The following is a 54,580-nucleotide window of genomic DNA, read 5'->3' as shown; positions in this document are numbered from 1 at the left end:
AGAGCGACGCGCTGCTGCGAGCCATGCCGCACTCGCCGGACTTCTACTTCACGCCGGTCAGCCAGGTTCGCATGGACCACTGGTCCACCGGCCGGATCGCCCTGGTCGGCGACGCCGCCTACAGCCCGTCCCCGCTGTCCGGGCAGGGCACCAGCCTCGCGCTGGTGGGCGCGTACGTACTGGCCGGTGAAATGAGCGCGGCGGCGGGCGACCATCGTGCGGCTTATGCCGGATATCGGGAAGCGATGCGCGAGTACGTGGACGTGAACGTGGCGCTCGGCGCGAGCAACGCCGCGCAGATGGTCGCGGGCAGCCCGCGGCAGATCAAGATGCAGACCACGATGATGCGGCTGGTCAACCGCCTGCCGTGGAAGGATCTGGCGATGCGGCCGATCATGAAGCCGCTCAACGAGGCCGCCAACGCGCTCACGCTCGCGGCGTACTGAGACTCGAATAGCCCGTCACCCATGAGTTCAAGGACGAGGCCGTCCGCATGGTGCTGATGCGGGCGGGACGGACAAAGAGCCTGTCAAGACTTCGATCGCATCGCCGAGCTCGGTCCGGGACCGGGGTACACCACGGGCGTGAACAGGCACACACCGATGCACGACAGAGTCGCCGCACGAAGGCAGCCGACCGCGGTGAACAACCCTGACACGAAGCCCACTGCGCGATGACCAGCACCTCCTACGAACTCAGCCGGGTCGGGGTCCTCCTGGTCGATCCCTACAACGACTTCTTGTCCGAGGGCGGGAAGATCTGGCCTCGGTTGAAGGAGGTCGCCCAGCGCGTGGGGCTTCTGGACAATCTACGCGCGGTGGTCGCCGCGGCACGGGAGGCCGGGATCCAGGTGTTCGTCGTTCCGCATCGGCAGTGGCAATCCGGAGACTACGACGACTGGAACCACCCCAATCCCACCCAACGCGGGATCCAGGAACGCCATACCTTCGCGAAAGGCAGCGGCGAATGGCACCCCGATCTCGCCCCCCAGGACGGCGACATCGTCGCCAAGGAGCATTGGGCGCAGAGCGGCTTCGCCAACACCGATCTCGACCTGCTGCTCCGGCAGCACGGCATCACCCATGTCATCATCATCGGCCTGCTCGCCAACACCTGCATCGAGTCGACCGGCAGGTACGCCATGGAGCTCGGATACCACGTAACCCTGGTACGGGACGCGACCGCGGCCTTCACCGCGGAGATGCTGCATGCGGCTCACGAGCTGAACGGGCCGACCTACGCACACGCCATCACGACGACGGCGGACCTCCTCACGACGATTCGGTCCGCTCAGTAAGCGATAAGCGGCAGGCCACGCCTATGGATCCGCCGCCGAGGTTCCGGGCCTGCCGCGCGACCGATCGACCCCGGCCCCGCCTTCGCGTCGGGGCAGCCGGCGTCGTCATCCGGCAGTGTGCCGGGGTGGCGGGAACGAACCGGGCGAACCGCGCCCGACTGACTCCGCCACCAACGTAAGGAACCTTGGAGCTCTACCACGGGAGGACCTCGCCGTGGCGGGCACTCGCCGTCCTGGTCGGTACCGGAGCGACTCGCCGAGCTGACCTGAGTCCCCGGTACGAGGTTGGCGCCCTGCGCTTCAAGGAACCGGCGCCGACGATCGATCAGGACTTCGCGAACGACTGGCCGGCCATGACGGAGTCGTACCAGTGGCGCCATCGCGCCGACCGCACCCGAAGCTCTTCCGGCAGGAGGGTCGACCAGGCGGCCTGTCGCCACTCGGGCGGGAACAAGGGGTTGTGACCGATGACGGCCACCCGATGGCTCGGCCAGGCGCCATCCGCGTCGGTGTCGATGATCAGCAGGGCGCGCAGCCGCTGGTCCACGTCGTTGCGTGCGTATGTGCCCTGCGTATGGAGGGCTGCGTGCGTGCGGACGAGGTGTTCGAGTTCGGCGAGGTCGGCGTGGTCGCGTACCGCCGCGGGCACCCAGTCCGTTCCCATGACCGGCCATCGTAAGGGGTGCGTTGAGCCCGAGAATCCGCGGCTGCCAGGATCGTCTCCTCTTGTCTACGAGCCGGGGGTGGAGGGCCTCCGTGATCGGAGGCCCAGGCTATGGGCCGAGCTTCCCGGGATTCGTCCGGTCTCGGTGCTGCTGAGCGATGGCGCTCCTTCCCGGTCAAGCCCGGCGTCCAACGGGCGAGTGGACCGCAATCCGGCCCGACGCCGTTCTGGGGGTGGACGGGCTGGCCCCCGGCGCCGATGCTGGGAGGCAGTACCGTCGTGCTCATCGGCCGACTGGAGAGTCGCATGCAGACCCGTACCTGGACTCGCCGTACCGCCGCCTCGGCAGCCGCCCTGGTTGCCCTGCTGTCGCTGTGCACCACTCCGGCCAGTGCGAACGCCGGGTCGTCCGCGAAAACGAACGTGGTCCGCCCGCCGCAGTGCGCCATGGTGCTGGCCGACGGGGAATCGGGCGCCAAGCGCCCGGTGTGAGGCCCGCCATGCCCGCATCCACCGAGGATGACGGCCATGACGTCACTACCCAGCACCGCCGTTTGCTCGTGGTCGGCAAGTTACCTGAGACGGCCGGTGGACGGGCCAGGCGATTACCACGGGATCGGCCCACGTGCGAAGGTATCCATATGTCGTACACGGTCCGGCCCCTGGACGCCGCCACCTGGGCCGCCTTCGCGGAGCTCGTCGAGCGCAACAACGGGATCTTCGGCGGGTGCTGGTGCGTCGGTTTTCATCCGGAGGGCAACCAGAGGGGGGCCGGCCGTCGCGCCGTCAAGGAGGACCGGGTCCGTACGGGTCGCGCTCATGCCACGCTCGTCCTCGACGAGCACGGCGCCGCCCAGGGATGGTGCCAGTACGGCAGCCCCGATGAGCTCCCCGGCATCAAGCACCGGCGCGCGTACGACAAGGAAGCGCCACCCCGCCCGGACTGGCGGATCACCTGCTTCTACGTAGACGGCCGGCATCGCGGCCAGGGCGTCGCACGGATGGCCCTGGAAGGCGCGCTCGACCAGATCGCCCTGGCCGGGGGCGGCCTCGTCGAGGCCATCTCCGAGGTGACCACCGGCCGCGAGGCGCCGGGCCGTTTCCTGTTCAGCGCGACGGTCGAGCTCTTCGAACAGTACGGATTCGCCCGCGGCCGGCAGGTCGGGAAGCACGCGTGGATCGTGAGCAGGGTGGTCGATCCGGCGTGAAGCGAGCGGCCGCCGGGACTGCGGCACCGGCCGGCAGCGGCCTGCTCGATCCGCTCTCAATAAGGATCGCAGCCGACCCGAGCCCGCGGGCGCCCAGGCCACCTGACCGGGAAATCTCAGGTCGGAACGTCCATGCGTTGCGTGCCGACGACCGCCAGCAGGCGCAGCGCCTGTTCGGACGGCGAACCGGGGACCGCGGTGTAGATCACGACCCGCTGGTCCCGGTCGGTGATGTCGAGAACATCGCAGTTGACGGTGACCGGGCCGACCAGCGGATGCTGGAAGGTCTTCGTCATCATGGGTGCGCCGGTCACGTCGTGGGAGTCCCACAGACGGGCGAACTCCTCGCTTCCCTCGTGAAGCTCACGCACCAGCTCGGCCACCTCGGGGTCGTCAGGGTAGCGGGCGGCGGTGGCGCGCAGGTGGCTGGCCGAAGAGCGGGCGAACTCATCCGCATCCGACACCCCGTACAACCGCCGTCCCTGAGGGTGCGGTCCGAGGAAGACGCGGCGCACCAGATTGCGGTCGCGCCGCGACAGGGCGGAGAAGTCCTCCATGAGCGCGGCCGCCAGGTCGTTCCAGGCGATGATCTCGTACATCGCGGACGTCACGATCGCGGCGGCCTGCGGCAGCCGCCGCAGCAGGTCGAGGATGCTCTGGCGCACCTCGCGCGAGGGCCCCGGCGCGGGGGCGGGCGGTGCGCCGGCGAGGCGGTGGAGGTGGTCGCGCTCGGCGTCGGACAGGCGGAGGGCCCGGGCCAGCCCGGCCAGCACCTCCTGCGACGGGCGCGGACCGCGGGCCTGCTCCAGCCGGGTGTAGTACTCGGTCGAGATGAAGGCCAGCTGCGCCGCCTCCTCGCGGCGCAACCCGGGCGTACGGCGGCGCGGCCCGGCAGGCAGCCCCACGTCAGCGGGGATGATCCGCTCGCGCCTGCTGCGCAGGAAGGCCGCCAGTTCTTGTCTGTCCATACTCCCAGCTTGCACGAATGTGCGCAGTCCTGGCATGTACCGGTTGTACCTGGATAAGCCCGGCGCACTGGCGCAGGCTGACTGTCATGTACAACGCCAACGACACGTCCATGGGGCTGCTGGCAGGCAAGGTCGCCTTCATCACGGGCGCCGGGCGCGGCATCGGCGCCGCCGCGGCCCGGCTGTTCGCCCGGGAGGGCGCCCGGGTGCTGCTCGCGGCCCGTACGGAGGAACAGCTGAAAGCGGTGACCGAGGAGGTACGGGCGGCGGGCGGCACCGCCGGTTACGTGGTGTGCGACCTCGCCGACGCGGCCGGCGTGCGCGCCGCCGTCGATCGCGTCGTGGACCTGTACGGCCGGCTCGACGTCGCCTTCAACAACGGCGCGACCATCACGCCGCCCGGCCCGATCGACCAGGTGAACGAGGCCGACTTCGACCTCCTCTACGCCGTGAACCTCAGGGGCCCGTGGCTGGCCATGACCGCCGAGATCGCCGCCATCCGCGCCACCGCAGGCACGGGAGCCATCGTCAACAACTCCAGCATCGGCAGCCTGATGGGCAACCCCGAACTGCCCGCCTACGGGGCGATGAAGCGGGCCGTCAACAGCCTCACGGAGTCGGCCGCCATCACCTACGGCCCCGAAGGAATCCGCGTCAACGCGATCGCCCCCGGCAACACGCTGACCGAGATGATCCGTACGTGGGAGGAGCACTCCCCCGGTCTCGTCGAGCGGCTCAAGGCCCGGACCCCGCTGCGCCGCGCGGCCGATCCCGACGAGATCGCCCAGGCCGCCGCCTGGCTGCTCAGCGACCGCGCCTCCTTCGTGACCGGCACCGTCCTCAGAGTGGACGGCGGCGCACGCGCCTGACCTGCGACGCCCCGTCTTTAAGGTGGGATCTCGGCGCACTGCTCGCGTTTTCGGGGCAACAGGCCTCTCCGACCTGGCGGCCGAGCTCAGCGGGCGCGACACCAGCGAGTTCGGCGACAGCGAGGTCGTCGTGGATGACAGTGAGGTGTCAGGCGTGGACCGGGTGATGCCGGAGACGGTCGCCGTACTGGGCGGTGCGGCTCAACCACGGCATGTATCGCCGGCTGTGCGTCTGAACGCCTCGAACAGCTCTTCGTCGTCAGGATCAAGGCCTGGCCACCTGACCACGGCTTACGGCTCAGGCCAGGGCCGAGATCTCGATCCGCGTGTGGTCGGTGGGGGCCACCAGGCAGGCGAGCACGGCGTTCCCCCGCTCCAGGCGCTCCCCCATGGACGAGGTGAGCCGGGCCGCGCGCTCGATCTCGTAAGGCTCGCCGGCCTGAGGGGTCACGCGGAGCCGCAACATCCAGATGTAGCGTCCGTTGAGCTTGTTGGATGTCTCCTCGGCCCCCAGGACCGTCGCGTTGCACGGCAGCGCCGCCGCGCGCTCCTCGGGCGTGAAGGTCCGCAGCGAGGCGGATTCCAGGCTGGCGAACGAGAGGAAGCCCATCGTGAGCACGCCCGCGGCCAGGAAGAGGCACGCCGCGCTGACGTACGCCCCGGCCCGGGTGTGCGGCTTCCGCCTCAACACGAGGAACAGCACCACGCCCACGATCAGTGCGATGACGGCGAATGCCCCGAAGACGATCGATGCCATCTTTCTTCCTCATGCTGATGGCCGGCGCCTGGTGGACCGGCCTTGTCCGTTGCGATGCCGGTAGTTGATCAGGTGTCGCTTGCATGGCGGCTGCAGGCCGCCTGATCGCGTGGTGGTGACGGACAGGTCCGGGGGCCGGCCACGGCCCGCGGACGATCAGGCGCTGGCCGCGGCCCGCCAGCGTCGCAGGATGTCCTCGTCGTCGCGGTCACCGTGCCAGGAGGCTTCCTCGTCGATCGCGTGCGGCAACCAGTCGTGGTAGTCCGGGGCGTCGGGCGTGATGTCCCTGGTGCCGTCGATGCGGGTGCCGTCGGGGAGCACGGTGGAGGTCGGGACGCGAAGGACGCCGCCGGCCAGCATGATCGCGGTCATGTGCTTCATCCCCTCCGTCCCATCTGCCACGGTTCTCTGCCCAGCATAGCGGCCCGGTGCGCCATCGGCAGGGGTGCCGCTCAGCGGATCCCGTACCGTCCCGCGAACCAGGCATAAGCCTGCCGGGCCGCGTCTTCATCGCCGAACAGCTCGATGAGCCGCCGGGCCCGCCGGACCAGCACGCAGGCGAAGGCTTCGGCGTACAGCTCGGTGACCGCCGCCCGGTAAGGCGGGGCGAGGCGTCCGGCGCTCGCGGCGTGCAGGGCCGTCCAGAACGGGGTCCGGGACGGCATGCCATCCATGTCGTCGGCCGCGTGCCCCAGCTCATGGCCCGCCACGCTCGCCGACGGCGACGGCACGCTGCCCACTCCGATCATGCGCCGCCTCGGGTCGTAAACGCCGGCGCTGCGCTCCCACCCGCCCTGCTGAACGGGCAGCGGGATGCCCCGCAAATGCTCGAAGCCCGGTAAGTCCGGCACGGCCCCGGGTCCCACGACGATCCCGCCGCCCAGATGAGCGGCCAGCCGGGTGCCCAAGGCGCGCGGCACCGCGGACAACGTCATGATCGCCAGCAGGGTTTCGGCAGGAGGGAACGTGCCCGGACCCCATGCCCTGTGGACGCGATCTTCGAGCGCGCCGACATGAAGCCAGCCCGGCCGTCCTCTGCTCTGGCTGGCCACCCACGTCCTCTGGTCGTCGCTCCGGCAACTGCCGACGTGCTTGGCGCATGAGATGGCAGGCGCGACAACACAGTCGTTGATCGCGAACTTTAGCGTCCGGCGGGGCGCGCCGCACACCCATCCGGCACGGCCATCACCACGGAGGTGGGTTGTCGAATCCGGGCAGGCCGTTCGACATAAGGGTGTAAGCCGGTAACAAGCACCTGAAAGGACAGCCGGACCATGGCTCAGTACGCGATCCTCATCCACACGAAGGCCGAGGTCGTTCCCGGAGCGCGGGAGGCCCACGAGCGCCACTTCGAGGACCTGGTGAACTCCGGCGCGCTGGTCGCGGCATTCGCGCTACAGCCGGCCGACACAGCCACCTCGATCCGCGGCGACGTGGTGACGGACGGCCCGTTCGTCGACGCCAAGGAGGTCATCGCCGGGTTCGCCATCATCGAGGCGCCCGACCTGGATGCCGCTCTGAAGATCGCTCGGGCCAACCCCGCCACCCAGCAGGGCGGCGGTGTCGAGGTGCGGCCCGTCGAAGGCGGCTTCATCGCGGATCGGCCCGCCACGGCATGACGCCCCCGGCGGACGTCGAATCGGCGGTCGCGGACGCGTACCGTCGCGGATGGGCCCTGGTGCTCGCCGCGACGGCGGGCGTCGCGCGCGACCTGGACCTGGCCGAGGAGTGCGTGCAGGAGGCGTACGCCGCGGCCCTGGCGAGCTGGTCCCGCGACGGGATCCCGGACACGCCGCAGGCGTGGCTCACCACCGCGGCCAAACGCCGCGCGATGGACGCGGTGCGGCGCGAGCAGACGTTCCGCTCGAAACTCCCGCTGCTGGTGGAGCCCGAGGAGGCGGAGGACGAGCCGGCCGTCGTCGAGCCGGAGGACGTGGTGCCGGACGAGCGGTTGCGGCTGATCTTCATGTGCTGCCACCCGGCGTTGGCGCAGGAGGCGCAGCTGGCACTCACGCTGCGGCTGGTGTGCGGGGTGACGACCGCCGATGTCGCCCGGGCGCTTCTGGTGTCGGAGCCGACGATGGCCGCCCGGATGACCCGGGCGAAGAAGAAGATCTCGGCCGCGCGGATCCCCTTCCGGCTGCCGGAACGCGCTGAGCTGCCGGATCGGCTGCGCGCGGTGCTCGGCGTGATCCATCTGCTGTTCACCGCCGGGCACACCGCGCCGTCCGGCGCATCGCTGGTGCGTACGGACCTGGTGGACCAGTCGGTGCGGCTGGCCAGGACGCTGCGGGAGCTGATGCCCGACGAGCGGGAGGTGCGGGGGCTGCTCGCGCTGCTGCTGGTCACCGATGCCCGGCGCGCCACCCGGGTCGATGCGGGGGGTCGCTTGCTGCGTCTGGAGGACCAGGATCGATCGCTCTGGGACCGTTCGGCGATGTCCGAGGCGCACGGCCTGATCGTGGACGGGCTGCGCGGCGGGCGACCGGGCCGCTATGTCCTGCAGGCCGCGATCGCCTCCCTCTACGCCGAGGCGCCGTCTTACGACCGGACGGACTGGCCGCAGATCGTGACCCTGTACGACGAACTGCTGTCGGTGTGGCCGTCACCGGTGGTGGCGTTGAACCGCACGGTGGCGGTGTCCATGGTCTCCGGGCCGGCGCGGGCGCTGGAAGAGGTCGCGGAGCTGGAGAAGGACAGCCGGCTCGCGAGATACCAGTACCTACCGGCGATCAAGGCGGACCTGCTGCGTCGGCTGGGCCGCCGGGAGGAGGCCTCGATCGCCTACCGCCAGGCGCTGGAGTTGACCGGAAACGAGGCCGAGCGCCAGTTCCTGGCCGAGCGCCTCGCCGGTCCGCATCGGGCATAGGTACGGGGCTCCCGCCCGCCGGTCCTCGTCGGGGGCTGCCTCATCCGTCCTGGAGAGATACCCCGGGGCTCAGGGCCCATAGTGGGCAGCGAGACTTTCGATGGTGTGGAGCTCCTGGTCGATTTTCGCGAGGGCGGCGCGGCGGTGGTGCGACCCGTTTTGGCCGGGTTCCGGGGTCTGCCCGCGCCGGTGTTCAAGATGCGCCAGCAGGGTCTCGCTGCCCAGGCGGCGGGCGGCGAAGGCGATGACGACTGTGGCGGACTGCATCAGGCACCAGCCCGGCCGGAGCCTGGCGTCCATCGCGTCCTCGCGGCCGGCGCTGTCCTGCACCAGCAGGCGCAGGAACTCGCCGCGCTGCTCGATGACGCGCACGTGGGCGACGCCGGGCTCGTAGCGGGGGGTGGCGTGTTCCAGGTCCGCGACGACCTGCCATACAGCCTCGAAGGGGGCGGCGATGCGGCGCTGCCCGACAACGGCGCCGGGCAAGGCGGCCGCGAGAATGGCCAGGCGGTCGATCGGGTCGATATCGGGGTGCGCCACAGGATCGTTCACGATTCCCACACCTCCCGGAACGCGGCCCTGGCCCGATGCAGCCGGGATTTCACGGTTCCTATCGGGATCCCCAACGTGTCGGCGATCTCTTGTTCGCTGAGGCCTTCTTGCGTACGCAACATCAGCACGGCGCGCTGGGAGACAGGCAGGCGCGCCAGGGCGTCATCGATGTCCACCAGCCCTTCCTGAGAGGAGACGTGGCCGGTCATGAGCGTTTCCTCCGCGGCGACCTCCAGGTCATGCCGGTGGGCGAGCCGGATCGCCGTCCGCACCGTGACCGACCGGACCCAGGTCATGATCGCCTCAGGGGCGCGCAGCGACGGCAGGCCCCGGAAGACCGCCAGCAGGGCCTCCTGCGTGGCATCGTCGGCCGCCGCAGGGGCGATCCGAGCGCACAATCGGCGGACGTACGGGGCCAGCTCGTCGAGAAGCCGGTCCAACGCGAGCGCGTCCCCCTGCTGAGCGGCGGCGACGTTCTCGGGGTCCACGCCAGGAAGATTACAAGAACATCAGCCGGAACCTTTCACGGGTTCCCCGCCACTTTCCAGCCAGGAGGACATCACGCAGAAGGGGCTATCTTGTGAAACCAGATCTGCACATCGTCGGCGCCGGCCTGACCGGGCTCACCGCCGCCATCGAGGCGGCCGAACGCGGCTGGCGGGTGACCGTCGCCGAGGCAAATCCCCGGCCGGGTGGGCGAGCACGCACGCTGGCAGCTCCTTACCGGGCCAATCTCGGCGCCCACGCGATCTACGTGGACGGGCCATGGTGGGCGTGGCTGGAGCGCCGCAGCCTCACCCCGCCCGTCGTGGAGGCGCCGCGCCATGCCACCCTCGTCCGGGCCGGAGGCCGGCTCGGACCGTGGCCGGCCGAACTCAGCCAGGTCATCGCCGCGCTACCCACCGAGGCGCCCGCGGAAGAATCGTTGCGCGCATGGCTGCTCCGGCACGTCGACGCCAGGACGGCTGAGGCCATCGTCGGAGTGGTCTTCATCTTCACCTTCGACCACGACCCCGGGCGGCTTTCGGCCGCGTTCGCCCACCAGCGCCTGCGCCGGGCGATGGCCGGCGGCGTCCGGTACGTGACCGGCGGGTGGTCCACCCTGGTCGATCTTCTGGCCGAGCGGGCAGTCGGCCTCGGCGCGCAGATAAGCACCCGGACACGGGTGCCCGCGCTGTCCGCGGGCCCGACGATCCTGGCCACCAGCCTGGCCACGGCGCGCCGGCTGACCGGCGACCGATCGCTCACCTGGCCCGGCGCCCGCGTGACGACGGTCGACCTGGGCCTGCGGGCCGACAGCGGCCCAGACTGGTTCCGGGTGATGGACCTCGATGACCGGATCTACGCCGCCCGCTACGGCCTCGCCGACCCCACCTTGGCCCCGCCCGGACACGAACTCATCCAGATCTCCGCCGCATGCGCCCCAGGCGAGCGGAAAGCCGACGCCGAACGCCGCGTTCAGCATCTTCTCGACGAGTCCTGGCCCGGCTGGCGCGCGGCGCTGCAGTGGTACCGCAGCGCCCTGCGCACGGACTGCACCGGAGCCATCGACCTGCCCGGGACGACATGGCACGACCGCCCGGCCGTCAGCCGCGGTGACTCCCTCGCCGTGGCCACAGACCAATCAGCCGCGCCGGGACTCCTGGCCGAGGTCGGAATCAGCGCTGCGCAACTCGCCCTCCAGCAGCTCGGCGAAACCCCCATGCTCGCCGAGGCCCACATGCGGGTCTGATTCTCGCCACGATCAAGGTCGGTCCCGGTGAGCATGCTCGGCTGGGACCAGACAGCACTCGGGGGCTGATCGGCCGGAATGTCGGTCAGCACCCGGAGGTCGTCGCGTGCGGCTCCCGGTCGTTATCCGGGTTGCTCAAGCGAACCTGCTGGTCAACCGCATGGCGGTTTTTGAGCCGCGTCAGGCGAGTAGGCTGACCGCGCTTGCCCGCGACGATCAAGGAGCCGCTCATGACGACCGACCCGACGATGACCCGGATCGGCCAGGGGGTGGAGTTGCATCACCGCCAAGGTCAGCGTGAAGCTGCTCGCGACCTGTTCGCGCAGATCTGGGATGACATCGGCGGCGAGCAAGGCGATCCGCTGCATGTTTGCGTTCTTGCCCACTCGATGGCCGATGTGCAGGACGACGTGCATGAGGAGCTGATGTGGGATCTGCGAGCGCTTGCCGCCGCCGATCTGGTCACCGATGAGCGGGTGGCCGAAGCCGGGGTGCCGCTTTCGGTGGCCGGCTTGTATCCGTCGTTGCACCTGAACTTGTGTGAGTGCTATCGCAAGCTGGGCGATCTCGATCGCGCCCGTGAGCACCTCCAGCAGGCGCGGGACGGGATCGGCGTGCTTGGCGACGACGAGTACGGGCGGCTCATCAAGGGTGGCCTGGAGCAGGTGGCCGGGCAGTTGGGTGAGACCAGCTGACGTCCTCAGGCCAGGACCTCCAGGGTCTCCAGCACGGTGATCCCCGGCGGACCTAGATCCTTGAGCCATGCTCATCGGAGCAGTCTCAGCACGCCTTAACGGCGCACCTTGAACCTCAGGTGCAGCACCCCTTCGCCCTGGATGACCACGTGGGGATCCTCCAGCAGATGCTGCCCATCGATGCTGCCGAAGTAGCGTTTGCCCGACCCGAACACCACCGGCACCACGTCCATCGCCACCTCGTCCACGAGGCCCGCCGCCAGGATCTGGCTGCCCACGTCGCCGGCGTTCACAGCGACGGTTCGCTCCCCGGCGAGCTCCTGGGCCTTGTCGATCGCAGCCGTCACGCCATCGACGAAATGGTACGAAGCCTCGGGGTGCCAGCCCTCAGGCTTGGGCCGGTGGGACACCACGACCACGTGGTCACCCGCGGGCGGCCGACCCTCCCAGCCGTTCACCAGGTCGAACAGGTGGCGGCCCATCACGATCGTGCCGATCGTCTCCCACATCGACCGGACGTACTCCGCCGATGCACGTGAGACCTTGAAGCCGCTTCCGACTCCGGAATGGTCGTGCTGCTGGTCGCCGCCTTCGGTGATCGGGATGTCGCCGTTGAAGTACCAATCGTGGAGTGGCCCGACGTCGTCGTTCTTGTCGGCGATGAAGCCGTCCACCGACACCACGTTGTGCATGATCACTGTGCCCACAGGTTCTCCTGGAATCTCCTTGCGCGTTCGCCCCCGATCCTGCCGTCCTCAGGGGCGAGTGGGCTTGTAAAAAATCAATCGGCGGGCATCGGCCCGCTGTCCGGCGGGAACCCCCGCTCGGCGGGGAACCGGCGCCGCAGGTCCAGGTATTCCGTCGGGGTATGGCCGGTGAAGTCCTTGAACTCCCTGCTGAAGTGGGCCTGGTCGAAGTAGCCCGCCGTTTGGGCGAGCTGCGACCAGTCGACCGGACGCAGAGCGTCCACGGACACGATCAGCCGCGCGAACCGGTAGATCCGCGCCACCCGCTTCGGGGTGACCCCGACATGAGACTTGAACTGCGTGGCCAGGTGATTGCCACTCACCCCGGCGGCATCGGCCAGCGCACCCACCGGCACCACGCCGTAGGAGGTCTCCAAACACCAGCCTGCGTGCTGGACCAGGTCGAGACCGCGCCCCGGCGCCTCGGCAAGCCGCGATCGCAGCTCCTCCTCCAACACCCGCAGTGTCTCGGCGGCCGACGTGAGGTCACCGACCTGGTTGCGGATCCGATCCATGAACCGTTGCCAGACGTCGTCGACCGGCACCCATCGGTCCCGCAGTTCGGTCGCCGGCATGTCGGCGAACGGCGAGATCCCCCAGGGCTTGAAGTGCACCCCGACGAGCCGCACCGGTGTGGGGTACTCGAAGAGGAAACGCCTGGTCCATACCCCCATGAACCACCCATCGGTGAACACTGCCGGCGGCACCGAGGGATCGGAATCCCACAGGCGGACGGGTCCGCCCAGGTTGATGTACAGGTGTGCCGACGGCATCGGCGGGACGTTCATCCGTCGGTGGCGCGGCACTCCGGTCAGGCAGTAGATGTCGTCGATGAACCGGTCGAGCGGCGGCGTGGGCACCCGGACGACGTATTCCATGGAGTCAGTGTGACCGACGAGGGTGCCCGCTCAGCCTCACCCCGGCCGGCGTTGAAGTGATCTACACCACTCACCGCTGTTGTATGCACTTTGCCTCAGAGCACCGGAAAGCGCCCTCATACCGTGATCTCCGATCCGGACTTCAAGGGCGACGTCCTCGGGACGTTCGGCGATGTCGCCAACGTCGGCTTCTTCGCCGACGATCTGACCACCGCCTACGGCAGCTGCTAGAGAGCCGGCCATGTAGCCGGCCTGCCGACGTCCGATCTCGCATAAGGCGAGCGGCTTGGGTCACGCCAAAGCCCTCACCGCATGGCCTCCGGGTCCGGCTTCCGAGATTCTCGGCTCGACCCGCGTAGGAAAGCGCAACCCCGACTGGTTGACCAGAATAGGAACCCTTTGCTGGCTCTTGCTTTGAGGGGCCCATAAACCGGTTGCGCGCCGGCCTGGGCATGCCGCCAGAATTGGCGCGTGACTGCGCCCGCCGACCTGGAGTTCCTCGTCGGACTGCTGGCCGCGTGGGGGTTTCCCCCGGACACGACGATCATCCGAGCCGAGCAGGGGACCAACAACCAGACGTTCGTGCTCCGCCAAGGGGACCTCCGATTCGTGCTCCGGGTCAGCCAGACCCTGTCCGCCGCGCGGGTCGGCGCCGAGCACCGGATCCTGCGGTGGCTACGGCAGGCCGGACTTCCCTTCCAGGTGCCTGAGCCGGTCGCCGCGCCCAGCGGGGACACCGTGATCGAGACCGCGGCCGGACCCGCCACCGTCTGCCGGTGGATCCCCGGCGTGCGGCCCGACCTCACGGGCCGGACGGCACTCGAGCGCTTCGGCCGGGCGGCCGGGCTGCTCGGCGAGACGTTGCTGGGCATGCCGCCAGAAGACAGGCTGGGAGACTGGCGCGGCAATCCTCTGGCGCACCCCGCCGTACCGCATGTCGGCGCCCTTTGCCGTCAGCTGCGCGCCGCCGGGATCAGCGCGGAGCGGGCCGCCCACCTTGAGGCCGTGGCGCGCCGCGTCGGGCAGGAGTGGCCTGTGGGCGGCGGCGCGCTGCCGACCCAGGTCATCCACGGTGACCTGGCGGCCTCGAACGTGCTGGTCGACGAGGACACCGGGGAGGTGAGCGGGCTGCTTGACTTCGAGTTCGCCGGGCTCGGCTTCCTGGTCCAGGACGTGATGGCGGCGCTGTTCTACAGCGGGGCCCTGGAGACGCGCGACTGGCAGCTCCGCACGGCGGCCTTCCTCCGAGGGTACGCCTCGGTCCGCCCACTGGACGTCGCCGAGGCCGACGCCCTGCCCCGGCTGCTCCTCGCCCGGGCGGTCGGCAGCGCCCTGTGGCGGGCGGGCCACTGGCTGAACGGGAGGGCGCAACTCGACGAGGTCGCCGACCGAATCCGCAAGCTGGAGGACACAACCCGCTGGCTCGACGCCAACGGCGGAAAGCTCCGGTCGCTCGCGGCCGCCGGCGGGCACGGGTGACTCGGAAACCGCCAGCGCCGCGTTGCGCGCCTGCGGGCCGCGCGGGTCGCATGTCGGTCGCGTCAGGTGCTCTCGGTCGGATCGGAGACTTGCCCGCCGCTCTCCTCGTGCGAGGCCTTGCCCTGTGAGGCCGGCACCACGATCTCTTCGTTGTCCTTGTTACGAGTCACCCAGAGATAGACCAGCGCGCCGACGAACAGCACGATCGAGGTCCACTGGTTGATCCGCAGCCCCAGGAGCGTCACCGCGTGGTCCACCCCGCCGACCGGGTCGATCCGCAGCCCTTCGATCCAGAACCGCCCGAACGTGTAGCCGGCGACGTAGAGGGCGAACAGGCGGCCGTGGCGCAGCGTGAACCGCCTGCCGGCCAGGATCAGTCCGAAACCGAGCGCCGCGTCCCACAGCGACTCGTACAGGAACGTCGGGTGGTAGAGCACGCCTGGCTCGCCGCCGTGCGCCTGGTCGATCTCCAGGCCCCACGGCGACGTGGTCGGGCTACCGTACAGCTCCTGGTTGAACCAGTTGCCCCAGCGGGCGATCGCCTGTCCGAACGCGATGCCGGGCGCGACCGTGTCGGCCACGGCTGCCAGGGACAGCCCCCGGCGGCGGCAGGCCAGCCACATGCCTATGCCTCCCAGGGCGACCGCGCCCCAGATGCTGAGCCCGCCTTCCCAAATGAACAGCGCCTGGTACGGCTCCTTGATCGCGCGCGGGCCGAAGTAGGTCTGCCAGTCGGTGATGACATGGTAGAGGCGAGCCCCGATCAGACCGAAGATCACTCCGGGGACCGCCAGGTCGCCGATCGTGCCCTTCTCGCCGCCGCGGGCGCGCCAGCGGCGCTCGCTCAGCCAGATGCCGAAGCCGATCGCGATGATGAAGCACAATGCGTAGGCCCGGATCGGGATGAATCCGAGATACCAGACCCCTTCGGAAGGGCTGGGAATCGAGGCGAGAGGCATGCCGGTGAGGCTAGCCAACACGAGGCCCCATGGCCGCCTTCGTAACCTGATCGCGAGCCATCTGCGACGTGACGCGGCGTAGCCGAACCGGTGCGGCATCCGATGGCCGTTCGGTTGCTGCTCCCCCCGTCTCCGCCCCGGCCCAAGGCGGGCGCGGGCGGCAGGTCACCGCCGCCTGGACCCTGGTCGTCGAAGCTGCGGAGAAGACGGCCGCCGCCACCCACGCCCTGCAACTGCGCGAGGAGAAACGGCAGCGCACCAAGCAGGTGCCGGGAGCTGGACAAGACCAACCGCCAGACGGCCACAACGACCACCATCGGGCCCGGCGTTCCCACGCTCTGGCGGTCACACCCGACGGTATTGCGACCCGTACACGCCGAACAGATCACGGTCGGCCACGGCCCGACGGCGATCGCACTTACCCCGGACGGACGCTACGCGGGAGCGGGGCTGGGGGGTCAGCCGACGGGGTCGTGGTCATCGTTCGTTGATGGTCTGGTCGCCACCGGCCTGATACACCCGGCCCTGCCCCGAAGCCTGCGCCCGCATCTGCACATTGCGCGCGCCATCCCCCGTCGAGACGACGCCGGTATTGTCCCCGCCGATGGCGATCGACCGCTCCCCCGAAGCCGACACGCCAGGCGGCGTCTCGGGCACTGCCTCCGCTGGATCAGTGGCGGCGGTCGGCTGGGTACGGTCGGCGCGTAGCTGCAGCAGCAGCGCCACCACCGCGACCACCAGTCCGGCCGCGCCGATGAACATGCTGATCACGCTGGCCCGCTGATCCAGCACACCCAGCACGTCCGGCGGGAGGCGTAGCGGGTCGGCGAAGAAGCCGATCAACCCCACGGCCAGCAACGCTGCCATCGCGACGATCGCGGCGATGACCGTCCACCGCCTGCCCCGTGACCGTGGGGCGCGTCCGGATCCTGCTGCCGTCTTCGACATGCTTCCAGAGTGCTCCCGAACCAGCATGAGCGGGACGCATAGTGACGAACGCGTTACCTGACACGGCCTGACGAAGCTAGGGGGAGGAACGTGGTGCCGCGCCCGCGTACAATCCCTCACCCAGATCGCCCGCGAGGTCGGCGGCGGCCGCTCCACGCCGTACCGGGCGCTGGAAGACGACGACCAACCCGACACATCGGCCACCGGGCCGGCGAGGCAGCGGTCTACGGCTGGTGCGACGGCGGGCCGTCGGGCAGGTCGCGGTCGGTGAACATGGCGATCAGGCGGCGCACCGGCATGCCGGCCTCCGTGGGGTAGCGGAAGTCCAGGTCCGTGTTGATGGTGTAGCGGTTGTGGCGGCCGACTCGTTCGCGGGTGAGGTATCCGGCGTCGTGCAGGTCGTTGACGATGCTCTGTACGGTGCGTTCGGTGATGCCGATCCAGGAGGCGATCTCGCGCAGCCGTACCTCGGGGTTGCGGGCGATCTCCAGCAGCACGCGGGCGTGGTGGGTCAGGAAGGTCCAGGCCGGGGTCTCGTGACCGGGCTGCATGGCGCTCACGCTTTCAGTCCGTGGTGGCGGACGGTGTCGGGTAGTGGCTGGCATCAGAGTTTATAGTGAAAGCTATTTCATGTAACCTTCTTCAGGGTTTACGGTTGAGAGCGCCACCGAAGTCCCCGTACCGATCGAGGAGGCGGATACGCGATGTCCGAGCAGGCGGTCGGCCGCCATGCCGAGGACCTGGCCGCACGGATGACTGACGTGACCCCGCTACATCTGACCAGCCGAGCCCTGATCGGCGGCACCCTCATCGAGGTGGTGGGCGAGGTGGATGCCGCCACCGTCGCCCAACTGACCACCTACATCGAGCGTGAGCATCCGGACGCCGGCCTACCCCTGGTGCTGGATTTGTCCGGGGTGAGTTTCATGGACAGCTCCGGCCTGCATCTGCTCATCCAGCAGCACCACCGTCAAAATGAGCATGGCGCCGGCCTGCACCTGGCCGCCCCGCACGAACGGGTCAGGCGCATCCTGGAGATCACGGGCGTCGGTCAGTTGCTGCGCACCCATTCCGGGCTCGATCAGGCCCTGCTGGCCGCCGATCTGATCGATCCCATGCCGCGGTCCGCGGCATGACCTGACGCTCTGGCCATTGGCGGCTCGACAACGGTGATCGCGGACGGGGCGGCCTGCATGCGTGCGGCTCGCCAGGCCGTCGGTGTCGGCTCCATTTACGCCCAGCGGGCATCGGACAGGTCCAGGGGCAAGGACGGCGTGAGGTCATGGTCCCGTGCTGGCAACTGTCGCCCCAGAAGGCCGGCATCTGTCGAGTCGGGCGATTCAAGGACGTCCCGGGATCATGCGTCCGCCATCTCGTCCTTGTGGCGGAACAGGATCCGGTATTCCTGAGGGGAGGTGCCGAGGTGCCGATGGAATGCGGCCCGCAAGGAAGCGGGAGCGCCGAGACCGGTCAGGCGGCCGATCTGCTCGATGGGCACGGTGGTCGCCTCCAGCAGTTCGCGTGCCCGGTCAAGGCGCGCGTCGGTCAGCCAGGCCATGGGCGGAGTGCCGGTCTCCTCGCGGAAGCGGCGGATCAGTGTCCGCCGCGACATATGGGCGCGTTCGGCGAGGTGGTCGACGGTCAGGGGCGTCGCAAGGTTGTCAAGCATCCACTCCCGCAGAGGTGCGAGTTCATCTCCGCTCGCTTCGGGGCGGAACTGTTCGATGAACTGTGCTTGGCCTCCCCGTCGCCGTGGCGGCGCGACAAGATCGCGTGCGTGTGTGTTCGCTGCTGCGGCGCCCAGGTCGGTGCGGATCAGGTGCAGGCACAGGTCAATTCCCGCGGTCACTCCGGCGGACGTGAGGATCTCGCCGTCGTCGACGTAGAGCTGATTTGGCAGGACATCGACGAGTGGGTAGCGCTGACGCAATTGCTCGGCGTGCCGCCAGTGTGTGGTCGCGCGGCGCCCGTCGAGCAGCCCGGCCGCGGCCAGGGCGAAGGCCGCGGTGCAGATGGAGACGAGTCGGGCGCCTCGGGCGTGAGCTGCTCGTAGTGCCGCCAGAAGCTCAGCCGACAGGGTCGCGTCAATGTGGTCGTAACCCGGAATGATCACAGTGTCGGCGTCGTCCAGCGCCTCGAGGCCGGCCGCGACGGTGATCGCGAAGCGGAACCCTGGCACCAGGCCGGTGTCGGTGTCACCGCACACGGTCAGCTCATAGTGGGGGTCCATGGCGAAGATCTGCGTCGCGGTACCGAACTCGAGCGGAAGCACACCGGGCAGTACGAGCACCGCAACGTGGTGTCTGTTTGTCATAGTGGCACGACTGTAGCGCTGGTTGGCATCCGTGCCACTTTTGGCAGGAGGGCCGGTTTCATAGTGTCGAGTCATGACCGGCATCCCCGCACTCTCGGAAGGCCTGCAGAACGAGGTACTCGCTCTTCCTGCCGGGCCGCTGGTTGAGGCAAGCCTCGCCGCGGCACGTGCTGCGGTGCATCCGTCTGTGCTCAACCACTGCATTCGCGGTTTCTACTGGGCCCGCCTGTTCGCCGCCCACAAAGGCGTCCTGAACGACGCGGACTACGACGAGGAACTCCTCTTCGCCGCCCACGTGATGCACGACCTGGGAACAGGCCCCGACGCACCCGGCCGGCTCCGGTTCGAGATGGAAGGCGCCGATCTTGCCGCCACCGTGCTGACCGATCTCGGCGCTCCCGCCCGGGACGTCGACCGGGTCTGGGAGGCGATCGCTCTTCACACCACTCCACAGATCCCCGAACGAATGGGACTGCTGACCTACCTCACCTACGAAGGCATCTGGATTGACTTCGGCAAACATTTCGACCTCGTGGCCAACGAACAAAGGCAGATCCATGCCGCCTACCCACGGCTCGAGATGGTCCGCCATCTGACCGACGAAGTCCTCGCCCACGGAGCCCGCTCCGAGACCGCCGCGCCCCCTTACGCGATCGCCTACCACCTGGCGCGTGAGCGGGAAGCAGATGGAGCCACCTTCATGGAGCGTGGCGTAGCCAAGGGCCCGTGGGGGGAGTAGGCGGAGGCCCTCGGCACTGGCCTCATGGTGACCGTTTCCGTCGGCTGAACAGGGTCGCCTTTCGACCCGTCCCCTCCAAACAGGAAGCCGGCCCCCAATGACCGTACAAACCTCCGCCGATGTACCGCGAGATCGGAGTTAAGCATGTCGAATTTTGTCGAGTTCACATTCCGAGGGCAGCCGGGCTACAGCGAACCGGCAGTTCGGGAGATCGTCACCAGTTCGATTCCTGTCAGGACGATCGCCATCTACTGCTTTGACCCCCGGGCGGCCGGCGTTGCGCAGGCAGTGGCCGATTACTTCGGTGACGAGGTCTACCCTGGTGACCTTGTCCTCGACGAGGCTGGCAGGAAGAGAGGTTCTACAGCGACGGTGTTTCCCCTCATCGTCGGAGGTGGACGCGCAGCGGATGCTCTTCGCTCGATCACGGTCTCCCAGCACCTCTTCGGAATCGAGCGGGTTGTCGTCGTACACCACTCCTTCTGCGGCGGTACCTCATTCACGGAGAAGGGGATCATCGATGCCTGGGAACGTGAACAGCACACCGATATCTCGTCTGCGTACGACTGGGACGGCATCTGCATCGCTGACTTCGAGAAGTCACTCACCTACGACGTAAGCCTGATCCGCAACAGCCCAGGCACGCCGAAGCACGTTGAGATTCACGGCCTCTTCTACGACATCGATTCCGGCGAGCTGACAGAGGTCGTCCGGGACGTTCCGTAATCCAAGTGCACGTGCGGCGAGATGATCGGGGCGACGGTGATGGTGAGCTTGGGTTTGTGCTGGGTCGCGGTGGCGTCGGTGAGGTGAACGCGCCGTCGAACTGCGCGCCGGTGGTCAGCGGGCCGGCGACCTGTCCGCCCGCGCCGCACGGCGCGTCGCAGCTCGGGGTGAAGATCAGGCTGGGGCCGGGCTGCCGGGTGTCTTCAGGACCTCGACCGTCACCGGGACGCCGTCGACCAGAACGCGGCGGCGCTGCTGCTCGCAGGAAGAAAAGCGTGCACGAGGCGGCGGCCTGGCTGCCGAGCGCCCGGTCGGTGGCGGTATCCCAGCTTGCCTCCACCACCCGGTGGGGCGCACGGTCGGGCCTGGCTTGTGTCCACAAGGCGGTTCCTGAAGCAGAGCGGCATTCGCCAGGTCCACGGCCGGCTTGCCGAACTGAGCGAGCGGGCGGGCGGCGAGCCGGTCTGGTCGACGCGCCGGCGCGGGCAGGGGCGGGCGGGTGCTTGTACGGACTTGTACGGATGATTCGGCCAGGGCTTCACCGGCCAAGGAATTCTCGTCAGCGTGGTTCCAGCAACGACCCATCGCGGAGCGCACGGCTTCGCGCAATCAGAGAGGAACCCCGTTGTCCAGACTCATCAAGGCCGCGTTCGCCGCGGTGGCGCTGTCCGGCGCTCTAGCGCTGACGATCACCGCCGCCGACGCCGTGTCCAGTTCCCAGACCGGCACGCAGACCAGCGCTCAGTCTTACACCGGGGAGAGCAGCCCATGGACCGCCCAGACGGTCGGAGCCTGGGGGAACATCCCGACGGCGTCTGTCAACGTCACCGTACCCTCGGGGACGACGCGATTCCTCGACGCCCGCTTCACCGCCGAGTCCATTTGCGCCGGCGACGCCAGTGCATGGTGCTCCGTGCGCATCGTCGTGATCAACTCCGCGGGGACGACCACCGAGCTGCAACCGGTCACGAGCACGGACTACAGGTTCGACAGCCCCGGTGGCGTCGAGGAGGCGCACGCCCTCGAGCGTTTCTCTGCTCCCCTGGGCCCGGGCACCTACACCGTCCGGGTGCAAGCCCTGCGCATCACGGGCATCACTCAGTTCACCCTGGACGACTACGCGTTCGCGGTCGGCCTCGTCGAGCCGTAAGGCGTGATCATCGATAGGTCCCTGCGGACGTCTCCGCAGGGACCTATCGATCGTGAGATTAGGCGGCCGGGTCGCCGTGGCCTGCACGCCTTACCGAGCCAGGTCCACCATCCGCCGATGCCGACCTCTACCGGCATCGTGGGCTTTGCCGAACACCGGGGACACGCCTTGAAGGCCGGTCCACGTGCCTTGCGTACCTGAAGAGATCATCGCGCTCTGACCTGTGAGAAGGGACCTCGTCCCCCGGATAGCCAGCAGTTCTTCCGCCCGTTCGCGCGGATCACCTCACAGACCGCGCCGAAGCGAGTGGCGTTGTCAGCGAAGGATTTGGCGCCGGCATGGGTCGGTGGCGCACGCAACAGGGCCGTTCTGGCCGGGAATGGCGAGTTTGCGTGATTGCAGCGTCAGTGCCGGCGTGAACAGCAGCGGCTGCGTGCCTTTGGCGTCAGGCTTCACCGGTGGCGATGCGTTCGCCGGGCCCGGCGAGCGTGCCTGCCTCGTTCAACGACAGGTGATCGACGCCAGCCGCGCCTGTCGCCGGGGTCGTGGCCTGGCTCTTGTCGGCTCCAGGTCACTCGTCCAGATTCGACATGATGCTGTGCCCGAAGGGGATGACCATGGTCCAGCCCTCGACCAGGTCATTCATGATCTCACCGAACTTCTGCACCGGTCCGTTCTTGATGTGGCTCTCGAAGGCGGCCTCATCCGTGTAGACCTCGTAGACGTACACCACGTCAGGTTCCGTCTCGACCTCCCACAGGTCGAGACGCAGCGTGCCCGGCTCGGATTCCCTGACCACCTGGGTGTTCCAGCGCGAAAGCTCCAGAAACTCCGATCGCTTTCCTGGTTTGATGACGAGCCTGACGAGTGCCCCGTACATCAGATGCTCCTGATCTTGGGCCGGCCGCTCTTTGCGGCCGGATCCGGGTGGGGGGGTTCTAGCGGGGGTTCTCGGCACGCCAGGCGACGTAGTCGGCGACCGCCTTGGCGGTGTCGAAGGCCGGTGCGAAGCCGGTGTCGTGGGTGAGCCGGGTGGTGTCGAGGTAGGGGTTGTCGCCGGGGCCGGTCTGCCGTCCGGGCAGGAGGTCGAGCCGCAGGCCGGGAGTGATCGCCTGCACGGCGTCCGCAAGCTCGCGGTTGGTGAACGGTCGGCCGCTGGAGACGTTGTAGGTGTCGTGCCGCAGGGTTTCCGCGGTCGTCAGCAGGGCGATCGCGCGCCCGGCGTCGGGTGCGTAGCAACTGTCGCCGCCGTCGTCGGCGTACAGCGGCTGCGGCTTCTCACCGCGGAGCACGGCGCTGATGTACGGCGGGATGTGGTTGAACGGTGATTCCGGGTCCATCAGCGGTCCCCAGATGCTCCCGATGCGCAGCACGACCGGCTGGACGCCGCTGCCCCGGAGGCTGTGCGTGGTCAGTGGCTCGACGGCCTTCTTGAAGGCGACGATCAGGTGCGGCAGGTTCGCGGTGGGCAGCGCGAGCTCCTCGTGCCAGCGGGTCTCGCTCCGGCCGACGTACACGCCGAGGCTGCTCGCGACGGCGAACCTGCGCACGCCCCAGGTGCGGGCGGCGTCCAGCGCGTTGAGCAGGCCGATCGTGTCCGTGCGGAAGTAGCGGACCGGGTCTTCGCCGGGGATGCCGCCCGCGAGGTGGACGACGTCGCTGATGTCGTGGCGATCGGCGAGGGCCAGGAAGGCGTCCCGGTCGGTGACGTCGAGAGGCTCCACGCTGACCCGGCCGGCGAGGAACGACGGGACCTCGGTCCGGCGGTGTGCGGTGACGACGACCTCGTGTCCGAGGTCGACGAGCGCGCGGGCGGTGTGCGCGCCGATCATGCCCAGCCCTCCGGTGACGAGGATCATCGGACCACCTCGTAGTGGAGGTGGGTGACGCCCTGTGCCGGTACGGCCTCCAGCAGGCGGAGGTGTACGTGCTCAGGCAGCGACTGGAAGAAGGGGCGGCCGCCGCCGAGCAGGATGGACACCTGGTGGAGGATCACCTCGTCGACGAGCCCCGCTTTCAGAGCCTCGGTGGTGACGCCGCCGCCCATGAGGCCGACGTCGCCGCCGCCCGCGGCTTCGCGAGCGGCTGTGATCGCGTCTTTGATGCCGGTGGTGATGAGGGTCTGCCGTTCGCTCATCTCCGGTGCCGTCCGGTGGCTGAGGACGACGAGTCGGGCTTTCGGGTGTGGGCTGCCGCCTCCGAAATGGTCGGAGTCCTCATAGGTGTTGCGCCCCGCGACGACCGCGCCCACGCGTGCGGCGAGGGCGTCGAAGACGCCGGCGCTGGGCTCGCTCAGTTTGAACCCGTCGAAGACCTGGCTGGGTGTGTCGCCGTTGAAGTACCAGTCGAACAGCATCGTTGCGTCTCCCAGCCCGCGTCCGGCGCCGGGGTCGCGGCCGGTGATGTAGCCGTCGACCGACACCGCGTGGGCGGCGATGACCTTGCTCATGGCGGCAATTCCTTCCTTGAGTTCCTTGAAGAGACTCTTTGACCGTAACACTTGAAGTTCCCTAAGGGAACTCCAATGGGTAGACTGACCCCATGCAACGCACCAACTTCGGCGACATGACCTGCTCCATCGCCCGCACCCTCGACGTCATCGGAGAACCCTGGTCACCCCTGATCCTGCGCGACATATGGGCCGGCCTGAACCGATTCGACCACCTCCAGGCCGACCTCGGCATCTCCCGCAAAGTCCTGACCGAACGCCTCAACCACCTCGTCGACCAAGGCATCCTCGAACGCCGCCCCTACGACAACCGGCCACGCCACGAATACCACCTGACCCTCAAAGGCACCGAACTGATCGACCTGCTCATGGTCATGGCCGGCTGGGGCGACAAATGGCTCGCCGGCCAGGCCGGACCACCCGTGCTCTACCGCCACCACGCATGCGGCGAGATCAGCCGTACCGACCTGCGCTGCGCCCACTGCGGCCGGCCGATGCACGCCGGCGACGTCGACCTGCTACCAGGCCCAGGAGCGGCCACGTGATCGAGACCGGCTTCACAGCTCGCCGGGCCCGTACGACGAGGTAGAGCCGCAACAGCACGAAACACGTCCACGGAGGCCAGCGGCGACGACAGAGGGAGCACCGCGGGACCGAGCCACCGCCTCGGTTCCGGCCCGCGGCGCAGTCCGATCGATGATCATGATTGCGCTCCTTCCGGTTGCCGAAAAGTCTCGCGGCTCCGCCGCTCGATCGGCAGATGCCGATGTGGACTGTCATCGGTGATGAACGCCATCGCGAGTTCGGTGATATTTGCATCTGTTCCCGGAGGCCCGCCGCCGCAAGGAGGCCCGGGTATCCAGTCGGGAAAGGCCGCGCACTCACGGGTCGGCTGCAGGGCGACGGCGAGCGGGTACGGGTGGAGACCGGCCCGGCGCCGGTGACGCCTGATCTGCGAAAAGGAACCGTTCTACGCCCTCGCGAAGGGGCAGGTCACCGTCGATGACGCGGTGGTCTCGGGACGACCTGTCGTGGAGGGCGAGCCTTATCCCGCTCGGCAGTTCTTCGAGCTGTTCCGCCTGCCCGACGGACATCGCACGACCGCTCTCCGAGCCCGTGCGGCGCCCGCGCAAAGGACTCGGCACGTCTCCAGAAACGGAAAACCGTCATGGAACGCAATCTTCTGGTGATCGGGGCGACCGGAAAGACCGGTCGCCACACCGCCGAACTGCTGCTTCAGCGCGGCCACCACGTCCGCGCGCTCGTCCGCCGGGTCGATGAGCGCTCCGAGAGGCTCGCCGGGCTCGGGGCGCAGATCGTGGAAGGCGACGTCCTCGACCTCAACTCCTTGGCGGAGGCGACGAAAGGGATCGATGCCCTGTACTTCACCTACCCGATCCTTCCCGGCCTGATGGACGCCACGGCGAACGTGCACACGGCGGTTGGGCCGCCGCGGGGAACTTCGCGGCAACGGAAGCATCGGCGATGTCGTCCGGGCGGGCATCCCTCACCGATCGTTGTGCGTAGTTCCCCGCGTTGCCGGGCCGGAGGCCGCAAGAGCCATGGCGGGCCGAAAAGGCTGTGCGCCTGTCGGTCAGTAACCGACGGTGAAGCGCTGCCCACGGTGCCTGGGCTGCTCGATCTCGTCGAGGAGGGCGACCGCGTAGTCCTCCACGGTGATGGTGCTGTTGCCGTCGTCGTCGGTGATGAGGTCCTCCAGGGCGGTGCGGTAGCTGCCGGTGCGGGCGCCGGGCTCGATCATGGCCGCGGGGCTGATGCTGGTCCAGTCGACGTCGGTGACGGTCCGGTAGTAGTCGAGGGCGTCGCCGTGGGCGTGCATGATCTGCAGCAGGAAGTCGGGCAGGCCCGGGGCGTCCCACACCTGCTTGCCGTCGGGGGTGCGCAGGGACCCGGCGCCGCCGACGGTGATCAGGCGGGGTGCCTGCCCGCCGAGGGTCCGCAGTCCTTCGGTGAGGGCGACGGCGGCAGGCTTGATGGTGGCGATGTGGCCGGGGCCGTCACCGCCGCCGACAGCGCTGACGACGACGTCGCCGCCCTTCGCGGCGGCGGCGACCGACTGGGCGTCGAGGACGTCGCCGGTGGTGACGGTCAGGTTCGCATGGTGTTCGGTGACCTTGGCGGGGTCGCGGACGACGGCGGTGACGGTGTGGCCGCGGTCGAGGGCCTCGCGGACGATGGCGGAGCCGATGGTGCCGTTGGCGCCGAAGACAGCGATGTTCGTCATGGCAGTGCTTTCCTTTGTGATCTGTTGTGGTGGTTCGGGGGGTGGTCAGGCGGAGGTGGGGGCTATGTGCCGGTCGAGGGCCTCGGTGAGCTGGAGGGCGCTGGAGATCGGCCCGCCGAGCCGGTGGATGCCGGTGGGGGTATGCAGGAGCAGGGTCGGGTAGGCGTCGACGCCGAGCCGGCGCAGTTCCCGGAAGCCGTCTTCGGCTTCGGTGCGGGTGGCCGGGTCGAGGATGGCTTCGGCGACGGCGTCGGCGTCGAGGCCGTGCCCGGCGGCGATGGACCGGTACACGTCGAGGTCGGAGAGGCTGTGGCCGTCCACGCACCAGGCGCGCTGGAGGGCGCTCGCCAGTTCCAGGACGCGTCCGGGAGCCTGGCGGCTCAACGCGACCAGGCCGACGGCGGCGTCGGTGGAGTCCAGCACCAGGGTCCCCTTGGCCAGGGCGTGCTTGTAGCCCTCCCCGAAGGTGACCCCGGTGGCGGCGGCGATGCGCCGGCTGGCGGCCGGGATGTGCGGGTACGCCGCCACGGGCAGGGCGCGCGGGCCCGAGAAGAGGCCCCCGGACAACACCCGCAGATCGATACGGTCCGCGTTGCCGTCGGCGAACTGCCGCAGCGCCGGGCCCAAGCCGTAGCACCACCCGCAGTAGGCGTCGAACGCGTACGTCAGACGGATACGGTCTGTCATTCGGGCCTCCTGACATTGGTAGAAGTCAGTCATCGATAACGGCCGGGAGCTGCGACGTCCTTGCCGCCGCATATGCTCTCGACTGAGTTCAAACATAGGAGCCGCGAAAGGTTCCGCCCAGGTACGGTGAGGTCTCGTCGTGGTGAAAAACGGACAGGAAGCGATCCCGGAGATCCAGTACGTCCCGCCGGCGGCCGGCGCGGTCGGTGTCGAAGTGATGCCGATCGCCGAGCTGCGCCGCCGCCTGCATCGCCACGGCGGGACGGAAGGCGCTTGGGACGCCGAGGGAGCCGGCCGCGCACAGCGCCCGGACTTCCACCTGCTCCTCACGGTGGAACAGGGGCTGCTGTGGCACATGATCGACTTCGCCGACTACGCCGCCACCGACAGCACCTGGCTGTGGGTCCGCCCCGGCCAGGTACAGCGCTTCGGCGACCTCAGCGCGGCGACCGGCACCGTGGTGCTGTTCCAGCCCGACTTCCTCGACCCCGCCACCGCCGCCGACGTCCGCCTCGACGACCCCTTCGGACGCACCCTGTGGCAGATCACCGCAGAGGACGCCCCCGCCCTGCACCGGGCCCTCGACCACCTCGCCCACGAATACGGCACCACCCACATGCCGGCCCCCACCCGCTCTGCCATCCTCCAGCGGCTGCTCGCCGTGCTCCTGCTGCGCCTGACCCACTTGACCGCACCCGTGGGCACCCTGCCCGCCGAGCACGCGGAGACCTTCCAGCGCTTCCGCGCCGCCGTCGAAACCGGCTTCACCCAGGCCCGCGACGTCGGACACTACGCACGCGCCCTCGGATACTCGCCGCGCACCCTGACCCGGGCCGCGCTCGCCGCGGCCGGCGTCGGCGCCAAGGAGTTCATCGACCGTCGCGTCGTGCTGGAGGCCAAACGCCTCCTCGCCCACGGCGAAGAACCCGTCGCGGGCATCGGGGCCCGTCTCGGCTTCCTCGACGCCAGCAACTTCGTCAAGTACTTCGTCCAGCGCACCGGCACCACCCCGGCCACCTTCCGTAGCCGGTACCACCCGGCCCGGGCCGCCCGCTGAAGCCGCCAGACATACCTCCAAGCGGTGCCGTCCACCAAGAACGAGGCGCGGTGCGCTCCCTGGGCGCGATCAATCACGCAGCACACCGGGCAGGACGAGGACCGTCACCTGGTGTCATGACCCGATCCTGGCGATGCATGGCACTCGGGCCTCTTCTCGTTCTTGCTCCGCCCTCATACGTTCGGCGCATGAACGACATATTCGCCCTGCCCACGGGGCCGCTGGCCGATGTGGGCCTCGCCCTCGTACAGAAGACGGAGAGCGCGCCGATCGCCGACCACAGCATCCGCAGCTTCCTGTTCGCCCGCCTGTTGGCCGAGCAGGAAGGCTGCCTGAACGATGCGGCTTACGACGAGAACCTGCTCTTCGCCGCCTGCGTGATGCACGATCTGGGGCTGGGCACCCTCGCGGCCGGCCAGGCCCGGTTCGAAGTGGAAGGCGCCGATCTGGCGGCATCCGTGCTGACCGAGCACGGCATCGCCGCGGCGGACGTCGACCGGGTGTGGGAAGCGATCGCCCTGCACTCCTCCCTGGGCATTGCCGACCGGCGCGGACTGCTGACCTACCTGACGCACAAGGGTGTCTTCTCCGACGCCGGCGTCTTCACCGACCTCGGCGCCGCGATGCTCCAGCAGGTCTACGCCACATACCCCCGACCCGCCGACGACCGCTCTGTCCCGGACGCGATCGTCGAGCATGCCTCCCGATCCCGGGCCGCGGCACCGCCGTACTCGATCGCAGCCGAGTTGCTGCGCCAGCGGCAGGCCGGAGCGTGACCTCTGAGAGCCCGCATATGACCTGTTGACCGTGCGGTTCCGGGCAAAGCCGGCTTGACGTTGGAGATCACCGCGCGCCGCCCCGTCGCAGGCACCAGCTCGGAATTCCGATGTTCGTACGGTGCATCGTTTGCCGTACAGCGTATCGCTTCCTTCACCCGGTGGTGTGAATGGGTTCCCTCGTACGAGGGAGGCGCGCCATCGGCCCTTGACGGGAGCCTTGCGGTGTCACGGATGTTCGACGTCGGGAGGGCGTGTGGCTGCTTCGCCGCGGGTTCGGAGGGCGGTGTATCTGCTGTTGTGCGGGCTCCTGCCGTGGGCGGGGGTGAAGACGGTGTGGACTCTTGGCGGTGATGCCCTTGGAGTGAGCGGGGAGGCCTGGCTGCGGGGGGTCGAGAGCGATGGGGGTGCCGTCTATCAGGCGCTGGCGGCCGTTGGCATTGACCTGACGGTGCTGGCGGCGCTGCTTGGCGTGTTTCTCGCTCTTGGGCTGGTGCATCGATGGGGAATGGTCTTTCCGAGGTGGACCCTGTTTCTCGCCGGGCGGCGGGTGCCCGCCTTCCTGCCCCTGGTCCCGGCCTGGGGGGTGGGGCTGTTCCTCGGCGTGTACGGGGTTGTGCTGCTGGCCCTGGCGCCGCTCAGCGTCGTCGGGGTGATTCCGCGGTTCGCGCCACCGGCGCCCTTCAGCAGCAGCGGGGACGTGACGTGGATGATCTTGTTTGGCGGGCTGGCCTTCGGAGGGCTCGGGGGTGCTCTCGTCGTGGGAGCGTGGTCCTACGGACGGCGCGTGTCTGCGGCGAAGCGGGCCGCCGTGGGACCGGACGTGCCCTGAGGCTGCCCCGCCGCAGCTCCCGTCCCGGTCCGCCGCGCCACGCCCGGCGAAGACGTGCCCGCCGTCCGGCGTACGCCCATGAAACGGCTGCCGTCGATCGGCGGCGGGTCGAGCACGGCGGGCTCGTTTCATCGCGGGACTCGGCGGTGCAGGGCGGTCCTGCTCGGCGTCGTGATGGTCATCACCGGCGCCAGCCGGCGGCGTAGGAAGCGGCGGGCGGCGGGGAATGCCCATGAGCAGGCCGTGCCCATCCGCGGAGACTTGGCCGAGGCTTTCCCCCAGCATTGTCCTGATCCAGGACTGTTTCACTACTTTGGGGGTGTGGGCAGCTATTTGTCGAAATTGCGCCCGCGGTCGATTCGCGGGCGGCTCACGATCTTGAGCGTCGTCTGCACGCTGCTGGTCCTCATACCCATTGCCCTGATGATGAGCAAGATGATCTCAGAGGCGATCGCCGATGTGGCATGGCAGGACACGCAGCAACAGGCGGTGCTGGCGGCGGCCGCCGTACGCGCGGGTGTCCTGCCTCGCACGGTCAAGCCGTCGGTGCCCGGGGTCGATCTGTTGCAGGTCGTGAGTCCCAGCGGGCATGTGCTCGCGGCGTCCCCGACGGCCAGCGGCGAGCCGATGGCGAAGCTGGTGCCCTCTTCCGGCGGTTCGATGGAGAACAGCCAGACCTGCGCCAACCCCGCGCCAGGCTGCCTGCGCATCACCGCGCTCCGGGTGGACGGGCCCGGGTCCCCGATCGTCTACGCCGCCCGGCGCACCACGACGCTGACGTCCACCACGTTCGTCAACTCCATCGTGGCGGCGCAGGCCGCCATCCTGGTCGCCGGCGTCGGGTGGATCGCATGGGAGGTCACCGGGCGCATCCTGCGACCCGTGGAGGCCGTCCGGTCCCAGCTCGCCACGATCACCCTCAACCATCTGAGCGACCGCATCACCGAGCCGGAAGGCGACGACGAGATCGCCAAGCTGATCCATACGCTCAATCAGACGCTGCTGCGGCTGGAGCGGGCCACCTACGAACAGCGGCGGTTCGTGGCCGACGCCTCGCACGAGCTGCGCACCCCGCTGGCCGGGCTGCGCGTCAAGCTGGAGGAGGCCCAGATACATCCGCAGGGCCGGGATGTGGATGGGCTGCTCACCGAGACCTTGGGCGACGTCGACCGGCTGCAGGCGATCATGGGGGATCTGCTCATGCTCGCCGGGCTCGGATCCAGCACATCCGCGGCGCGCGAGAAGGTGGACCTGGGGGACCTGACCCGTACGGAACTGGGCCGGCGCGCCGATCGGATCCCGGTCCGGGCGAGCCTGGCGGAAGGTGTCACGGTGCAGGGGGTGTCCAGCCAGCTCACCCGCGTGCTGACGAACCTGCTGGACAACGCCCAGCGGCATGCCCGCGAAAAGATCGAGGTCGAGGTGCACCGCGATGGGGGGCAGGCCATCATGGCGGTCGGCGACGACGGCCCGGGCATCCCCGAGGAAGATCGCGAGCGGGTCTTCGAACGGTTCACCCGGCTGGACACGGCCCGCAGCCGCGGACATGGCGGCACCGGCCTGGGCCTGGCGATCGTCTCCGACGTCGTACGCTCCCACTCGGGAACCATCGCCGTCCTGGACTCCGCCTACGGCGGCGCCTGCTTCGAGGTGCGCCTTCCCCTTGCGCCTTAGTGCCGCCTTCCGCAAAGGGCATGGACCAACCGTCGGCGCAGGTCACCCCTCGGCGGACGTCCCCAGCCGAGGGGTGGCAGCGCAGGGGTGGTGTCACCCGCGACGGCCGGAGCTGAAGCCGGCGGCGGCGAACTGCTCTGCCGTCGGCGCGCGTTCAGGGTCGGTGAGCCATTGCGAGGCGAGCCCGACGAGCAGGGCGAGGTAGTGTGATCCGGCCGCCTGGACCTCCCCCGGATCGCTGTCCGGCCCGAGTCCGGCGAACGCCCGCGCCAGCGATGCCCGCGCGAGCTCCTGACCGCCGGCGATCATCCCCCGGATCTCTTCGTCCTGCCGCGCGGACGCCACGGATTCGAAGTTGACGAACCACAGCGATCGGTTGGCCTGGATCGAGTCGATGATCCGTCCCCACAGGGCTTCCTGATCGCCGGACCGCGTCCCGGCGGGTTCTTCGAGCACGGCGAACAGCAGCTCACCCCACTCCGTGTTGAGATCGCGCAGGGCCCGCGTGAGCAGTCGCTCCTTGGACCCGAAGTGGTAGTTGATCGACGCCTGGTTCGCCCCTGACGCCGCGACCAGGTCTCGCACGGTGGTGTGCGCGTACCCCTTGGTCAGCAGGCAGTCGCGCGCCGCCAGCAGCAGCTTGTCCTTCGCACTCACATGCCCTACGGTATCAAATAAACGTTCGTTTAAGATGCTCGTTTAAAACAATCATTTAGAGAGGTTTCCATGACCCCATACGCCACCGCCGCGCCCGCGCCACCCGTGCTGCGCATCCGCGGTCTACGCTGCGAGTACCCAGGAGAGGCCGGGCCGGTCCATGCCCTGCGCGGCGTCGATCTCGATGTCGCCCGGTCCTCCTTCATCGCGATCATGGGACCGTCGGGTTCCGGCAAGACCACGCTCATGCACTGCGCCGCCGGGCTGCAGCAGCCGACGTCCGGCTCCATCGAGCTCGACGGGCAGGACCTTCGCTCTCTCGATCAGACCCGACTCACGCAGTTGCGCCGGCGCCGCGTCGGATTCGTCTTCCAGTCGTTCAACCTTCTGCCCGCGCTCTCGGCCGTCGACAATGTCGAGCTCCCCCTGCGCCTGGACTCGCGGGAGACCACCCCGGCGCGCACGACCGACCTGCTCGCCCGCGTGGGGCTCGGCAACCGGGGCAACCACCGCCCTCACCAGCTGTCCGGCGGTCAGAAGCAACGCGTCGCGGTCGCGCGAGCGTTGATCACCGACCCCGACGTCGTCTTCGCCGACGAGCCCACGGGCGCCCTCGACATCCGCAGCGCCAGGGACGTCCTGCGGTTGATGCGCGAGCTCGCGGACCGCGGCCAGACGATCATCATGGTCACGCATGATCCGGTCGCCGCCTCCTATTCCGACGCCGTCCTCTTCCTCGCCGACGGCCGGATCGTCGATCACCTCCCGCGGCCCACCGCGCAGCAGGTCGCCGGCAGAATGGCCGTTCTGGTCGAATCGGCCGAGCAGGCCGCCAACGACGCGGCGGCGAGCCGATGATCAAAATAGCCATGCGCTCCTTCGCGCATCACCGCGCCACCGGGATCGCCACCGGCCTGGTCGCGCTCGTCGGCACGATCCTGGTCACGGGCATGATGAGCCTGCTCGGCACCGGGCTGGCCCGGAGCACGGCCGCCGCCGACCGCGCGTTCCTGGTGCAGTTCCCGCTCATCATGGGCGGCTGGGCGGTCGCGATCGTCCTGTTCGCCATGGTCTCGACGATCAGCGTCGCGCTCGGCGGCCGGGCCGGGGAGATCGCGGGCATCCGTCTCATCGGCGCCAGTCCTCGGCAGGTACAGCAGTTGCTCGCCATCGAGACGGCGGCCGTCTCGGCCGTCGTGGCGCTCCCGGGCCTGGCCGGCGGCTACCTCGTCGGCTGGATCGTCATGCGGAGCATCCATGCCGCCGGGCTCACCGACGCGGCCTCGGTCTTCGCGCCCGGCGTGCTCCTCCCGGTCCTCGGCATGCTCGTCGTGCCGGCCGCGAGCGTGCTCGCCGCGTGGATGGGCAGCCGCACCCTCGCTCACCGCAGCCCGGTGGCCGACGCGTCCCCGCCCCCGCGCCGTCGTACCGTACGGCGTCCGGAACGGCGGCGCCGTGTCGCCGCGACGATCATCATCGCCGCCGGCCTGGCCTCATCGGCCGCCGTACTCGCCATGGACCCGGCCGACGTGCTCACCACCGCGATGACCGGACCCGGCTGCGTACTCGTCGCCGCCGGCCTGTGCATTCTCGCCCCGGAGCTCGTCGTCACGGCGAACGCCACGCTCAGCGCCTTCCGCCGGGCACAGACCACCGCCCCGTCCCGCCTGGCCGCGATCAACCTCGCCGTGGCCCCGGACCGGGTACGGCCGACCGTGACGTTCCTGACCCTCTTCGTCGGCGTCGCCGCGGGCACGCTCAGCATGCAGGGCATCGAGAACGGCTCCGGCACGGCGAACGGCACCGCTCAGGTCCTCGCCTCGATCAACTACTTCGTCGTCGCCCTGATCGCGGCGTTCATGGCCATCGCCCTCACCAACAACCTCGTCGCCTCCATCACCCGGCGCCGCTCCGAATTCGCGGCCATGTCCCTGATCGGCGCGACCGGCACCCAAACACAGCGCATGCTGGTACGCGAGATCGGCACGGCCACCGCCATCAGCACCGTCGCCGGAAGCGTGGGTGCCTTCGTCACGGTCCTGCCCTTCGCCGTCGTCAAAACAGGCAACCCCCTGCAGGCCGCGGCACCCCTCCCCTACGCCGTCACGATCGTGGTCGGGATCGGCGTCACCCTGGGCGTCACGTCCGTCGTCGGAAGGCGCGTCATCCGCGCGGCGTGAGACCGTAACGGGCCGGGGAGCGCTCGGTCAGCTCCTGCGCCCTGCGGTGATCGTACGGTGCGCAGAGCCGTTCGGCCGTCCTCATGGCCTGTTCCGCCGCTTTTCTCGCGGCCTTCCGCCGTCCCCCGTGGGCCAGGACGAGGGCGCGGGCCCAGCCGATGCGGGCCGCGGCGCCGGGGTGGCGGGACTGGAACCCGGCCAGGTGCCGGTCGAGCCGACGCGCCGTGGCGGCGTCCGGGGGCAGGGACACGAGCAGTTCGGCCAGGCCGGACCAGCATTCCAGCATGCCGCGCCGGCCCGCCGGCAGGCGGGCGGCCAGCTCCAGCACCGTGGTCAGCGCCTGCCCCGGGCCGATCCGCCCGAGGCGGGCCGTGGCCGTGAGCAGGCGCATCTCCTGGATGACCGGCATGACCGTGCCGTCACGCAGGCCGAGTCGCTGCTCGTGGGAGCGGCGGCGGTCGGTCGACGCGCGGGCCGCCGCCAGCACCTGCCCGATCCGCTCCGCACTCGTCCCGTCGAGGCGCAGCAGCGCCTCGGCCTGGCCGATCAGGCACCAGTGGCGGCCGATGTCGTCGCCGCCCACCCGCCTGGCCGCCTGCTCCGCCGTGGCGGCGAACAGCTCCGCCGCCTGCTCGAAGTCGCCGCGCCACAGGGCCGTCTCGGCGAGCATCCCGGCGCAGTTCTCCGCCACCCGGGGGTCGACCGTCCTGGCCCGGCACTCGGTGAACGACGCGCACGCCGCCTCGAAGTCCCCGGCCGCGAGCAGATCCAGGCCCCTGGCCAGGCGGGCGCGGCTCGCGGGCTCCGTCGGGTGGTCGATGTCGCTCAGCGATCGATCGGCGAGGGCGCCGTAGCGGGCGGCCAGGCGATGTCGTCCGGCGACGCGGGCGATGGTGGCGAAGTTCGCGTACGCCTCCGCGCGCAGGGCCGCGTCCGGCGTCCGGTCGGCGGCGTTGAGCTGGCGTAACGAGGCGGCCAGCATGGTGAGCAGGTCCTGCTGGTGGTAGGCCAGCCGCGCCAGGAACGTCAGCGCCTGCGCCGCCTCGGCCTGCGCCGAAGCCCCTGAGCGACGGATCGGCAGGACGCGGTGGAGGACCTGGCGGGCGGCGGCCGCCAGGACGGCGGCGGCGAGGCCGGGGCGGGACGTCGGGAGCGGCTCCCCTATCGTGTCGAGCGCCGCCCTGGCCAGGCGGGTGGACTCGCGCTCCCTGGCCAGCTGGTGCTCGCTGACGCCCGCCATCCGCAACCACCGCGCCCGAAGGTAAGGGGCCTCGCGCGTACGGGCGAGGTGCCGCAGGACGACGGCGCCGGACTCCTCGTACAGACGCAGGCGCAGGCACAACACCCAGTAGCGGTCGAGGAAGCCGGGCCTGCCGGACACCGCCCAGGCCAGCCGGATGTTGTCCAGCTCCACGCCCAGCACGCGGGTGACCTCGGCGTCGGAGGCGTCCTGGAGGGCGGCGGCGTGCCGGTCGAGCAGGCGGGTGAAGTGGGCGGCGTGCCGTTCCCGCACCGCGCGGCGCTCCCGGGGGTTCAGGTGTCCGGCGGCGAATTGCCGGATGACGGGGTGCAGGACGTAGCGGCCGGACGGGGTGAGCTGGATCATGCTGTGATCCACCAGGTGGACCAGGACGCGCGGCGTGGTCCCGGCCACCTCCAGCGCGGCCCGGAGCGTGCAGCCGCCGCTGAACACCGACAACGCCGCCAGCGCCGCTCGCCCGGCCGGGTCGAGCAGCCGCCAGGAGGTCTCGAAGACCGTACGCATGCAGGCGTGCCGCGACCGGGCGGCGGGCCCGTCGGCGGACAGCAGGCCGGCGTCCACGCCGAGCCGCTGGGCCAGCTCCGTGAGCGGCACCGCGCGCAGCAGGCCGGCCGCCAGCTCGATGGCCAGGGGCAGGCCGCCGATGGCGGCGCAGATCTCGGCGACCGGGACGGCGTGCGGGCCGGGGTCGAAGGCCGGTTGCGCCCGTACGGCCCTGGACGCGAACAACGCTTCAGCCTCCGGGCCCGGCAGGCCCGCCACCTCGAACGTCACCTGTCCGGGCACGTCCAGGCGGCGTCTGCTGGTCGCGAGGATCCGCACCCCCGGAGCGGTGCGCATGATGCGGGCGATGACCGGGTCGATGGCCGGCAGGTGTTCGAGGTTGTCCAGTACGAGGAGCTGCTCGCGGCCGGACAGGGCGGCCAGCAGCAGGTCAAGGGCGGGGCGCTGCGGGGAGAGGTCCACGCCGAGACGCCGGGCGAGCGTCGTGACGGCCGCCTCCGGGCCCACCCCGGCGAACGACACGAACGCGCACGACGACGTGGCGGCGGCGATGGCCAGGCGGGTCTTGCCGACGCCGCCGGGGCCGAGCAGGGTCACGAGACGTTCGCGGGCCAGCAGCGCGCGCAGTTCGCGGATCTCCGTCTCCCGGCCGAACAGGTCGGTGCGGGGCACGGGCGGCGCGGCGCGGACCTGCCGGTCGACGGGCGCCGCCTGCAGCGCTCGTACGGGGGTGACGAGCTGCCGGCGGACGGCCTCCGTCTCCGGCGCGGGCTCCACCCCCAGCTCGTCGGCCAGGCGCCGCCGCAGGTCGTCGTAGCAGGCCAGCGCCGCGCCCCGGTTCCCGCCCCGGGCCAGCGCCGTGATCAGCAGCCGGTGCGCCTCCTCGTCGTACGGATCCAGCCCGGCCACCAGCCGCGCCAGCCGTACGAACTGGTCGGGCGGCGCGGAGCCGGCCCGCAGCAGGAGTTCGCGCAGCAGGAGCCGGGTCCGCCCGCGCTCGGACTCCAGCCAGCCGCCGAAGGCCGGGGCGTCGCAGAACCACACGCCGTCCATGAAGTCGCCGCGCCACAAGCGCAGCGCCTCGGCCACGGTCGGCGTCTGGGCCAGGCGCCCGTGGTCGACGAAGCAGCCGTCGCCGGCGCGGAAGCGTACGTGGTCGCGGGTGATGTCCAGCCACCCGCCCACCTCCTTGCGCAGCTCCGACAGCGCCAGGCGCAGGCTGCCCCGGGCGTTGGCGTCGGGCCGCTCGCCCCACAACAACGCGGCCAGCTCCGAGCGCGGTCGCGGTCCCGGCGTGGCGGCGAGGTAGCAGAGCAGGGCGCGCGTCTTGGCGGCGCGGATGTCCACCGGCCGCCCCGCGACGGCCAGCTCCGGCGGACCGAGCAGCAGCAGCGTCAGCGACTCTCCCATAGAAGCAGCACAGTAGGCGCGCCCCGGCCGCGCGGCTGTGCCAAAAGGCGCATATGGAACGTGCTCTCCATCACTGACCTGGGCTCTCACGATCCGCTCACGCTGCCGGCCCCACTCTGATGACGCGTTTCGCGACAGCAGCGGAGCACACATCACACCGTAGGAGAAACAGGATGCGCACTCAGAAACTGATCCCCGCGCTCGCCCTGACGGCGACCCTGGCCGTGCCGGCGGCGCTGGCCGTCGCACCGCCCGCCGGCGCGACGGCCAGGGCCGCGACCTGCCGGGTGGAACTGGACTACATCGACTCGAACAATGTGGACGAGTCCGACAACGTGGACGAGATCCGGATCAACCTGGGCGGGATCATGTATCCCGCCGGCAACAACTGGGTCAACATGTGGGCCGGCTCCCGTGCCTACACCGCTTCCTTCGGGAGCCCGAGCGCCACGATCAGCTCCTCCGGCTCGGCGCTCTACAGCCTGCGCGAGGTCACCCCGCCGTGGGTCTCCGGCGGCACCACCCTCGGCACGATCACCGCGCAGGGCTCGGTCTGCGCCACGCTCTCCACGGGGCAGTCGGTCGGCCTGGTGAAGACCATCACCGGCACCGACGACACCTACTACTCCTACTACATCAGGCTCGTGATGACCGGCCTCTAGCCTCCCACCGGTGACGGGCCAGGCGTGAACGTGACTGGTCGTACCGGCAGATACATAGTGATCCGCTGTCGACGGTCAGGAGCTTCACCGTGCGTAAAGGAGCCAGAGCGGCCGGGGTGTTACTGCTGACCGCGGCCGCGCTCGCCGCCTCACCCACCGCCACCGCGCAGGCGACGAGGTCATGTTCCACACCCGCCGGGACGCGGGCCGGTTACGCGTGATCCCCGGCGACGCGCTCCCGCGTGCTCAGGGCCGGACGTCTCGACGAGCGACTGTTCGACGTGACGACGCTGATCGACTACGGATACGACGACCGCCGCGGACGGCACCGTGCGGCTGCCGGTCTCCGCGGTGACGTTCACCCCTGCGCTGGACGCGGAGAACGCCGCGCCCGCGGGCCGGCTCTTCACGGTGCCGTTCTCCGTGCGCCCGCAGCCGGGCGGCTCGGGGGGACGCCCGCGGGAGACGACCGTCGAGGTGTCCTACGATGACGGCGCCATCTGGGCGAAGGCGGAGGTGAGAGGCTCACGGGTGGTGCTGCGGCATCCCGTGGGCGACGGGTTCGTGCCACTGCGAGCCAGGTCCGGCGACACGGCGGGGAATGCGGTGGAGCAGACGGTGATCAGGGCTTACCGGATCGTCGCGACGGGCTCAGCCCGTAGGGACCACGTTCAGAGCTCGCCACCCCGACGCCATCGGGGTGGCGAGAAACCTGGGCCGTACCGGCATAGATCGACGTGCCGCTCGCGTCCTTGCCCGTGAACGTCGCGAGGAGGACGGGTGGATCCAGGATTTGAGGCGGACTTCCGAAAGTTCGTCGTCGACCGATCAGGGGCGTTGTTCCGCACCGCTTACCTGCTGACCGGTGACCGGCACGCCGCCGAGGATCTGGTGCAGTCGGCCCTGGTCAAGACGGCCGGGAAATGGCGCAGTCTGCGCGATCCGGCCGCCATCGAGGGATATGTCCGCCGTGCCATGTACCACGAACAGGTGAGCTGGTGGCGGCGGCGGTCACGCGTCGCGGAGGTGTCCACCGGACGGCCGCCCGAGCGGATCGACGCCGGGCACGCCGACGTCGCGGACCTTCGCCTGGTGATGCGCGCGGCCCTGGCCCGGCTCACCCCCCGGCAGCGGACCATGCTCGTGCTCCGCTACTTCGAGGACCTCTCCGAGACCGAGATCGCGCGCCTGCTCGGCGTCCGCGTGGGGTCGGTACGCAGCCAGATCTACCGCTCGCTGGAACGCCTGAAGAAGACGGCACCTGAGCTGACCACCGTGAGGGAGTTCGGATGAACATCGAGAACCTGCTGCGCGAAACCCTCTCCGACATGGCCGACGAAGAGCGGCCGCCCGCGCCGGAGCGGTTCCTGCGGCCCCGCGAGCGCCGCCCCCGTCGCCGCGGCCTCGCATTGGCGGCGGCGACGGCCGTCGCCGCGCTGGCGGCGGGATCCACCCTCGTGGTCCAGCAGCTGTCGGCGCGGGCCCCCGGTGACGACGTGCCGCGCCCGGCCGTCTCGATCCAGGCGGGGGTCACCGTCAACGTGGCGGCGGGGATGCGGCTCTCGCAGCTGTTCAAGCAGCTGTCGCAGCTCACCGGCAGGCCGGTGGCGGAGTTCGAGCGGGCCGTCGAGGACGGTACGGCGCTCGGCCTGCCGTCCTATGCCGGGCGGACGCTCGAAGGGTTCGCCTTCCCCGGCACCTACGAGTTCTCCCCTGCCGCGGGCCCGGCCGAGATCCTGCGGCCGATGGTGGCCCGGTTCGAGGAGGCCGCGGAGGCCGCCGACCTGGTCGACGGCGCCAGGCGGGCCGGCAGGACGCCGCTGGAGATCGTGACCATCGCCGGCATCGTCCAGGCCGAGGCGGGCAGGGACGAGGACATGCCCAAGATCGCCCGGGTCATCCACAACCGGCTGGACCGGAAAATGCTCCTGCAGATCGACAGCACGGTCCTGTACGGCCTGAACAAGTACGGCCCCGAGGCGACGCTCAAGGATGTCCGGAGCTCGTCGCCGTACAACACCTACCGGCGTCCGGGCCTGCCGCCCGGCCCCATCGGCAACCCCGGGACCGAGGCCATCAAAGCCGCGCTGCACCCGGCCCGCGGCTCCTGGCTCTATTTCGTGGCGATCGACCCGAAGAGTCGCATCCTGAAGTTCGCCACCACCGAATCGGAGTACGCCGCACTGGTCGAAGAGCGCCGCAAAAATCTCAAGGGCAGCTGACCGGCCCGCCGTCGTCACCCCGGCGACGACGGCGGGCCGGTCGTCGCGGGGTCGAAAAGGTCGGGATTGAAGGTTTCCCGGATGAAGAGCGCCGGCTGAGCGCTGTCGGGGTCGATGATGAGGTACCACCTGGAGACGGCGGCGCGTCCGGGGCCCCACGAGTCCAGTCCGAGTCCCAGCGGATGGCGCTCATGCGGCTGGGGCAGGTGCCGTCCCAGCGGAGCGGCGCACGAGCGCAGCAGGTGCTCGGCCCAGGGCAGCCGGCCGAGCGGGGCCAGGACGAGGTTGCGGGAGACCTGGTGGCGCGCGACGGCGAGCGTGGTGCGGCGGACCAGGACGGGAGCCGCGGCGGGCAGGCCGAGCGGCGCGGCGGCCTCGGGGCAGGTCCGGTCCACGGCCGCGCGGGACACCTCCACGGTGTGGACGTCCACGCGCTCGTCCAGGAGGCGTTCGAGCTGGCAGGTGGTGCTGCCGGTGTGGGAGAGGAGGGCCTGGGTCCGGGGGTCGGTGAAGATCTCGACGCCGAGGGACTGCGGCGTGATCGTTCGGGGCATCATGGGGAACCTCGCAGGGACGAACGTTCAGTAGAGGCTGCCGGGGATCCCGGCGTCGCGCGGTCCGAAAGGTTTGCTGTCGAGCCAGGTCCCGGCGCGGGGCAGCACCCGGGCGGCGAGGGCGGCGGCCCGCTGCGCGGCCTGGCGGTGCGGGCCGGCGGCGGTCAGGTGGGCCAGCGCCTTGCCCGCGGCCGCGCGGTTGCGCTGGGCGGCGGCCCGCCGCACCCGGTCGTACTCGGCGAGTGCGCCGAGGGCGGCCTCAGGGCCGATGCCGGCTTCGACGATCGCGTCGACGGCGGCGGCCGCGTCGGCGACGCCGGAGTTGAGCCCGCGCGCGCCGAAGGGCGCGTACAGGTGCGCGGCCTCCCCGGCCAGCAGGACCCGGCCCTTGGTGAAGGTCTCCGCGACCGCCTGGCGGAACAGGTAGTGGGAGGACCAGGTGACCTCGCAGGCGTGGCCGGACGGCAGCAGGGGCCGGAGCCAGGCGCAGGGGTCGGCGGCGAGCGCCGCGGGATCGTCACGGGCGCGGCACTGCAGGTCCACGCGGTGGCCGCCGGTGAAGGGGATGATGAGCACGTTGCGGCCCGCGGCCCGCGGATGGCGGTAGTGGAAGATCCGCTCGGCGGGCAGCGGCCGGTCGGGATCGTCGGCGACGTCCGCGACGACGAACGCGTTGCCGCCGGCGTCGCCGTCCATCAGGATGCCCAGCCGGCGCCGCACGATCGATCCGGCCCCGTCCGCCGCGACGACGAACGCGGAGTGCCACTGCCTGCCGTCGGCCGCGCGGATCAGGACGGAGGTGTCCAGGAGGGTCACGTCTTCGGCCGGCGCGCCCCAGGAGAAGCTGACGCCGGCCCGCACGGCCGCCTCGCGGAGCAGCTCTTCCACTCTGGGCTGCGGGAGGCTGACGAACGGCGCGAGCCTGGGATGCACCGGTTCGTAGCGGCGGTGATGGACCCTTCGCCCGGCCCAGTACGTCCGGCGTCCCGGCCACACCAGGCCCTCCCTCACCAGGTGGTCGGCGAGGACGGGCGAGGCCGTCGCGAGGGTCTGGATCGTCTGCCGGTGCAGGAAGATCGCCCGGCTGCCGGGCTTGGGCGCGGTTTCGGGCAGCCGTTCCAGCACGTGGGCGGGCAGTCCCCGGGCGCGCGCCAGCAGGGCGGCCGACAGCCCCACCGGGCCAGCGCCCACGATGAGCGGTCCGTCGATCATGACATTGCCCCCTCGGGCGGACGTACCCTGCTCAGCGCGGCCCGCGCACGTGCGGGCATGGCCACCGCGAAGCCTCCGTCGACGGGTATGTCGGCCCCGGTGACGAAGGAGGCCGCCGGCGAGGCCAGCCACGTCACCACGGTCGCGACCTCGTCCGGGCTCGCCCAGCGGCCCAGCGGCACCAGGTCCAGGGCCGACTCCGACAGCGCGGGGTCGGCGACGTAGGCGCGGTTGACCGCGGTGTCGATCCACGCCGGGCTGACCGCGTTCACCCGCACCCCCTGGGGCCCGAGCTCGCCCGCGAGGGCCTGGGTGAGGTGCCGCAGGCCGGCCTTGGCCGCTCCGTAGGCGGCGATCTCGGGCCAGGGCCGGGCCACCGCGATCGACCCGATGTTGACGATGACCCCCTGGCCCCGTTCGGCCATCGCCGGCGCCAGCCGCCGGACGAAACGGAAGGCGCTGGTGAGATTGAGGTTGTGCACCCGCTCCCAGCCGTCGTCGCGGACGTCCAGCACCGACGCCTGGAAGACGGGCCCGCCCGCGTTGTTCACCAGGATGTCCACCGTGCCGAGCCGTTCCTCGACGGCGGCGCACGAGGTCTCGATCTGGGCCGCGTCGGTGACGTCGCACTCGGCCACCACGGCCCGGCGGCCGTGTGACCGTACGGCCGCGGCGACCCCTTCAAGGTCCTGGCGAGAGCGCCCCAGCACGGCCACGTCCGCGCCCGCGGCGGCGAACATCCGGGCGACGGCCGCGCCGATGCCCCGCGAGGCCCCGGTGACGAGCGCGGTACGGCCGTGCAGCCGGAGCCGGTCATTCAGCGACATGCGGATGTCCTCCGGAGGTCGTCAAGGTCAGGGCACGCTTGTCGACCTTGCCGTTCGCGGTGAGCGGCAGGCCGGGGACGAGGACCACCCGGCGCGGCAGCTTGTGGGCGGCCAGCAGTGCCCGGCAGTGCCGGATGATCTCTTCGGAGGCGGGGGCGGCCCCGTGCTCCGCCACCACCCACGCGCACGGGATCTCGCCCAGGACCGGATCGGGCACCCCGGCGACCGCGACGTCACGAACCGCCGGATGCCCGCGGATGGCACGTTCCAGCTCGGCGGGGAACACCGAGTAGCCGCCGCACAGGACGACGTCCTTGATCCGGTCGACGATCCGGACGCGCCCGTCGGCGGCGATGACGCCGACGTCGCCGGTCCGCAGCCACCCGTCCACGCCGATCGCCGCGGCGGTCTGCCGGGGCGCGTTCCAGTAGCCGGGGGTGACGATCGGGCCGTGCACCTGGAGTTCGCCCTGCACGCCGGGCGGCGCCACGTGCCCGCCCGCCTCCACCCGCAGCCGGACGCCGGGCAGCGCCGTTCCGGCGGTGCCGTGGCGGCCGGCCAGCTCCGGCGCGGCCAGCGTGGCCATGCCGCCCAGCTCCGTCATCCCCCATCCCTCCACGTACGGGGCGCCGGTGCGGTCCTCCCAGGCCATGGCCAGCTCCTCCCCCGCGCATTGGCCGGCCGAAAGGCCGCACCGCAGCGAGCGGGGCATCCGTCCCGCCGGCTCGGACAGCAGCCGCCGGTACATCGTCGGCACGCCCGCCACCACCGTCGCCGCGTGCCGGGCCGACCGCTCCAGCATCGTCTCCATGTCGAAGCGCTCCAGCAGGATCAGGCCCGCGCCGCTGCCCAGCGCCGCGTTCATGACGTTCGTCCCATAGGTGTGCGCCAGCGGCAGCGCCGTCAGCACCCGATCCCGCGGCCCGAGGCGCAGGCGTGCCGCCAGGTTGTCGCCACCCGCGCGAACCGCCCGCCGCGTCTGGATCACCCCCTTGGGCGACCCCGTCGTCCCCGAGGTGTAGGCCAGGCATGCGGCACCGGCCGGCGCCGCATGCCTGGGCCCGCGCTCCGGTGCCATCCAGTCCCGGGGGATCGCGCCGTCCGGGCAGAGCAGCACCTGGTCTGCATACATATCCGCCAGCGCCTCGGCCCGGTCGGCGGACACGAACAGCGCGCGCATCCCGCAGTCGCGGACCACATGGGTGATCTCCGCGACGGCCGACGCCGCGTTGAGCGGCACGCAGCACGCCTGGAGCCGGGCCAGCGCCAGGTAGGTCACCACCCACTCGCAGCCGTTGGGCAGGCACAGCCCGACGAGATCGCCTCGTCCGATCCCGCAGGCCGCGAGCCTGGCCGCCCGTCCGTCCGCCAGCGCGGTCAACTCGGCACGGCTCACCGTACGATCGCTGCACACCAGCATGAGAGCGCGGTCCTGTCTCTACCGGGATCGGCTCGTCAGATCAGGTCGTCGGCGCTGGTGTAGAACTTCCGCAGGAACTCGGCGAAACTGCCCGTACTCACCTGGCCGGTCCCGCCGCCGTCCAGGTCGTCGAAGAGCTTCGTCGAGTACGTCAGCGGGAATCCCCCGGCGCTGTGGAGGCCGAGGAAGTGGTCGCGCTCGATGAGGCCGTCGTCGTCCAGGTCGCAGACGGTGGACACCGCCGCCGCGTACGCCTCGCCGTGCTCGTCGAACCAGGAGTCGGCGTGGGAGAACGCGCGATATTCCTCGAAGGTCACCTGCCCGTCCTGGTTACGGTCGGCGGCTTCGGCCAGCCCTTCCCAGAAGAGCCGGCACCCTTCGGAAAGCGCCTCGGCCTTGGGGGAGCCGGCGGGCACGCCCAGCACGCGGCAGACGCGCGAGGCGAAGAGCTCGAAGTCGGCGGAGGTCAGCGTGGTGCTGCCGTTGACGTCGAGGAGGTCGAAGCGCATCCGCAGGCGGTCCGTGGCGGAAAGGGACATGGGGGTTCTCCCTTCGGTTCGTGATCCCGGTGATCACGTGATCGACTGGTCTGCCGGTCTGCCCCGACGTGGCGCCGCGACAGGTGAGGGATGGGAACCGTCGACTGGGGGTCGACAACCCTGCAACTACCCTAAGCCACGATCACACAACCCTGTGTAGCAGATCGAGGTTGGCGGCGAAGTTGACGACGGTGGCGATGAGTAAGGTGAGGACTCATGTCGAGGTATGCGCTTGTCGCCGCCGTCGTGGCCGCGGACACGGCGCTGTTGTGGCTGGACGGGACGCAGGGGCTGCCGCTGGCCGCGTACGCCGCGGCGTACGTGCTCACCATGGCGGCGGCGGACCGCCTGCCGTTCGCGTCCTTCCTCGCGGCGCTGGCGCTGGCGGTGCTCACGGGCGCGTCGCTGGCCCTGCTCGCCTGCACCGGTTTCCAGGCCGGGCAGCGCATCTCCACCCGCCGGGACGTCGTCGTGACGGCCGGCGCCTTCACCGCGTACGTGTGCGTGCTCCTGTTGGTCGAGGAGCGCTCCCCCGCCGACCAGGATCCGTGGATCACCCTGGCCCGCGTCGCCCTGCTGACCGCGCTGCCGCTGCTGGCCGGCCGGTACGTGGCCCAGGAGCGCGAGCACCTGCGCCGGGAGAAGGCCCTCGTCGCCGAGCAGGAACGGCTCCGCGAACGGCTGCGCATCGCCCACGACATGCACGACTCGCTCGGTCACCTGCTCAGCCTGGTCTCCGTGCAGGCCGCCGCGCTGGAGGTGGGCCAGTTGCCCACGGAGCAGCGGCGGGCGGTGCGCGGCCTGGCCGACACCGCACGCGCCGCCGCGGCCGAGCTGCACGAGGTGGTCAACGCGCTGCGCGGCCATGACGTCCTCGGCCTGGAGGAGATCGAGGGCCTCGTCGCACGGTCCCGGGCGGCGGGCGCGTCGGTGGCGTTCGAGACGTCCGGCGAGGCCGTCCCGCTCATCGACCCGAGGGCCGCCCACGCCGCCTACCGGGTCGTCCAGGAAGGGCTGACCAACGCGGTCAAGCACGCGTCCGGCATGCCGATCACCGTGTCGCTCGACTGGCAGCCCGACGCCCTCCTGATCTCGGTGGCGAACCCGGCACCCCACCGTCGGCCCGCTGCGGGCGGCGGCGGGAGCGGCCTGCGCGGGCTGACCGAACGCGTCGCCGCGGCCGGGGGCCTGCTGCGCGTCCACGCGGAGCCGCGCGAGTTCCGGCTCGTGGCGATGCTCCCGCTGGTGCCGGCCCTCGCGGGGGCCGCCGCGTGATCAGGACGCTGATCGCCGACGACGAGCCCCTCATCACCGCCGGGATCCGTACCGTCCTGGAATCGGCCGGGGACATCGAGGTGGTGGCCGTCGCGGGAGACGGACGCGAGGCGGTGCGGGCCGCCCACCGGCACCGCGTCGACGTCGCGCTCCTGGACATCGCGATGCCGGTGCTGGACGGCCTGGCCGCGGCGGCCGAGCTGACGGGGCCGCGCGTGGTGCTCCTCACCGCCTTCGGCGACGAGGCCAACGTACGGCGGGCGGTGCGGCAGGGAGTGGCCGGCTTCGTCCTGAAGACGTGCACCCCGGACGAGCTGATCCGGGCGGTCCGCGCCGCTCATGCCGGGCATGCGTACCTGTCGCCGGCCGTGGCGCGCCAGGTGCTCGACATGGCGGCGCCGGGCGCCGGCGAGCGCGAACGCGACGCCGCCGGCCGGCTGGCCGCGCTCACGGCGCGCGAGGCCGACGTCCTCGCCCTGGTGGCGCAGGGCCTGTCCAACGCCGAGGTCGCCCGGCACGTCCACATGACCGAGGCCAGCGTGAAGACCTACGTCAGCCGCATCCTCGCCAAACTGAACTGCGCCAACCGGGTGCAGGCGGCCCTGCTGCTACGCGATGCGCAGCCGCCCGGCTGAGGATCGGGGCTCAGCGTAGGTTGGCGTCGAAGTTCGCCAGGTAGGCGTTGATGAAGTGGTCGCGGACGCCGTCGCCGCCGGGCGCCAGGAGGTCTGCGGTGCGGCCCTTCAGCCGGTCGGCCAGCCCCGCCGCCAGGGGCGTCTTCTCCCGCAGCTTGCCCTTGGCGTCGAAGTGGCGTTCCTCGGCCACGTGCTGGAACAGCGGCGGGGGCGGGAGCTGGGCGACGACGTCGTTGTTGTTGACGAAGCGGAACATCCGGCCCCGGAACGCCTTGTCGTAGGCGGCGGCCAGCAGCGGGCAGCAGGTGCGGGGCTGGCCGAAGGTGTAGACGCCGTCGGCGAGCAGGCTCGGGTCCTCGAAGTAGGTACGCGCCGCCGCCAGCATGGCCAGGGCGCCGCCCAGGCTGTGCCCGGTGAACCAGAGCGACTGCCCGTCGGCGCGCCAGTTCTCCAGCGTGTCCAGCATGCCGGAATGCACGACGTCCAGGGCGCGGTAGAAGCCGGAGTGGATCAGGCCGGTCCCGGCGGCGTACGGCGTCAGCAGCGTGCCGGCGTCCGACAGCCAGTCACGCAGTTCCTCGGGCTGGGTGCCGCGGAACGCCACGACCATCATGCGGTCGTTGGCCGCGATGTAGGCCTGCGTGTCCACCAGCGGGAACGGCGGGGTGTGCGGCACGCGGAAAGAGGTGACCCGGTCGAAACCCCAGTCGTTCGCCGTGGCCCTGACCCGTTCCTCGTCCTTGTAGGCCAGCTCGGCGGCGTAGGCCAGGCAGCGCGCCTGCGCCAGGCTGTAGCCGGTGGCCCTGTGATCGAAGCTGATCATGGTCATGTGTCCCCCTCGCCGCTGGTGGGGGGAGGTGTCAGCTCACATCTATCACGCGGTGTCGGACGGGTTTGCGGTGCCACGCCCGATCCGGCCCACCCCTCCTGTCCCCGGCCGGAACGGCATGGAACGCCTCAGTCAGCACAGGCGAGACGCCGCACGGACGCGGCGCCTCGAAACACGGGGGCGGAGGAAAAACAAGCCCATGGAAAATCTCTTCCGATTGATGCTCACCCGGCCGGCCGTGGCCCAGGACCCGGAGACTCCCAGCGTCCCGCTGGCCCAGGACACGCCGTTCCAGGAGGCGCTGCGCGAGGCCGTCGGGGCGGCCCAGCGGCGTACCGCCGTCGAAGCGGCCGCCACCGCGTATGTGGCGGGGCCGGAGTTCATCGGCGACCCGGCGGACACCCCGCTGGGCGCCGAGCTCGACCAGCTCGCCGGACGCCTCGACGAGATGGAGGACGTCGACGTGTCCGCCTCACCGGAGATGGTGCGGCAGGCGATCGACGACGTGTTCGGGATGAGCCCGAACCAGGTGACCGGCCTGGAGGACTTCCAGAACGCGGTCAGGAGGCTCAAGGACAGCCTCGTGGCGATCAAGGTGCTGCAGGAGGAGCACGCGCGGCCCATCGAGCAGCTCGCCCGCCAGCTTCGTACGGCCGAGGTCATCGTGCGCCACGCCGACGACGACAAGTTCCCCAAGGACCTGCAGGAGCTGCGGCGCTGGCGGCGGCGCTCGCTCCGCCTGCCGTTCGACCTCGGCCTGACCTCCAGGCTGTCGACCCGCGAGGCCGAGGAGTCGGTACGGGGCCGGCGCGAGGAGGCGGTGGCCGCGCGCCGTCAGGAGGTCGACGACCTGCTGGCCCGGCACGCGGACCTGCGGACGGCGCTGGGCGAGCTGGCCCAGCTGAACGCCGAGCACTTCCACGTCACGTCCCAGACGACCAGCGCCCTCGTGCAGCCGCCGGACCAGGTACGGCTGACGAACGTGGCCACCGCGCTGAGCGCCTTCCACGGCAACCTGCGCGAGCGGGTGGCCCCGACCCCGATCATCGGCGAGGCGGCGGAGACGGGCACGGACACGCCGGAGACCTCCGACGTGGTCAGCGCGCCGGTGGCGCAGTCCCTGCTGCAGACGCCCGCTCCCGTGCTGCGCGGCCGCACGGAGTTCCGGCCGACCCCGACGCCCGAGGTCGGGTTCGTGCTCCTGCCGACGGCCGGCGGGCAGCTGTCCGAGGCCACCCGCACGGTGCTCACCGAACGCGGCCTCGACCTGACCGCCGTGCCGCTCGACCGGCTCAGCAACCGCCTCGAAGCCGACCTGGCGGCGACGGTGAACCAGCTGGAGGCGGTCGCGGGACATCCGGTGCGGCAGTCGTTCCTACGCGTCGGCGAGGCGCTCGTGACCGTGCAGACCCCCGTCACGACCGGCTGGGGAACTCTCGGGACCGGCGGCACCGTCCCGCTGCCGCCGATCCCGCTGGACGGCCGCGTCCCGCACACGAAGGGCGAGGTCGCCCCGGCCGGCATCGCCGACCTGCTCGTGATCAAGCAGCAGCTGACGGGGTACGAGTCGGCCGACGTCGCGCACATCGAGAACGTGCTGCGCGGCGAGCACAAGGTGCGCGACCACAGCCGCCGCGACACCACCGAGCTGATCACGATCAACGAGCAGGAGACCAACACCAGCGAGGACCGGGACCTGCAGACCACCGACCGCTTCGAGATGACCAGGGAGACCGAGCAGACGGTCAAGGAGGACGTCGCGCTCAAGGCCGGGCTGAACATCTCCGGCAGGTACGGCCCGGTCGTGGAGTTCTCCGCCAGCGCCGAGGGCTCCATCGCGCGCAGCAAGCAGGAGGCCACCCGGTCGGCCGCCACGTTCTCGCAGGACGTCACCGAACGGACCTCACGCAAGATCGCCGAAAGGGTGCTGACCCGTACCCAGCTGACCACCACGACCGAGACCATCGAGAAGAACACCCACGAGCTGGACAACACCCGCAGCTCCCAGAACGTCTCGGGCGTCTACCAGTGGGTCAACAAGGTCTACCAGGCCCAGATGTTCAACTACGGGCTGCGGGCGATGTTCGACTTCATGGTGCCCGAGCCCGCCGCCTTCCTCATCGCGGCCATGCAGCAGACCAACGCCGCCGCCCGCAACCTGATCAAGCCGCCGGACTTCCCGCTCAACCCCGGCCAGATCACCGAGAGCAACTACCAGTACTGGGTCAAGCAGACCGGCGCGACCGACGTCGCGCCGCCGCCCGAGCTGTTCAAGACCAAGTCGCTGGACTTCAAGGCCGGCGGCGGCGACAGCGACACCAACTACAACCACTCGGGCCAGATCAGCATCGACGAGGGCTACCGGGCCGTGTACGCCAGCGTGGGCGTCGTGCGCAACATCTGGGAGAGCGACAACTCCGTGGACGTCGTGGTCGGGCGGCGTACGCACCGGATGCCCGACGGCAACTGGCTGTGGACCACCGCGCTGGACGACGAACGCGACTCGGTCGCCGTGGGCATCGACACCTTCCACCTCTCGCAGGTCGCGGTGGCCGTCGAGGTCAAGTGCCAGCGCACCGACCGGGCCATGGACAAGTGGCGGCTGGAGACCCACGCCAAGCTGGAGACGGCGCACAAGGCGGCCGTGGCCGACTACGAGGAGAAACTGGCGGCGCTGCAGCTGCGGGCAGGCGTGGACATCCAGGGCCGCAACCCGGCCGCCAATCTCGCCCTCATGCAGACGGAGCTGAAGAAGAACTGCGTCAGCATCCTGACCGACCAGCACTACGACCTGTTCGACTCCATCGAGATCTCCCCCGCCAACGGGCTCCCGGAGATCAACGTGTTCGAGGCCGCCGGCGAGGGCCCGTACGTGCGCTTCTTCGAGCAGGCCTTCGAGTGGGAGCACATGACGTTCGTGACCTACCCCTACTTCTGGGGACGCAAGGACCAGTGGGAGGAGCGGCTCGGGTTCGACGACCCGGATCCGGCGTTCGCCGACTTCCTCCGCGCCGGGTTCTGCCGGGTCTCGGTGCCGGCCCGGCCGGGCTTCGAGGGCGCCATCGACCACTTCCTCACCTTCGGCGAGATCTGGAACGGCGGCCCGCTGCCGACCATCTCCAACCCCCTGTACCTGCCCATCGCCGACGAGATCGCCGAGCGTCTCGACCGGCCGGGCACCGAGGTCCCGCAGGGGGACCCGTGGCTGGTGCGGGTGCCGACCTCGCTGCTGAAGCTGCGCCAGGACGACCAGCTGCCCCGCTGGGAGCAGGACTCCGACGGGGAGTGGGTCGAGGTCTAGGACATGGCAGATCCCGTCGTGCCGGCCGTCCTGGCCGGCCCCCTGCTCACCGGGTACGTCGAGCCGGGAAAGGGGCGCGGCGTCCTGACCTTCCACGCCGACGTCGCCGACCCGGTCCGCGGCGCCACCTTGGAGATCACGCTCACCGCGCCGCCCTGGAACCAGACCGGCCACCAGCCCTTCACCTGGCGATACCTGCCGCCCGCCGGGGAACGGACCTTCCCCGTCATCTGGCTCGCGCTCGCCCGGCAGGTCACCGTGACCACCAGACGCATGGGCGGCACGGCCGCCGACCTCCTGGGGGTGCTCGGCCCGCGCTCTCCCCTGGTCGAGATCGTGCGCCCCCAGGACGACGACCTGATCCCCCAGCCCGACCAGTCCGTCATCGAGCTGTGGCGGCTGCTCCCCCAGCCGTTCACGGTCGGCCCCTTCGCCGACGACGAGGCCGGCCGCCGGGGCGACTTCTTCGCCCAGGCGATCACGGTCAACGTGACGACGAAACCGCTCGGCGTGGTCATCAGGAACGTGCTCAACGGCTACGTGGTCACCATCGACATCGACAACCGGCAGGCCGGCAGACCGGCGGCCTTCGTCTACGACATCGTCGTCCATTCGCACGAGGACGAGGACAACATCTTCGGCGACCGCGTCGTCGTGCGCGTCGTGCACACCCACAACGTGATCGTGCACGCGGCGGCCTCGCCGGACATGGCCGGGTTCATCGATGTGCAGACCCTGCGGCTGGACGACTCGTTCATCCCGCGCTTCCCGCCGCAGGGAACCGTGCTCGACAACACCACCTTCCAGCCCAAGGAGGTCGAGGTCCACTTCGCCCCGGAACACCAGGGGCTCATCTTCCTCTTCGAGCTGGCCATCCAGTTCGTCCCGTACATCAACGTCCTGTACGACCTGTCGCAGATCGCCTTCCAGCTCGCGACCGGCAAGGACTTCTGGGGCAACGAGGTGACCGGCACGCAGATCCTCGCGTACGGCGTGCTGTCGGCTCTGCCCTTCGCCAAGGCGCTGCCCCGCGCGGTCCTACAGTCCGTACGAACCGAGCTCAAAGCGACCAAGCTCGCCAAGGTGCTCGAAGAAGACGTGATCAGCGAAGTCGGGCGCGTCGCCGAACGCGAGTTCCTCGAGGCCGTCGGGAGCATCGACGTCAAAGGCGCGACCGACCTCGCCCGGACGCTCACCCGCTTCGCGGCGGGCAAGCTCTCGATGGATCAGGTGCTCAGGCGCTTCCACGACCTCGTCGGCAACGCCTACCTGCGAGAGCTCGACCGGCGCATCGTGGAACGGCTCCTGACCAGCAACTTCAAGACCTTCCGCAACCCCCGCCTGGCGGCCGGCTTCAACGCCTTCACCAACAGGAAACTGTCCCGGGGAATCGCGCAGAGCCTCGACCCGGTCTCGTGGGCGCTCAGCCAGCGAGGCAAGTCCCGCTTCATCAAAGAACTGGAGAGCGAACTCGGCACCGACTGGGCCGAAACACTCAAACGAGCCAAGCAGACCGACAGCCGGCTGCGCCAGCTCAGCGCCGCCGACATCGCACACTACGACCGGCTCGCCGGACGCGTCGAGGACTACCGGACCCTGGCCAAGCTCAACCGCGGCCGGGGCGACCTGTACGAGGTGGACCACATCCTCGAACAGCGCTTCTGGCGCAACGATCCGCGCGTGCAGACCGCGTTCAACGAAAAGGGCGAGGGCATGGCCATGGTCATTCCCAAGAACCCGGCGATCGCCGCCAAGATGCCCGGCAACGCCATCGCCTATGTCCACTCCCTCAAGACCCGCCTGCTCACCGAGCTGATCCCGAACGGACGGGAGGCGGAGTTCACCGTCCAGCAGATCTTCGACGCCCACATGTGGGTGCTGGAGTCGTTGCGGGTCGACCGCTCCGTGACGGTGGGCGATCGCCTCCTCGGCGACTTCCGCCTCCTGGCCAGGTCCCGGGGAGAACGGCTCGAACTCCGCATGCCCACCGCCGCGACCTTCACCCGGCAGGGCGGGTGGCCGGTGCTCGTAGGCGTTCAATAAGGGAATTGTTGAACAATGCTACGATCGACTCCACCTCGCCCCCGCGCCCCACCGGCGAAAGGACGCCCTTGACCAGCTCCACCGACAACGCGGTGCGCACCTGCGCGATCCGGGCCCGACAGAGCTCCCCGGCTCTCGAACGCGCGACGGACGCCGACATCGACACCGCGCTACGCGGCATGGCCGAGCGGCTGCGCACCGCACGGGGCACCCTCGTCTCCGCCAACGAGGAGGATCTCGCCGCAGCCGTCTCCGCCGGAATGTCACCCGCCCTCCAGGACCGCCTGCGCCTCACCGGCGCACGGCTGGACGGCATGGCGGCGGAACTCCGCACCCTGGCGGACGTGCCGCACGAGCCCCGCGACAAGGTCCTCGAGGAACGTCCGGACCACCTGACCCTGCTCGAACGCCGCCGGCCCGTCGGGGTGATCGGCGCGAACTTCGAGGCGCGTCCCAACGTCACCCTCGACATCGCCTCGCAGTTCCTCAAATCACGCAACGCGGGCGTCCTGCGGACCGGCTCGGCCGCGTTGCGCTCGTCCCGGGCCATCGTGGAGCACGTGATCGCGCCGGCCCTCGCCGACGCCGGCCTCGACCCGGACGCCGTCCAGCTGGTGCCGAGCGAGGACCGCTCGGCGGCGTACGCGCTGGTGTCGCTGCCCGAGCTCATCCCGCTGGTCATCCTGCGCGGCAGCGGCGACAGCACCCGCGACCTCGGCCGCGAGGCCGCCAGGCACGGCGTGCGCACCCTCGCGCACGCCGACGGCGGCGGCGTCCTCTACATCCACGCGGCCGCCGACGACGACACCGTCCACCGGCTCATCGCCGGCAGCCTCGACCGGCTGGGCGTGTGCAACCGGCTCAACCTGCTGCTCATCGACCGGTCCTGCTACGACGAGCGGCTGCCCGGCGTCCTCGAGGCCCTGGACCGCCTGGGCATCGGCGCGTCCCTGCCCCCGCACGCCCACCCGCGCGGGTACGAGTGGTCGCTCGACCCGGAGCGCGCGGCCACCGTGACCGTCGACGCCGCCGACGGCCCGCTGCACGCGGCCCGGATCGCCAACGAGGAGACCTCCGGGCTGGCGGCCGCCGTCGCGACCGAGGATCCGGCGGCCGCCGCGGAGTTCATCGACGCCTACGCCGGCTCCGGGGTGTTCTGGAACTCCACCACCCGGCTCCTCGACGGCTTCAAGCTGCTGCGGCTGCCGGAGACCGGCATCAACATCGACCGGGTGCCCGGCCCGCGCGGCCCGGTGAGCTTCCGGGACCTGTACCTGCGGCAGTACGTGGTCGTGCCGAGCGGGCGGCTCACGTCCTGACTTCGGAGGTGTGCGCGAGGATGGCGGCCGCCAACTCCTCGTGCACCTCCGGCGGCAGTGTGTGCCCCATACCCTCCACCATCATCAACCGCGCCCCCGGGATCCCCTCGGCGATGATCGCACCATGACCCGGCTTGGCCGGCTCATGAGTGCCCTCGATGACCAGCGTGGGCGCTTTCACCCGATCCAGCACGCCCACCGGCTCGAAGTCCGGCTGAGCCATCGCAGCCAGGCGATGGTTCACCACCGCATCCAGATCCCGGGCCCGGTCACAGATGCGCTCCTGCAGCCGACGGGCGGCATCCTCGTCGAACGGCAACCCCGTACCATGCAACACCCGCTGCTCGGCGATCATCGCCTCGATCCGCTCACGCCGATCAGCCGGCGGCGGACTCGCCATCAGCCCCTGGTAGTGGGCCACGAACTCGGGCGCCGGCTCCGGCAGGCTCCCCTCCGGCTG

Annotated in this window: 57 protein-coding genes and 1 pseudogene (1 of these 58 cut by a window edge); 31 read left to right on the top strand and 27 right to left on the bottom strand. The window is 70.3% G+C overall.

From position 1 onward, the window contains the following. Both ACWDRB_RS59810 and ACWDRB_RS59805 read left to right on the top strand, forming a co-directional pair. Positions 1-446: the 3' portion of an FAD-dependent monooxygenase gene (locus ACWDRB_RS59810; protein WP_449910566.1), read on the top strand. Its footprint begins 769 nt before the window's first position; only the last 446 of its 1,215 coding nucleotides appear in the window; its start codon lies off the left edge, out of view; it ends in the stop codon at positions 444-446. A 227-nt stretch (positions 447-673) separates the two neighbouring features. Beyond that, the gene (locus ACWDRB_RS59805; protein WP_449910564.1) at positions 674-1,297 is read left to right on the top strand and encodes an isochorismatase family cysteine hydrolase; all 624 of its coding nucleotides are present in this window, start codon (positions 674-676) and stop codon (positions 1,295-1,297) included. Between the two features lie 325 nt (positions 1,298-1,622). Here the strand turns inward: ACWDRB_RS59805 and ACWDRB_RS59800 are convergent, their stop codons facing one another. Further along, a complete protein-coding gene (locus ACWDRB_RS59800; protein ID WP_449910563.1) occupies positions 1,623-1,961 on the bottom strand; it encodes a hypothetical protein in 339 nt (112 codons plus the stop codon). Between the two features lie 306 nt (positions 1,962-2,267). On the opposite strand from ACWDRB_RS59800, the gene ACWDRB_RS59795 reads away from it, so the two are divergent. Further along, positions 2,268-2,453 carry a hypothetical protein gene (locus ACWDRB_RS59795; RefSeq protein WP_449910561.1) on the top strand — a complete coding sequence of 62 codons (186 nt, stop codon included), beginning with the start codon at positions 2,268-2,270 and terminating at the stop codon, positions 2,451-2,453. Positions 2,454-2,602: 149 nt separating this feature from the next. Continuing rightward, positions 2,603-3,169: a GNAT family N-acetyltransferase gene (locus ACWDRB_RS59790; protein ID WP_449910560.1), complete on the top strand. Its 567-nt coding sequence runs from the start codon at positions 2,603-2,605 to the stop codon at positions 3,167-3,169. 116 nt (positions 3,170-3,285) lie between these two features. Here the strand turns inward: ACWDRB_RS59790 and ACWDRB_RS59785 are convergent, their stop codons facing one another. After that, the gene (locus ACWDRB_RS59785) at positions 3,286-4,137 is read right to left on the bottom strand and encodes a helix-turn-helix transcriptional regulator (protein ID WP_449910558.1); all 852 of its coding nucleotides are present in this window, start codon (positions 4,135-4,137) and stop codon (positions 3,286-3,288) included. Between the two features lie 86 nt (positions 4,138-4,223). Between ACWDRB_RS59785 and ACWDRB_RS59780 the strand changes: the two genes are divergently transcribed. Next, positions 4,224-5,006 carry an SDR family NAD(P)-dependent oxidoreductase gene (locus ACWDRB_RS59780; protein WP_449910556.1) on the top strand — a complete coding sequence of 261 codons (783 nt, stop codon included), beginning with the start codon at positions 4,224-4,226 and terminating at the stop codon, positions 5,004-5,006. A gap of 298 nt (positions 5,007-5,304) precedes the next feature. Here the strand turns inward: ACWDRB_RS59780 and ACWDRB_RS59775 are convergent, their stop codons facing one another. The 3 genes from ACWDRB_RS59775 to ACWDRB_RS59765 all read right to left on the bottom strand — a co-directional run bounded on the left by ACWDRB_RS59775 (position 5,305) and on the right by ACWDRB_RS59765 (position 6,698). After that, entirely contained in the window at positions 5,305-5,763 is a 459-nt protein-coding gene (locus tag ACWDRB_RS59775; RefSeq protein ID WP_363968198.1) for a hypothetical protein, read from the bottom strand. Positions 5,764-5,919: 156 nt separating this feature from the next. Further along, positions 5,920-6,135 (bottom strand): hypothetical protein, encoded by a 216-nt coding sequence (locus ACWDRB_RS59770; protein ID WP_350742394.1) that lies wholly within the window; start codon positions 6,133-6,135, stop codon positions 5,920-5,922. A gap of 80 nt (positions 6,136-6,215) precedes the next feature. After that, entirely contained in the window at positions 6,216-6,698 is a 483-nt protein-coding gene (locus ACWDRB_RS59765) for a hypothetical protein (RefSeq protein ID WP_449910554.1), read from the bottom strand. Between the two features lie 339 nt (positions 6,699-7,037). Here ACWDRB_RS59765 and ACWDRB_RS59760 point away from each other — a divergent pair, with 339 nt between their 5' ends. Both ACWDRB_RS59760 and ACWDRB_RS59755 read left to right on the top strand, forming a co-directional pair. Further along, positions 7,038-7,382 (top strand): YciI family protein, encoded by a 345-nt coding sequence (locus ACWDRB_RS59760; RefSeq protein WP_449910552.1) that lies wholly within the window; start codon positions 7,038-7,040, stop codon positions 7,380-7,382. Beyond that, complete coding sequence (locus ACWDRB_RS59755) at positions 7,379-8,632, top strand: RNA polymerase sigma factor (protein WP_449910550.1); 1,254 nt, start codon at positions 7,379-7,381, stop codon at positions 8,630-8,632. The genes ACWDRB_RS59760 and ACWDRB_RS59755 overlap by 4 nt, the downstream gene beginning before the upstream one ends. A gap of 69 nt (positions 8,633-8,701) precedes the next feature. On the opposite strand, the gene ACWDRB_RS59750 is transcribed toward ACWDRB_RS59755, so the two are convergent. Both ACWDRB_RS59750 and ACWDRB_RS59745 read right to left on the bottom strand, forming a co-directional pair. Then, on the bottom strand, positions 8,702-9,184 hold the full coding sequence (locus ACWDRB_RS59750; RefSeq protein WP_355212619.1) for a hypothetical protein: 483 nt from the start codon (positions 9,182-9,184) through the stop codon (positions 8,702-8,704). Then, entirely contained in the window at positions 9,181-9,672 is a 492-nt protein-coding gene (locus ACWDRB_RS59745) for an RNA polymerase sigma factor (RefSeq protein ID WP_449910548.1), read from the bottom strand. The genes ACWDRB_RS59750 and ACWDRB_RS59745 overlap by 4 nt, the downstream gene beginning before the upstream one ends. Positions 9,673-9,764: 92 nt before the next feature. On the opposite strand from ACWDRB_RS59745, the gene ACWDRB_RS59740 reads away from it, so the two are divergent. Both ACWDRB_RS59740 and ACWDRB_RS59735 read left to right on the top strand, forming a co-directional pair. After that, positions 9,765-10,916: a phytoene desaturase family protein gene (locus ACWDRB_RS59740; RefSeq protein ID WP_449910546.1), complete on the top strand. Its 1,152-nt coding sequence runs from the start codon at positions 9,765-9,767 to the stop codon at positions 10,914-10,916. Between the two features lie 230 nt (positions 10,917-11,146). Next, the gene (locus ACWDRB_RS59735; protein WP_449910544.1) at positions 11,147-11,611 is read left to right on the top strand and encodes a tetratricopeptide repeat protein; all 465 of its coding nucleotides are present in this window, start codon (positions 11,147-11,149) and stop codon (positions 11,609-11,611) included. Positions 11,612-11,706: 95 nt separating this feature from the next. Here the strand turns inward: ACWDRB_RS59735 and ACWDRB_RS59730 are convergent, their stop codons facing one another. Beyond that, on the bottom strand, positions 11,707-12,318 hold the full coding sequence (locus tag ACWDRB_RS59730; protein WP_449910543.1) for a dihydrofolate reductase family protein: 612 nt from the start codon (positions 12,316-12,318) through the stop codon (positions 11,707-11,709). Between the two features lie 74 nt (positions 12,319-12,392). After that, positions 12,393-13,235 carry a helix-turn-helix domain-containing protein gene (locus ACWDRB_RS59725; protein ID WP_449910541.1) on the bottom strand — a complete coding sequence of 281 codons (843 nt, stop codon included), beginning with the start codon at positions 13,233-13,235 and terminating at the stop codon, positions 12,393-12,395. Positions 13,236-13,706: 471 nt separating this feature from the next. On the opposite strand from ACWDRB_RS59725, the gene ACWDRB_RS59720 reads away from it, so the two are divergent. Then, positions 13,707-14,714, top strand: coding sequence for a phosphotransferase enzyme family protein (locus tag ACWDRB_RS59720; protein ID WP_449910539.1), 1,008 nt, complete (start codon positions 13,707-13,709; stop codon positions 14,712-14,714). A 62-nt stretch (positions 14,715-14,776) separates the two neighbouring features. Here the strand turns inward: ACWDRB_RS59720 and lgt are convergent, their stop codons facing one another. From lgt to ACWDRB_RS59705, 3 genes are all read right to left on the bottom strand, one after another. Then, positions 14,777-15,673 (bottom strand): prolipoprotein diacylglyceryl transferase, encoded by an 897-nt coding sequence (gene lgt, locus ACWDRB_RS59715; protein ID WP_449910537.1) that lies wholly within the window; start codon positions 15,671-15,673, stop codon positions 14,777-14,779. Positions 15,674-16,150: 477 nt separating this feature from the next. Beyond that, positions 16,151-16,540, bottom strand: coding sequence for a hypothetical protein (locus ACWDRB_RS59710; protein ID WP_449910535.1), 390 nt, complete (start codon positions 16,538-16,540; stop codon positions 16,151-16,153). A gap of 305 nt (positions 16,541-16,845) precedes the next feature. Beyond that, positions 16,846-17,172, bottom strand: a complete 327-nt coding sequence (locus tag ACWDRB_RS59705; protein WP_355212670.1) for a helix-turn-helix transcriptional regulator — start codon at positions 17,170-17,172, stop codon at positions 16,846-16,848. Positions 17,173-17,325: 153 nt separating this feature from the next. Here ACWDRB_RS59705 and ACWDRB_RS59700 point away from each other — a divergent pair, with 153 nt between their 5' ends. Further along, the gene (locus tag ACWDRB_RS59700; protein ID WP_449910533.1) at positions 17,326-17,757 is read left to right on the top strand and encodes an STAS domain-containing protein; all 432 of its coding nucleotides are present in this window, start codon (positions 17,326-17,328) and stop codon (positions 17,755-17,757) included. A gap of 221 nt (positions 17,758-17,978) precedes the next feature. Here ACWDRB_RS59700 and ACWDRB_RS59695 read toward each other — a convergent pair whose 3' ends face one another. Beyond that, complete coding sequence (locus ACWDRB_RS59695) at positions 17,979-18,911, bottom strand: GlxA family transcriptional regulator (RefSeq protein WP_449910531.1); 933 nt, start codon at positions 18,909-18,911, stop codon at positions 17,979-17,981. A gap of 97 nt (positions 18,912-19,008) precedes the next feature. On the opposite strand from ACWDRB_RS59695, the gene ACWDRB_RS59690 reads away from it, so the two are divergent. The 3 genes from ACWDRB_RS59690 (at position 19,009) to ACWDRB_RS59680 (ending at position 21,550) form a co-directional block, all read left to right on the top strand. Further along, on the top strand, positions 19,009-19,674 hold the full coding sequence (locus ACWDRB_RS59690) for an HD domain-containing protein (RefSeq protein WP_449910529.1): 666 nt from the start codon (positions 19,009-19,011) through the stop codon (positions 19,672-19,674). Between the two features lie 144 nt (positions 19,675-19,818). Beyond that, positions 19,819-20,400 (top strand): hypothetical protein, encoded by a 582-nt coding sequence (locus ACWDRB_RS59685; RefSeq protein WP_449910527.1) that lies wholly within the window; start codon positions 19,819-19,821, stop codon positions 20,398-20,400. Positions 20,401-21,025: 625 nt separating this feature from the next. Continuing rightward, a complete protein-coding gene (locus tag ACWDRB_RS59680) occupies positions 21,026-21,550 on the top strand; it encodes a hypothetical protein (protein WP_449910525.1) in 525 nt (174 codons plus the stop codon). Positions 21,551-22,121: 571 nt separating this feature from the next. On the opposite strand, the gene ACWDRB_RS59675 is transcribed toward ACWDRB_RS59680, so the two are convergent. From ACWDRB_RS59675 to ACWDRB_RS59665, 3 genes are read right to left on the bottom strand one after another with little or no spacing between them, the layout of a single operon-like run. After that, complete coding sequence (locus tag ACWDRB_RS59675; protein WP_449910523.1) at positions 22,122-22,430, bottom strand: putative quinol monooxygenase; 309 nt, start codon at positions 22,428-22,430, stop codon at positions 22,122-22,124. Between the two features lie 58 nt (positions 22,431-22,488). Continuing rightward, complete coding sequence (locus ACWDRB_RS59670; RefSeq protein ID WP_449910521.1) at positions 22,489-23,409, bottom strand: NAD-dependent epimerase/dehydratase family protein; 921 nt, start codon at positions 23,407-23,409, stop codon at positions 22,489-22,491. Beyond that, positions 23,406-23,999, bottom strand: a complete 594-nt coding sequence (locus ACWDRB_RS59665; RefSeq protein WP_449910519.1) for a dihydrofolate reductase family protein — start codon at positions 23,997-23,999, stop codon at positions 23,406-23,408. Before ACWDRB_RS59665 ends, ACWDRB_RS59670 begins: the two co-directional genes overlap by 4 nt. Positions 24,000-24,091: 92 nt before the next feature. On the opposite strand from ACWDRB_RS59665, the gene ACWDRB_RS59660 reads away from it, so the two are divergent. Both ACWDRB_RS59660 and ACWDRB_RS59655 read left to right on the top strand, forming a co-directional pair. Then, a complete protein-coding gene (locus ACWDRB_RS59660; RefSeq protein WP_449910517.1) occupies positions 24,092-24,544 on the top strand; it encodes a winged helix-turn-helix transcriptional regulator in 453 nt (150 codons plus the stop codon). A gap of 623 nt (positions 24,545-25,167) precedes the next feature. Next, a pseudogene (locus tag ACWDRB_RS59655) lies at positions 25,168-25,410 on the top strand (SDR family oxidoreductase); the annotation flags it as partial. 183 nt (positions 25,411-25,593) lie between these two features. Here ACWDRB_RS59655 and ACWDRB_RS59650 read toward each other — a convergent pair. Beyond that, positions 25,594-26,244, bottom strand: a complete 651-nt coding sequence (locus tag ACWDRB_RS59650) for an NAD(P)-dependent oxidoreductase (RefSeq protein WP_449910515.1) — start codon at positions 26,242-26,244, stop codon at positions 25,594-25,596. Positions 26,245-26,289: 45 nt separating this feature from the next. Then, on the bottom strand, positions 26,290-26,931 hold the full coding sequence (locus ACWDRB_RS59645) for a DsbA family protein (RefSeq protein ID WP_449910513.1): 642 nt from the start codon (positions 26,929-26,931) through the stop codon (positions 26,290-26,292). A 139-nt stretch (positions 26,932-27,070) separates the two neighbouring features. On the opposite strand from ACWDRB_RS59645, the gene ACWDRB_RS59640 reads away from it, so the two are divergent. From ACWDRB_RS59640 to ACWDRB_RS59625, 4 genes are all read left to right on the top strand, one after another. Continuing rightward, positions 27,071-27,988, top strand: a complete 918-nt coding sequence (locus ACWDRB_RS59640) for a helix-turn-helix domain-containing protein (protein WP_449910512.1) — start codon at positions 27,071-27,073, stop codon at positions 27,986-27,988. Positions 27,989-28,176: 188 nt separating this feature from the next. Next, positions 28,177-28,764, top strand: coding sequence for an HD domain-containing protein (locus ACWDRB_RS59635; RefSeq protein WP_449910511.1), 588 nt, complete (start codon positions 28,177-28,179; stop codon positions 28,762-28,764). A gap of 286 nt (positions 28,765-29,050) precedes the next feature. Beyond that, positions 29,051-29,596, top strand: coding sequence for a hypothetical protein (locus ACWDRB_RS59630; protein WP_449910509.1), 546 nt, complete (start codon positions 29,051-29,053; stop codon positions 29,594-29,596). Between the two features lie 435 nt (positions 29,597-30,031). Then, complete coding sequence (locus ACWDRB_RS59625) at positions 30,032-31,270, top strand: sensor histidine kinase (protein WP_449910507.1); 1,239 nt, start codon at positions 30,032-30,034, stop codon at positions 31,268-31,270. A 93-nt stretch (positions 31,271-31,363) separates the two neighbouring features. Here the strand turns inward: ACWDRB_RS59625 and ACWDRB_RS59620 are convergent, their stop codons facing one another. Further along, the gene (locus ACWDRB_RS59620) at positions 31,364-31,927 is read right to left on the bottom strand and encodes a TetR/AcrR family transcriptional regulator (protein WP_449910505.1); all 564 of its coding nucleotides are present in this window, start codon (positions 31,925-31,927) and stop codon (positions 31,364-31,366) included. Between the two features lie 69 nt (positions 31,928-31,996). Between ACWDRB_RS59620 and ACWDRB_RS59615 the strand changes: the two genes are divergently transcribed. Together ACWDRB_RS59615 and ACWDRB_RS59610 are read left to right on the top strand one after the other, a co-directional pair. Continuing rightward, a complete protein-coding gene (locus ACWDRB_RS59615; protein ID WP_449910503.1) occupies positions 31,997-32,785 on the top strand; it encodes an ABC transporter ATP-binding protein in 789 nt (262 codons plus the stop codon). Between the two features lie 11 nt (positions 32,786-32,796). After that, complete coding sequence (locus ACWDRB_RS59610) at positions 32,797-34,107, top strand: FtsX-like permease family protein (RefSeq protein WP_449910501.1); 1,311 nt, start codon at positions 32,797-32,799, stop codon at positions 34,105-34,107. Here ACWDRB_RS59610 and ACWDRB_RS59605 read toward each other — a convergent pair. Next, complete coding sequence (locus ACWDRB_RS59605; protein WP_449910499.1) at positions 34,091-37,282, bottom strand: ATP-binding protein; 3,192 nt, start codon at positions 37,280-37,282, stop codon at positions 34,091-34,093. The two genes, ACWDRB_RS59610 and ACWDRB_RS59605, sit on opposite strands and share 17 nt — an antisense overlap. 173 nt (positions 37,283-37,455) lie before the next feature. Between ACWDRB_RS59605 and ACWDRB_RS59600 the strand changes: the two genes are divergently transcribed. The 4 genes from ACWDRB_RS59600 (at position 37,456) to mltG (ending at position 40,166) form a co-directional block, all read left to right on the top strand. Then, complete coding sequence (locus ACWDRB_RS59600) at positions 37,456-37,944, top strand: hypothetical protein (RefSeq protein WP_397374459.1); 489 nt, start codon at positions 37,456-37,458, stop codon at positions 37,942-37,944. An 89-nt stretch (positions 37,945-38,033) separates the two neighbouring features. Then, a complete protein-coding gene (locus ACWDRB_RS59595; protein WP_449910497.1) occupies positions 38,034-38,165 on the top strand; it encodes a hypothetical protein in 132 nt (43 codons plus the stop codon). 559 nt (positions 38,166-38,724) lie between these two features. Next, positions 38,725-39,237, top strand: a complete 513-nt coding sequence (locus ACWDRB_RS59590; protein WP_449910495.1) for a SigE family RNA polymerase sigma factor — start codon at positions 38,725-38,727, stop codon at positions 39,235-39,237. After that, positions 39,234-40,166, top strand: coding sequence for an endolytic transglycosylase MltG (gene mltG / locus ACWDRB_RS59585; protein ID WP_449910493.1), 933 nt, complete (start codon positions 39,234-39,236; stop codon positions 40,164-40,166). The genes ACWDRB_RS59590 and mltG overlap by 4 nt, the downstream gene beginning before the upstream one ends. 14 nt (positions 40,167-40,180) lie before the next feature. Here the strand turns inward: mltG and ACWDRB_RS59580 are convergent, their stop codons facing one another. Genes ACWDRB_RS59580 through ACWDRB_RS59560 form a run of 5 tightly spaced genes read right to left on the bottom strand, consistent with a single transcriptional unit; the run spans position 40,181 to position 44,718 of the window. Beyond that, positions 40,181-40,723, bottom strand: coding sequence for a hypothetical protein (locus ACWDRB_RS59580; RefSeq protein ID WP_449910491.1), 543 nt, complete (start codon positions 40,721-40,723; stop codon positions 40,181-40,183). A gap of 24 nt (positions 40,724-40,747) precedes the next feature. Continuing rightward, positions 40,748-41,932 (bottom strand): FAD-dependent monooxygenase, encoded by a 1,185-nt coding sequence (locus ACWDRB_RS59575; RefSeq protein ID WP_449910489.1) that lies wholly within the window; start codon positions 41,930-41,932, stop codon positions 40,748-40,750. After that, entirely contained in the window at positions 41,929-42,759 is an 831-nt protein-coding gene (locus tag ACWDRB_RS59570) for an SDR family NAD(P)-dependent oxidoreductase (RefSeq protein ID WP_449910487.1), read from the bottom strand. Before ACWDRB_RS59570 ends, ACWDRB_RS59575 begins: the two co-directional genes overlap by 4 nt. After that, complete coding sequence (locus ACWDRB_RS59565; protein WP_449910485.1) at positions 42,746-44,179, bottom strand: class I adenylate-forming enzyme family protein; 1,434 nt, start codon at positions 44,177-44,179, stop codon at positions 42,746-42,748. Before ACWDRB_RS59565 ends, ACWDRB_RS59570 begins: the two co-directional genes overlap by 14 nt. A gap of 35 nt (positions 44,180-44,214) precedes the next feature. Next, a complete protein-coding gene (locus tag ACWDRB_RS59560; RefSeq protein ID WP_449910483.1) occupies positions 44,215-44,718 on the bottom strand; it encodes an EF-hand domain-containing protein in 504 nt (167 codons plus the stop codon). 216 nt (positions 44,719-44,934) lie between these two features. Between ACWDRB_RS59560 and ACWDRB_RS59555 the strand changes: the two genes are divergently transcribed. Together ACWDRB_RS59555 and ACWDRB_RS59550 are read left to right on the top strand one after the other, a co-directional pair. Further along, positions 44,935-45,993, top strand: coding sequence for a sensor histidine kinase (locus ACWDRB_RS59555; RefSeq protein ID WP_449910481.1), 1,059 nt, complete (start codon positions 44,935-44,937; stop codon positions 45,991-45,993). Beyond that, positions 45,990-46,628: a response regulator gene (locus ACWDRB_RS59550; RefSeq protein WP_449910479.1), complete on the top strand. Its 639-nt coding sequence runs from the start codon at positions 45,990-45,992 to the stop codon at positions 46,626-46,628. Before ACWDRB_RS59555 ends, ACWDRB_RS59550 begins: the two co-directional genes overlap by 4 nt. Before the next feature lie 10 nt (positions 46,629-46,638). Here ACWDRB_RS59550 and ACWDRB_RS59545 read toward each other — a convergent pair whose 3' ends face one another. Further along, a complete protein-coding gene (locus tag ACWDRB_RS59545) occupies positions 46,639-47,457 on the bottom strand; it encodes a lipase family protein (protein WP_449910477.1) in 819 nt (272 codons plus the stop codon). Between the two features lie 199 nt (positions 47,458-47,656). Between ACWDRB_RS59545 and ACWDRB_RS59540 the strand changes: the two genes are divergently transcribed. From ACWDRB_RS59540 to ACWDRB_RS59530, 3 genes are all read left to right on the top strand, one after another. Further along, positions 47,657-50,758, top strand: a complete 3,102-nt coding sequence (locus tag ACWDRB_RS59540; protein ID WP_449910475.1) for a hypothetical protein — start codon at positions 47,657-47,659, stop codon at positions 50,756-50,758. A gap of 3 nt (positions 50,759-50,761) precedes the next feature. Continuing rightward, positions 50,762-52,801, top strand: coding sequence for a hypothetical protein (locus tag ACWDRB_RS59535; protein WP_449910473.1), 2,040 nt, complete (start codon positions 50,762-50,764; stop codon positions 52,799-52,801). A 68-nt stretch (positions 52,802-52,869) separates the two neighbouring features. Beyond that, positions 52,870-54,120, top strand: coding sequence for an aldehyde dehydrogenase family protein (locus ACWDRB_RS59530; protein ID WP_449910471.1), 1,251 nt, complete (start codon positions 52,870-52,872; stop codon positions 54,118-54,120). On the opposite strand, the gene ACWDRB_RS59525 is transcribed toward ACWDRB_RS59530, so the two are convergent. Continuing rightward, positions 54,110-54,580 (bottom strand): alpha/beta fold hydrolase (locus ACWDRB_RS59525; protein ID WP_449910469.1); only part of this gene is annotated, 471 nt, incomplete at its 5' end. The two genes, ACWDRB_RS59530 and ACWDRB_RS59525, sit on opposite strands and share 11 nt — an antisense overlap.

Source organism: Nonomuraea sp. NPDC003707 (assembly GCF_053587055.1).
This window is presented reverse-complemented; position numbering and strand designations above follow the sequence as displayed.

Bases quoted from the DNA above. Each gene is read 5' to 3' on its own strand.
- ACWDRB_RS59805 (WP_449910564.1), top strand. From the start codon at position 674: ATGACCAGCACCTCCTACGAACTCAGCCGGGTCGGGGTCCTCCTGGTC.
- ACWDRB_RS59800 (WP_449910563.1), bottom strand. From the start codon at position 1,961: ATGGGAACGGACTGGGTGCCCGCGGCGGTACGCGACCACGCCGACCTC.
- ACWDRB_RS59795 (WP_449910561.1), top strand. From the start codon at position 2,268: ATGCAGACCCGTACCTGGACTCGCCGTACCGCCGCCTCGGCAGCCGCC.
- ACWDRB_RS59790 (WP_449910560.1), top strand. From the start codon at position 2,603: ATGTCGTACACGGTCCGGCCCCTGGACGCCGCCACCTGGGCCGCCTTC.
- ACWDRB_RS59785 (WP_449910558.1), bottom strand. From the start codon at position 4,137: ATGGACAGACAAGAACTGGCGGCCTTCCTGCGCAGCAGGCGCGAGCGG.
- ACWDRB_RS59780 (WP_449910556.1), top strand. From the start codon at position 4,224: ATGTACAACGCCAACGACACGTCCATGGGGCTGCTGGCAGGCAAGGTC.
- ACWDRB_RS59775 (WP_363968198.1), bottom strand. From the start codon at position 5,763: ATGGCATCGATCGTCTTCGGGGCATTCGCCGTCATCGCACTGATCGTG.
- ACWDRB_RS59770 (WP_350742394.1), bottom strand. From the start codon at position 6,135: ATGACCGCGATCATGCTGGCCGGCGGCGTCCTTCGCGTCCCGACCTCC.
- ACWDRB_RS59765 (WP_449910554.1), bottom strand. From the start codon at position 6,698: ATGACGTTGTCCGCGGTGCCGCGCGCCTTGGGCACCCGGCTGGCCGCT.
- ACWDRB_RS59760 (WP_449910552.1), top strand. From the start codon at position 7,038: ATGGCTCAGTACGCGATCCTCATCCACACGAAGGCCGAGGTCGTTCCC.
- ACWDRB_RS59755 (WP_449910550.1), top strand. From the start codon at position 7,379: ATGACGCCCCCGGCGGACGTCGAATCGGCGGTCGCGGACGCGTACCGT.
- ACWDRB_RS59735 (WP_449910544.1), top strand. From the start codon at position 11,147: ATGACGACCGACCCGACGATGACCCGGATCGGCCAGGGGGTGGAGTTG.
- ACWDRB_RS59725 (WP_449910541.1), bottom strand. From the start codon at position 13,235: ATGGAATACGTCGTCCGGGTGCCCACGCCGCCGCTCGACCGGTTCATC.
- lgt (WP_449910537.1), bottom strand. From the start codon at position 15,673: ATGCCTCTCGCCTCGATTCCCAGCCCTTCCGAAGGGGTCTGGTATCTC.
- ACWDRB_RS59710 (WP_449910535.1), bottom strand. From the start codon at position 16,540: ATGGCAGCGTTGCTGGCCGTGGGGTTGATCGGCTTCTTCGCCGACCCG.
- ACWDRB_RS59705 (WP_355212670.1), bottom strand. From the start codon at position 17,172: ATGCAGCCCGGTCACGAGACCCCGGCCTGGACCTTCCTGACCCACCAC.
- ACWDRB_RS59700 (WP_449910533.1), top strand. From the start codon at position 17,326: ATGTCCGAGCAGGCGGTCGGCCGCCATGCCGAGGACCTGGCCGCACGG.
- ACWDRB_RS59690 (WP_449910529.1), top strand. From the start codon at position 19,009: ATGACCGGCATCCCCGCACTCTCGGAAGGCCTGCAGAACGAGGTACTC.
- ACWDRB_RS59685 (WP_449910527.1), top strand. From the start codon at position 19,819: ATGTCGAATTTTGTCGAGTTCACATTCCGAGGGCAGCCGGGCTACAGC.
- ACWDRB_RS59675 (WP_449910523.1), bottom strand. From the start codon at position 22,430: ATGTACGGGGCACTCGTCAGGCTCGTCATCAAACCAGGAAAGCGATCG.
- ACWDRB_RS59670 (WP_449910521.1), bottom strand. From the start codon at position 23,409: ATGATCCTCGTCACCGGAGGGCTGGGCATGATCGGCGCGCACACCGCC.
- ACWDRB_RS59665 (WP_449910519.1), bottom strand. From the start codon at position 23,999: ATGAGCAAGGTCATCGCCGCCCACGCGGTGTCGGTCGACGGCTACATC.
- ACWDRB_RS59660 (WP_449910517.1), top strand. From the start codon at position 24,092: ATGCAACGCACCAACTTCGGCGACATGACCTGCTCCATCGCCCGCACC.
- ACWDRB_RS59650 (WP_449910515.1), bottom strand. From the start codon at position 26,244: ATGACGAACATCGCTGTCTTCGGCGCCAACGGCACCATCGGCTCCGCC.
- ACWDRB_RS59645 (WP_449910513.1), bottom strand. From the start codon at position 26,931: ATGACAGACCGTATCCGTCTGACGTACGCGTTCGACGCCTACTGCGGG.
- ACWDRB_RS59635 (WP_449910511.1), top strand. From the start codon at position 28,177: ATGAACGACATATTCGCCCTGCCCACGGGGCCGCTGGCCGATGTGGGC.
- ACWDRB_RS59625 (WP_449910507.1), top strand. From the start codon at position 30,032: ATGATCTCAGAGGCGATCGCCGATGTGGCATGGCAGGACACGCAGCAA.
- ACWDRB_RS59615 (WP_449910503.1), top strand. From the start codon at position 31,997: ATGACCCCATACGCCACCGCCGCGCCCGCGCCACCCGTGCTGCGCATC.
- ACWDRB_RS59610 (WP_449910501.1), top strand. From the start codon at position 32,797: ATGCGCTCCTTCGCGCATCACCGCGCCACCGGGATCGCCACCGGCCTG.
- ACWDRB_RS59605 (WP_449910499.1), bottom strand. From the start codon at position 37,282: ATGGGAGAGTCGCTGACGCTGCTGCTGCTCGGTCCGCCGGAGCTGGCC.
- ACWDRB_RS59600 (WP_397374459.1), top strand. From the start codon at position 37,456: ATGCGCACTCAGAAACTGATCCCCGCGCTCGCCCTGACGGCGACCCTG.
- mltG (WP_449910493.1), top strand. From the start codon at position 39,234: ATGAACATCGAGAACCTGCTGCGCGAAACCCTCTCCGACATGGCCGAC.
- ACWDRB_RS59580 (WP_449910491.1), bottom strand. From the start codon at position 40,723: ATGATGCCCCGAACGATCACGCCGCAGTCCCTCGGCGTCGAGATCTTC.
- ACWDRB_RS59575 (WP_449910489.1), bottom strand. From the start codon at position 41,932: ATGATCGACGGACCGCTCATCGTGGGCGCTGGCCCGGTGGGGCTGTCG.
- ACWDRB_RS59570 (WP_449910487.1), bottom strand. From the start codon at position 42,759: ATGTCGCTGAATGACCGGCTCCGGCTGCACGGCCGTACCGCGCTCGTC.
- ACWDRB_RS59565 (WP_449910485.1), bottom strand. From the start codon at position 44,179: ATGCTGGTGTGCAGCGATCGTACGGTGAGCCGTGCCGAGTTGACCGCG.
- ACWDRB_RS59560 (WP_449910483.1), bottom strand. From the start codon at position 44,718: ATGTCCCTTTCCGCCACGGACCGCCTGCGGATGCGCTTCGACCTCCTC.
- ACWDRB_RS59555 (WP_449910481.1), top strand. From the start codon at position 44,935: ATGTCGAGGTATGCGCTTGTCGCCGCCGTCGTGGCCGCGGACACGGCG.
- ACWDRB_RS59545 (WP_449910477.1), bottom strand. From the start codon at position 47,457: ATGACCATGATCAGCTTCGATCACAGGGCCACCGGCTACAGCCTGGCG.
- ACWDRB_RS59540 (WP_449910475.1), top strand. From the start codon at position 47,657: ATGGAAAATCTCTTCCGATTGATGCTCACCCGGCCGGCCGTGGCCCAG.
- ACWDRB_RS59535 (WP_449910473.1), top strand. From the start codon at position 50,762: ATGGCAGATCCCGTCGTGCCGGCCGTCCTGGCCGGCCCCCTGCTCACC.